This is a genomic window from Streptomyces sp. DvalAA-43 (genome assembly GCF_900091725.1).
GTDB lineage: Bacteria > Actinomycetota > Actinomycetes > Streptomycetales > Streptomycetaceae > Streptomyces > Streptomyces pulveraceus.
Map to the genome: position 1 here is coordinate 1 of NZ_FMBW01000006.1, position 57,671 is coordinate 57,671.

The window sequence follows — 57,671 nt, forward strand, 5'->3', positions numbered from 1 at the left end:
CTAGGGGGCGGTGTCACCGCCACCGTCAGCTGCAACGTTCGGCAGGTGGTCTTGTTCGACTTCGTCGATCGTCAGAAGCCAGCGCGGCTGACAGCGGTCCTTTCCGGCGTGCAGCGGCACAGTGCTGCGGGAGTTGGGGAAATTGGGCGTGGATCGACAGTCGGTCAAGGAAGTCCGACCAGCAGGCGCTGGGAGAACGGGGCGGTAGCACGCGCACACCTCTCTTCCCGTCGGCTTCGAGGTCGGTTGGCCCGGTTCGTGCGGAGTATCGGGCAGGTGAGGCGGGCCATGAAGGTGTGGTAGGTGTTCTGGAGTTCTTCGTCGCAGAGTGGCCGGGTGAACCCCCCTCGGGGGTCGAGGACTTCCTTGTACCGAAGTGGAGCCCGGCAGGCCTCCCGGGGCGCGGGCCCGGGAGGCCTGTAGTTCTTCACCCGCTCAGTTGCGCCGGTCGTCGGTACGTGCCTCGGCGGTGGTCTTCAGTTCGCGCAGCCAGGTTTCTAGGCCCTGGCGGAGGATCTCCGTCGCGGTGGGCACATCCGCGTCGACCTGGGCACCAGTGTGGGTTTCCTCGGTGCTCACGCGGACGCCTCCTTTGATCGCGGTGAAGTTCCATACGTGGACACCGTCGATGCGCAGCCCCTCTCCGATTGCAGGTCCGGTCCAGCGGATGCAGGAGTTGGGCCTGAGCTGCTTCACGCTCGAGGTGATCTCCAGTTCGGTCGCCGGAGTCGCGGGGTTGGGGGGTATCGGGGTCATCCACCGGAACGCCGAGCCCTTTCGGAAGCGGCCGTGGTCGAGACGTTCCGCAGTCTTGACGGAGGCCTGCCAGGACGGCCAGCGCGCCACGTCCGTCTGCAGTTTCCAGACGGTACGCAAGGGTGCGTGGATCACGATCTCGGTCCTGTGACGAACACGCGCGTCGGGGTCGACACCTTCCCCGCGGCAGGTGAGCGACGTGCCGGGGTGGCGGTGGGTGGCTCCGGCGGGTTCGGTAGCGGTACCGAGGACGGCGAGGGCGATCGGGACGGTGAACAGTACGGTGCGGATGCCGGGCATGGTGTTCCCCTTGTCGGTTGCCGGGCGGGAGCTGTCTGTTGAGTGCCCCGGCTGTCGGGCGGAGTTCTGTCGTCGTACGGGGCGGAGAGCGGGACGGCAGTTCGGTGCGCCCCAAGGGTGCTAGAAGGGCGCGTGTTCGTTAGAAGTTATAACTAGAGATGTGATGGAGGGTCAAGAGCTTGCGTGATAGCTTCTAGCGAAACCTTGAGCATGCAGCAAAGGGAACAAGGGAGGCGGCGGGCCATGGGAGAACCGGATCCGAAGAGCCCGCGGGAGCGATACCGTGCCCAGGTCCGCGCGGAGATCAAGGAACACGCCTGGAAACAGATCGCCGCGGCAGGAGTGCCCGCGCTCTCCCTCAACGCGGTTGCCAAACAGATGGGCGTGAGCGGCCCTGCGCTCTACCGTTACTTCGCCAGCCGCGACGAGCTGATCACCGAGCTCATCCGGGATGCTTACCAGAGTCTCGCCGACACCTTCCGCGTGGCCTTCGTGGCCGGCGCCGACGTGACGGGGCTGGCACACGCACTGCGCGACTGGGCCCTGGAGGACCCCCAGCGCTACTTCCTCATCTACGGCACCCCCGCGCCCGGCTACCACGCCCCCGAGGACACCACCAGGATCTCATCCCAGATCATGGCCACCCTGCTCGACGCCTGTGCTGCCCTTGCCTCGGACAGCCCTGCGACACCGTTCCGCGCCCACCTGCAAGAACACCGGGACTGGGCCGACGGCCACCCCGCCACGCCCGCGGCCCTCCGCCGGGCCCTGACCTTCTGGACCCGGCTGCACGGCGTCCTGTCCCTGGAGCTCGCCGGTCACTTCACGGGAATGGGATTCGACCCCGCTCTGCTCTTCGCGGCCGAACTTGATGACCTGCTCACGCAGCGGGCCTGACGTCACCAGCTCGCGCCGCGTGCAGCTGCGGCCCGTGGGCTACGCCACGAGCAGCACAGGCGGACGCTCGACTGGGGATTCCCTCCCAGCGTTGTCCGCTCCCGGCTGCTGGGTTGGGCGGCGGCGGTACCCATGTACTTGCGCCCATGCCAGGGGAAGCCGGCGCCCCGGGGGAGTACTGGTCGGCAGACCGTTGGCGCTGTCGACGACTACAGGTCGGTCCAATAGCCCGTCGTGGTCACCACCGCTGGGCGGCTCGGGCTGTCTGCGCCCCCGGTGACGGACAGGCCGAGGCCGGAGACTGTCGTGGCAGTCGTTGTGGTGCGGTGCGGACGTCGCAGGTGAGGAGATGATGTCTGTGGGCTGGGACGGCTCAGGTGCCGCCGAGGCCTCTGCGTGAGCCTCCTGCCGCTCCTTGCCCTCGCGGATGTGAGTGGCGCGCCGAGCCCGCCACTGCGGACGGGTATCCGGAGACCCTTTCTGATCTCCGCCATCCCGACTTCGGCGGAGCGCGAGACGACGCGGCAGACTTGAGCGTGCGAGGAATGGTGGAGGCCGACATCGGAGAGGTGCATCAGCCGTCATGGAAGGTCGGTGCGGCCCCACCAGGTCGGGCGTACCGGCACTCCGTCCGCATAGCGTTCCACTGGCGGCGTCGAGGGCAGAGGGGGCACTGCATCTGCCGGATCCGGTTCGGCCTCCGGTGGGGCCGCCTCCGCCGACGGCGGGATAGGCGCGGCGCTGTCTTCCATCAGTTCCGCCACTGTGAACCGAGTGCTGAAGGACTGCCAGGCGCCGTCGATCACCAGAAGGAAGCCATCGCTTTCCCGGAAGAGCCGACGGCGCTTCGGGCTTCTAGGGTGCTCCGGCGTATGTTCCCGGGCACGCCGCTCCAGCTCAACCAGAGCCTCTTCGCGAGCGCCCTCCACATGCGCCAATACGTACGCTTCCGCGTGCTTGCGCTCCCCGACACCCACGGTCGTCTCGATGACCAGTCCCCAAATCGCCACGCTCCCGCCCCTTCTCGTTTGAATCAAGGAAGAGCCTAAAGCGTGCTGTGAAGGGCCGCGGGCCAAGTATTTCTCCTGCACTGGGTGGGGTGTTGCAGTTCAAGTGGGCGGTTTGCGAGTCTTTGAGTGATCCTGCTGTCTCCTGATGGTGTGGGTGCGGGCAGAGTGCGCCGGTCCGTCCGCGGTGATCTTTTGATGTGGTCAGGTGAGCGGACGTGAGCCATACCTGAGTGACTTGTGGGACGAGCAGTGGTCGTTGATCGAGTCGGTGATCACGGCCTTGAAGAACAGCATCGTTCGGTCACTGGTCACCAGAGGAAGTATGCGATGCCGGAGGTCGTGAACGCGATCCTCTACCAGGGCGAGATGGGCTGCCAGTGGGACCATCTCCCGCGCGATCTGCCACAGAAGTGCGCGACGCACTAGTATTTCGCGGCGTGGCAGGGCGACGGGACCGACCAGGTCATCCGTGAGCTTCTCTGCTGTGAGGCGAGCATCGTCCTGCTCGACCAGGTCCGCGAGCACGCCGACGGGGCCGTACGCAGGGCGTTGGTCGACCAGGGCTTCAATGACCAAGGCGGTCGTCCGTGGCGCCGACAGGGGCATCGAGGTCGAGGTCGTCGAACGGAGTCCGCAGGACGGAGGGTTCGTGCCGCAGCCGAAGTTGTGGAGAGTCGCACAGACCTTCGGAATCCTGATACTGCACCGGCGTCTGGCCCGCGACTACGAGCAGCGGCGGGCTTCCTCGGTCTCCCGTGTTTACTGAGCGATGGCCTCCGTCACGACTCGGAGGACGTCCGGCGCTGCCCCGCCTGGCGTGAGACGCTACCGGTGAATGCGTGAATATTCAGTCCCTACTCGACGCGCTCAGCATTCAGGCAGACGCGCCGCCCGGGGCCGTCGCCAATGACCTCCGCACCCAGATCGTCGAACTCTAGACATGGCTGCGAGAGGGTGGAACCCCCACCTTGAGCACCTGGCGATCATCTGGAAGACCGTCACCGGCACCGTCTTCGTCGACCGGATCCCCACCCAGTTGGCCACAGCGGACCTGCCCCAGCACCGGGACTACCCCCCCGCATCCTCGCCGTGTGCGACAACGCCACCGGCCCTCTTCGGGCCCGCGACGTCTGCGGATCCCTCGGCTGTGAGCCACTGGCGTAGAACATCGAAGGCACCCGTGCCGAACTGAAATGCCTGGTCAAACTCGGACTCCTCACCGAGGCCGACACCGGCAACCTTCTCCCGGTAGCCATAGCCGGACACCTACGACCAGCAACCCCCGGCCACGATCTGGTGTGCGTACTGGTCATCCGGTCCAGTGTCTTGGACTACTCGCTGGGCCTCTTGCATCCGACTTGTCTCGCACAGCAGTCGCACAAGGATGTACGGGGCACCACGGTCACTGTCTTCGGCGCGGCTACGCAGCGCTCCCTCCATACCCTGCTTGCGAAGCGACCTGTTGAGTCTCCGGCGTGCGTGGATATCTGTGAGAGCGCGTTGCGTGAGTTCCGAAATTCGTTCCGCACGGGCAAGCAGAGCCATGTGCCACAGTTGGTCGTCGTGTATATCGGGATCGTTGGAGTAGCACTCGGCGTGGGCACTCACGAGCGCGATCGCCACATCCCAGTCCCGGAGATGTTCCGCCGTTTGGGCCTGCTCGAACCAGCCCACGGGACGAGTATCGTTCATCGCTGCGCCGGACAGCACTGTAGGAGTGACCGCTGAAGAGCGTCCTGCAGGGCAAGCGGCTATCAATTGCTCTCATAACGCCCTCTAGGCGTTACGGGTATGGAACCGGGACCCAAGTCGCGTCGCGACCAAGGCCGGTCACCGTCCGAGCGCTGGGCGAAGACACCAAGAGCGTGACCGCAGAACGGCCAAAGGTCTACCCACCGCCGTTCGGCTGGTCATGGCCGGATCCGTCAGCGGCCTGTTTCCCTGGCCCGTCCTGTGCGGGAGGCTGTGGCGACCACGGACGGCGGCCTGGCCGGCAGAACGGAGCTTGTGATGGCCGAGGTACGGGAAGACGACGCGGGAGAGCCCGCGCAGCGCACGATGACTCCGTTCGACGACATCTACGACCAGGCCGATCCGCGCGCCTTCTTCCGCGAACTCGGGGCGTTCGGCTACCGGACACCGCATCACGCCCAGCGCGTTTTCCGCCGCCTGGCCGCACTCCGGCTGCGGTCCCCGGGGGAAGTGGTGCTGGACCTGTGCTGTTCGTACGGCATCAACGCAGCCCTGCTCAACCACGAGCTGACTTTGGACGACTTGTACGCCCATTACACGTCGCCGCGGGCGGTGGCCATGACTTCGGAGGAACTGGCCGAGCATGACCGGGGTTTCTTCCGCGCGTGCCGCAGACGGGATGCCGTCCCGGTGGTCGGCCTCGATGCCGCGCCCAACGCCATCGCGTACGCACGAGCGGTCGGTTTGCTCGACGCCGGGTTCGCCGAGAATCTGGAGACCGCCCCGCCGAGCCGAGACCTGCTGGAGGTGGCCCGGGGCATCCGACTCATCACCGTCACGGGTGGTGCCAGCTTCCTGACCCGGGCCACATTCCAGCCACTCCTGGACAGCGCCCGCACACTGCCGTGGGTCGCCGCCTTCGTCCTGCGTACCGGCTCCTACGCGCCCATTGCCGAGTATCTGGCCGGTCATGGCCTGACCACCGAGACGTACACCGGGCGCACCTTCGTCCAACGCCGCTTCACCAGCGCTGCTGAGCAGCAGTACGCCATCGACGCGGTGACCGCCCACGGAGAGGACCCGGACGGCAAGGAGTCGGCGGGCCATTTTCACACCGCACTGCATCTCGCGCGACCTGCGGCCGACGTCAGTAAGCCTTCGCTCGGCGAACTGGTCGCCCGGTAAACGATCACCGCCCGCGTGCCACCCTGCCTCCTACCATCACATGCCGAGCTCGTCGAGTTCGGCCCGGAGATCCGCCCTGAGTCTGTCGGCTGGCTTGCGGGCGTTGTCGAGCCATGTACCTAGATCTACCACCATGGGCCGACAGCACCATCACCGCTCTGACAGCCTCCCGGCCTGTCGGGAGTCACTGCTTGGGCGGGCGGGGGCTGTTCCCGCCTGTGCTGCTGTGCGCGCACCCATAGTCCGAGCCTTCGTCCTGCATGGCCATCTGACCGGTGGACATGGGCAAGGTCCCGCCGCCCTGGAGCGGGCCCGGATGAGTTGGGAGCACCGTTGCCATCCTGCGTCCCAGGCCGGGCACGATCCCGGGTCGGATTCTTTGAGGCGCATTTCTCCGGGCCTCGGTCAAGGCTGCCAGCTGGTCTCGACGTAGCAGGCCGGCTTCGCGCCGCTGAATGATCTGATTCTCGATTCGGACGGTAGATCTCTGATCCTTGGTCCAGGTCCCATCGGCATACCCGTCCCATACCGCGATGGGGGAGAGAGGGCAACAGGTGGCCGTGCCGAGCAGTGGCTTCCTGCCGGTGCGTTCGACGTGGGCTGCGAAGCACTTATGTGGTCCGTGCGGTGTCTCGATACTGGCCACGTTCTTGCGGGCCATCTCCGAATCCGACGAGCGGTGTTTGTTGGCCGGCCTTGTCAGCATCGAGGTCTCCACGACCCCTTGCAGGCGGGCGAGTCGAAAGCCGTCGCCGGTCAGCAGGCAGTAGCAGTACTGGACGATGCCTCGGCACTTCGAAGAAATGCCCGTCCAGCAACCCGTCCAGCAACCTTCTGTAACACGCTTCAGGTCGGGCGTTCGCCATCCTGGTCTGTGCCGCTCGGGGGGCGTGGTCCGGCTCCGGCCCACAAGGATCGGCTACAGGAGCCGCCCACTCGCCATTCCGGTACTCGCACCCGCAGTCGTACCTCTTCGCGCCGTTGTGTGCTTCCAGCAGAGCTCGGGGTCTGGTCCGGGTCCTGGGCTGAATCCGTGCCTGGTGGGCGCGGTTGCAGGGGGGACTGCAGGCCGCCTCTGCGTCTACCGCTAGAGTGCGATGCTTGTTCGATTCGCTGTGAGGCGGAGGGGGAGGGGTCGTGAGCGCACATCTGAGAGACACTGCCCAGGAGTTGGCGGAGATCCTGTGGCGGGAACACACCGTGTACCGGGAGCGGTCCGGCGGTGTGGTCATCCGGGGCGATCACGTACGGCGGTGGATCAGCCTCGCTCCGGCGGGCGGCCGGGACGAGGTCCTCGTACGCGCTGGGCGCATCCTGGACGGTGGCACTACCGCTCCGGCGCGTTCGGAGGCCGTGGTGCCCCTGTCCGCCGGCACAGGCATGCTCGCCGCGGCCTGCCGCCGCCTGCTCGCCGAGGCGGCGGCCGATGCGGCGCTGGTCGCACCGCAGGCAGCGCCCCGGCGGTCCAGACGCTCCAAAATGGCCGCGCGGCCCAAAGGAAGTGGGAAGCACACCAGTTTCGGTTCATGGGTGATCCTTGCCTGTGTCACCGGTGTGATTGCCCTGTACGTCTACAGCGCCTCGACGCACGGCTGAAGGGTGTTGCGAAAGCGCTGGCCGTGTCGCACAACGATGTCTGATTTCTGCCAGCAAGATGCGCTTTTGGTGATCATGCTGGCAGCATGACGCTGTCATCCACTACGGACTCAGTGACAGTCCTCACCGGCATGTATGCGGCTGAGGCGGAGTATCTGGCGGCCGGAGGCCCCGGTGAGGGCTCGTTCAACTTGCTTGCCCCCTTCTTCGCCCCCGATGTCGAGCTGCATCAGGCGAATGCTCTGCCATATGGAGGGACATGCCGTGGGCACGGAGGAATGGTGCAGTTCTTCCTCGCGATGGGGCAGGTCTGGGATACGTTCGACATGATGGAGCAGAAATTCCTTGCCACCGGTGAGACTGCAGTTGTGCTTACGCGAGTCCGTGCCCGCGCTCGTGTGACCGGCCGTGAACTCAGCTTCCCGATCCTGCAAACGATCACGGTCAAGGATGGCCAGATCACCGAGGTGCGTCCGTCCTAATGGGACACTCAGGCTATTGCGGACGCCTGCGTCGCGCCCGTACCAACAGCCTGAAATCGACGTGAATCCGTCAGTCACAACCATTCGTTGAGAACCCTGAGAACCCTGAGAACCCTGAGGAGCCGTAAGCGAGCCGCATCGTTTTCGTTCTCCGCTGTCGGAACGGTGAATCTGGGCCTCTCGATATGGAGTTGATAGAAGAGCACCGATGGTGAGGCCGAGCGGCTGGCATTCTGCAGCGTTCCCGTCGAACACTGGGTCCACCCGCCTGCCACGAACGCGATCGAGTCCACGTTCGCCACGGTCCGGCTTCAGACCAAGATCACCTGCGGCGCCGGCTCGCGCACCACAGCCCCGGCCACCCGTCTCCAAATCCGTGGGGCCCGTCCAGCAGTGGTGGCGGTCCGTGAACGCACCCCACCTCGTAGCCCTCGTCCACGCCGGTGCCCGATTCGAAGGCGGCTGACTCGCAGAACACCCCGAGAAGGTCACAGCATGAGTACTCTCCAGGCCCAGGGCATCAGCACCAGCCGGCTGGACCTGCTGCTGCGTGCCGAGTAAGCCGAGGAGATGGCGGCAGTGCTGTCCGATCCGGCCCTGCACACCTTGATCGGCGGCACTGCGGACACTCCGCAAACCTTGCGTTCGCGCCGCCAGCGCATGACCGCAGGCTCTCCCGTCCCGGCCGTCTCCTGGCTGGACTGGGTGATCCAGCTCCGTGACATGCCCTGCCCGACAGGCACCGTCCAAGCCACGGTAAGCCTCGCCGAGCACAGCTCTACCGTCGAGATCGGCCTGGGTGGTGGAAACCCCCTGGCAGAGTAGAGGCATCGCGACCGAAGCAGCCCGAGGAGTCGTCGACTGGCTCAGCCAGAAGTCGGTGCGCACTGTGATCGCTCACATCCACCCCGAACATCGGGCATCCGCCGTCGTCGCCATGGCCATCGGGCTCACACCCACCCGTGAATGGCACGGCGGTGAGGTTCGATGGCAGCGAACCATCGGAGAATGACTTCAGCGATTCACAGGCCCTGACCATTACTCGCCGCAGACACCCACCTCAGACGGGGACTCGGATCACTCGTCCGCGGCATCCCGCCCATCCGCACCCTGTCGCGGTCCATGTCGATGAAGGCCTGCCAAGTTCCATACTCGGTGCGCATCCCTTGTCCGGGCTCACTCCCGCATGCATCGCTACTGATCCACGTTCGCCGCCGTCTGCATCGTCCCGGTACGCGTGCACGATGACGACGTGGTCAAGAACTGGCGGGCTCTCACCAGGCTTCGTATCAGCCCGCTCGTGCCGCCCACTTTCTGCACACTCTGCTGTTCCTGACGGACCTCGTAAGTCAACCGCCGACCGCCTTCGCTCTCCGATGGGTGGAGAGAGCTCCATGGAGGAAGTGGAGCCAGCTCCCCTGCCAATACGCGACCTGGCTGGATTCCTCGCCGTCGCGCTGATCCGTAGGTTCCACTTCATGACGTTCTCAAGCAGCCACATGCCGCCCGTCAACCGACGACGTGGCCTGTTCATCTTTCTCGTTGTCGCCTACATCGGCATGTGGGCGGCCATGTCACCGCTCCTGGTCAGTGGTTACCGGCGTGGCGACGCACGTGAGGAGACCGGTGTACTGGAGCAGGTATGCATCGCGGCCGCGATGTTGGCACCTGCCCTCGCGGCAATCCTCGTCGTTCGCTGTGTCGAGCGCAGCGGCCGGGTGAGGGACACGCTCGCCCTGCGGTGGACGAAGCCCTGGGGGCGCGCTGCGCGGGCATGCCTGATGGCCTTCGTCGTCCCTGCCGGCCTCACCACGGCTGCTCTGGTCATCAGCACTTTCGCCGGACGCTACCCGTTCGATGGAGTGCACTGGCACGGGCTCGGTACATGGGCAGCCGCAGCGGTGCTGAACATGCTGGTGTCGCTTCCGCTGTTCTTCGGCGAGGAATTGGGCTGGCAGGGCTACCTCTTTCCGCGCCTCGCACGGGACGGTGACCGCCGGAGCCTGATACGGGCGTACGCAGTCACCGGTGCGGCCTTCGCCCTGTGGCACCTGCCCACGCTGCTGATGGGCGGCCAGTACCCAGGTCGGCCCTGGTATGTGTCGGTGCCCGCCATGCTGGTGAGTTGCCTCCTCATCCTGCCAGTCTTCACATGGCTGCGGCTGCGCTCCGGCTCGGTCGTACCAGCCGTCATCGGCCACGCGTTCGTGAGTTCGGTGAGTGTCGAGATGGTCACGGAGTTCGCCGATTCCAAGGCAGCACTGGATCCCCTGCACATGAGCATGGCCGGCTGGCCCGGCTGGATCGTCACGGGCGCGTTCGTCGCCTTCCTGACGCTGACCGGCCGACTTCAGCCATCCTTCTACACGGCCCGAAACGTCCATCAGCCCGCATCGATCCGCCGACCGTAGGTGCCAGTTCGGTAGGTCCGTCCAGGGGGCGGACCACCACCGCCTGGTCCAGGCGGTGCGGGCGTGATGGCTGGGGAGCTCACGGCCGATGCTCAACCACATTGTGAGAACCCCTTGACGTACGTCACACGCACGCACCGCACCCGTCAGGGACGGGGCAGCGGCAGAGACCGTCGGACCGCGGCCGCGGCGCCTGGCGCTGTCGGGAATCTTGGGCGGGCGCCTTCCGGGAGATCAACAAGCGGTGCGGGAGGCCCTTACGGAGGCACCGTGCCGGAGTCGACTCTGCGGTCGGTCTCTCGGGCCGGTCCAGGGCAAGGCGGCGTTCACCTTCTTGAGAGCGATTGCCCTGGTCCGCAGGGTGGGTGGCGATTCGTCAGGCCGGGGCCGGAGGTCCGCAGCTCGGTTCGGGAACTGGACCGGATGTCGTAGAGATTGCAAGGCGGGAAAGGAGACCTTCCGAGCGCCGCGGCAGCTCTGTGTACCCGGCGGCTGTGAGCGTATGCCCCCGGTGGAGGCGTTCCGTCCCGGCCCGGCTCCTGGTGCCGCTCAACACAGTTGGCAAGACGCAGCTGGTTCGGGTGCTGGGTAGAGTGCGCTGCCGCTCAGCGGCCGGATGTGGCCGGAAAGTCCTGGAATCTGTGCCTGCAACTCGCAAGTGTGCAACGGCTTCTCCGGCCAGGAAGCCGAGGATGCACAGTGTCGGCGCAACCGATCTCCATCGTCTCTCGCGGAGATTCGAGTGACGGGCTTTGACGACGGGAAAGGGGCAGATATGGCGTCCTTCGTTCTGGTCCCCGGCGGCTGGCACGGTGGCTGGTACTACTCCGGCTTGGCGGACCGGCTCAGGAGTGCCGGGCACCTGGCCTTGCCTGTTACGCTCTCCGGCATCGGCGAGCACGCGCATCTCAGCGGTTCGGCGGTCAACCTGGATACCCATATTCAGGACGTTCCTGCCGTGCCGGCATCCGGGCGGGTCACCGACGCCGTTCTCGTCGGGCACAGCTACGCCGGCATGGTGATCACCGGCGTCGCCGACCGTGCCGCTCCCGGCGCGGTGCGCCGACTGGTCTACAGCGACGCCTACGTCCCGTAGGACGGCGAGTCCTGCTGGGAGCTCACCACGGAGGCGTTCCGGCGACTGTTCGTCTACGGCGCCGCGGCGGACGGCTTCTCGGTCCAGCCGCCGCCCGGCCTCGACCCGCGCGCGACGGCGCACCCCCTCGCGGCCTTCCTCCAGCGCCTCACCCTCAGTGGGGAAGGCCTGGACCGGATCGGGGCACGGGACTACGTGTTCCTGTCCGGATGGGCTGGCACTCCGTTTGCCGAGCTGCATCAGAGCCTTTCCAAAGACCCTGAATGGCGCACCCATGTATTGGACGGCAGCCATGACGTTCTCGGCGACGCACCGGGCGAGATCGAGCGGATCCTCCTACTCGGGGAGTGAAAGCAGCTCGTGCTGCAAGCGGACCGGTTTCTTATGACGGTGGCCTGGAGGCCGCGCCCTCCGACGAGTGGCGTGCGGTTCCGTGGACTGGGCGCTATTTCTCGTGAATATTCACGGTCCGCAGGATTGCCCTTTACTGCCCAGACCGGTGGGCAAACCGCTGTCATCGTCGAGGCTCTGTGCTTCCGGATCTCGTGGTTTTCACGCGGAGCCGGGCGACGGCGCTTTCCAACTGCCCGAGATGCCGGGCGGACCGCCGACTGCGAGCCCCGGAAGGCATGCTGCAGTGAGCACGCTCGCTTGCATCCGGGTCCGTGACTTCTTGCTCGCCGCCGCTGTCACGCCTGGTACGAACATCACGCACCGAGTCATCGCGGGGAGCACTGGCCGTCGTGGCACCCGCTCACGCACTCGCTTCGGCAATGGGCCGAGCGTGGCGGCAGGCGCAAGGACCCCGACCGTGAGCCCAGGCGTCGGCGCCGGGCGACCTGCAACCGCTACGGGGGCATCCGCCACCTGTTCGCGGCCCTGGACCTCAAGCACCACAGGCTCTACGGCCACATCAAAGCCACCGGGAAGCGGGTCCAGTTCCTGAAGTTCTGCCGCTACCTGTGCACTCTCTACCCGCCCGGAACCCGTATCGCGATCGTGTACGACAACTTTTTTTCGTATTTGACCACGAAACGGTTTCAGCGGGTCGGCACCTGGACGGCGGCCCGCAACGTAGGGACCACCTACACCCTGACCAATTCCTCCTGGCTCAACCGCATCGAGGCCCAGTTCACTGCCTTGCGCTACTCCGCCCTGGACGGCACCGAACACGCCAGTCATCAAGAGCGGGGCCGCATGATCCGCCGCCGCTACCTGATCCGGGGAACCGCCATACCGACGACCGTCGTCCCCGAGCCGTCGTCGCCCAGGTCAATGTGGCCTGATACGTCATCAGTCAGCCTGCACGACGAAGAACAGGAAGCACACGAAGGCCCCCCGACGGCTTGTCCACGAAGATATCGGGGAAAGTTCGCGGGCGCCCGGTGCGGGGAAGGGTTCGCTGATGACGTTGATCCGGAAGTCCGCCGCGGTGAAGGCGTCGGTCATGGCATGCAGCGGCCGGCGCCAGAAGGTCATGAGGGCAGTGCGCCCGTCGGGGGCCCACTCCTCGGAGTGCTTGTGGGTCGCGAAGTAGTCGACACCGGGGATCACAAGGCCGATGGAGTTTCCCTGACGCGGCACTAGCGACCATGAGCTTTGCCGACTTCGTTTCAATGAGATCTTCGACGAAGCGGGTGACGTCGTGTTGGGCGGTGGCAATCCCGGGACACACGACCTGGTTCTGGTTCTGAGCGGGCAGAGACAGGACGGCCGGTTCAACCCTGTCGAATACAAGCAGGCGAACTGAACCAATCAATGCGTACCAGCAGCCGGGCCTCGGTGGAGTCGATCGCTCGCTCTGACCATTACCTCCGGGGTAGTCGACGCGGTGATCTCTGTTGGGCGAGAGTCGTCGAACAGGCAGTGACAACGTCCAGGAAGGACCTGCCATGCCGTACTTCGAAGGCGCCGATGGAACAAGCCTGTTCTACACCGACTGGGGTCAGGGAAAGCCGGTGGTGTTCGTGACCGGAGCCTGGCTCAGCAGCAGCTCATGGGAGTTCCAGATGCTCCCGCTGTCCGAGAAGGGCCTGCGTTGTGTCGCCTATGACAAGCGGGGGCACGGCCGCTCGGACTGGGTCGGTCGTGGGTACGACTACGAGACCCTCGCCGACGACCTCGCGGCTCTGCTCGACCACCTCGATCTCCGCGACGTGACCCTGGTGACGCACTCGATGGGCGGTGGAGAGGCGATTCGTTACCTGTCCCGCCACGGCTACGACCGGGTGAGCCGGATCGTGCTGATCGCGGTCACCGCGCCATTGGCCATCAGAACGCCGGACAACCCGGAGGGGATCGAACAGAGCGCTCTCGAAGCCGGGTTGGCGAACCGGACAAGCGACCGTCCGAGGTGGATGGCCCAGAACACGCAGGCGTTCTTTGCGACACATCTCGGGAACAAGGTCTCCTCCGAGCTGATGGAGTGGATGGTGCAGAGGTGCCTGGACTGCTCGGCCAAGGCCGCTGTCGAGGTGGTCAAGATAGGCGCCTGTACCGATCTGCGCGAGGAGTCCGCTGCGCTCCGGGTGCCGACTCTGATCATCCACGGCGACGCCGATGCCTCTGCTCCCGTCCACCTCTGCGGGCGACGGATGGCGGAGTTGGTGCCGGGCAACGTGTACAAGGAATACCCCCGGGCGGGACACGGCATCTTTATCACCCACGCCGAGCAACTCAACCAGGACCTGATCGACTTCATCGGGGACACCTCATCCTGAAGCCGCAGGACACGATAGCGGCGTGAGGGGCCAGCGCCTCGTGGGCGCCGACGCCGCCAGCCCAGCCGGGCCTTCACCTGCGACCGACACCCGCTTGCCGACGCAGTGGCAGGACGACCACGCTGCCCTCGCGGATCGCGAGCTCGCGGAGGTCGACCACGTATACGTGTACGTGCGGGCAGACGGCATGCACCTCAAAGCCTGGCGTGCGCGTGGACGGTCCCAAGGAACTGGTCGCACTGAAGGACGGCTACCGCGAGTCCGCTGAGTTCAGGGCGGACCTGATGCGGGAGTGCGCCCGCCGGGCCATGCGCGCCCCGGGGCTCGCGGTCGGGGACGGCGCCCTGGCCTGCTATGGCTTTCCCGCCGAGCACCGACTCCACCTGCGCACCACGAATCCGATCGAGTCCACATTCGCCACCGTCCTCTTGCGGACCAAGGCCACCTGTGGAGGTCAGCGCCGCCCGGCACCCTTCGTGCCGACAGAGCAGGCGCCGTCTTGAACGCGCTGGACGAGTACGGCCGTACATGCGACCGCCACTATGCACCCGAGAATCGCATCCTCGAGACGTTCGGATACTTCTGTGAACAACTTGAGCTCCGCGACTACTTCTTCGTCCCGCAGCAATTTTCCATCCATTTGGACGACCTCGGGACACCCGTCGGCCACCACACTGGATTGCCTCGCCCGTTGCCGGGCTAAGGGCTGTCCCGTAATCCCTGGTGGGCGTGCGACGACGGCCACGGCACCTCGCCGCGTTGTCGGAACGCCCGAATACATCCAGTATTCGGGCGTCCCTCCGCCTTGCGATGCACCGCGTCCGACGCCACACGCTGATCCACCAGGGATTACGGGACAGCCCTTAGCTGAGGACCAGGGTGAAGAACTTGACGGTGAGTGCGTCCGCGCCTGGGGCGTTGGAGTATGCGATGCGTTCTACGAATGCGCCTCTGAGTTGGTACTGTTTGACGGCATTGTCCTGGTAGTCGAAGACCTCGATGGTGACGTCCTTGAAACGTCCTTCGCGTCCCGCAGTCGCGTCGTCGACCCAGCGGTCGACCGCGGAACTGTGGGTCGCGCCCCGTACCAGGGTCACCTCGTGATCCCCGAGGCCGGAGACTTCCTGAAGGTACTCGACGGGCGTCCATCTGCAGGCGGAAATTGTGGGCGGTGAGGGCGCCGCCGGGTTCGAGTCTGTCCATCGACCTGGTGGACGCGGCCCGTCCGCCGGAACTCCTTGCGGCAGAGTCCTTCGCGCCGCCCTGCTTTGAACCGTCCGAGCCCGAACCTTCGCCCGACGCAGATGCACGGGACACTGCCGACGGGCGGCCCTGTCCCGTGTCATCACTGTTGTTGCAGGCTGTGAGCGAGAGAGTCACGGCGACGGCCAGGGCGGTGAAGGTGAGCCGCTTGTGAACGCGCATCGCTTCTTCCTCACAGAGGCCCTGACACGCCGGGCCGCACGGCGCCGGTGCGCGCCACCGGTCAGCCGGGACGGCGCTTCCCGCAATCGCTGCACACCTGCTCGTGGCCGCCGACGGCTGCGACAGAGCCGTGACCCGGCGGACCTTGACCCCAATTGGTGGCGTGGTCTCGTTGACCCGCGCCGCCCGAGCCCGGGAGACAGCAGCCCGGCCGCACTACTGTCTTTGAAGGGTCGGATGCGGGCCATGGGGAGCAACGGGATTCTAGCGTGAGGACTGCCTCGCAGTTCATCCCGGTCCGGCCGTACTCGTCCGTGGTAGTTGGAGATGGGCACCAGATCCTGGACGCGGACCCACGACACGGTTCGGCCCGGGTACGGCCGACGCTGCCACTGCTGTCACCGCCGCCCAACTCGGTGGCGTCGTCAAACGGTTCATCGCAGCGGGTCAGTGGCAGACCATGGATCAGGACATCGGCATCGTGACCGGCGTCGGCTACGACGTCACCCGCCTGGCCTGGGGCTTGCGGGGCCTGCCCGTCGAGATGATCGGACGGATCCGAGGTGGCCGTGTGAGAGGCGGTTCCCGAGGCCGCCGCGGGTCTATGTGACTGACCAACCGAGCTGCTACGAAGACCAGCCGCGCGCGCCAGTAACCACTGGATCAGCACCGCGATGCGCGGGCAGGACGCAACGCTGGAACGGCTCCGCGCCGACCGGCAACGCCGTTGGGCCTGGCGCTGCTGCGTGAAGGGCCCCGTCCCGGCCGCAAGGCGGTACTGCGCTGGGTGCCCTTGACCCTGGCGACGCTCGGGCTGATGGTGTTGCTCGGACAGGCAGGCTGAGTGCACCCGTACAGGCACGGTCGGACCATGAAGCTCAAGGGGCAGCGTCATCTCTACGCCCTCGACCTCGGCGTAGCCCTGGCTCTGACCGCCGTCTACGTTGGCTTCGCCAGGTTGCCCGCCGACGACGGCCAGCCCGCCTACACAGGTCCGCCCTGGATCGGGTTTCTGATCGCTGCCGCGGTCGGCCTGCCCATCACCGTACGCCGCCGTTGGCCTCTCCCGATCCTGGGGATCGTGCTTGCCGCTTTGATCGCGACGTGGTTCCTCGACATCCCTCGCGAACCGTACATCCCCGCCGGCCTGGCGGCATACGTCGTCGGGCCGGCCGAGCCCGCCCGACGGTCCGTGCTCGCGTTCATGGTGACGCTGCCGGTGGTGTGCGGCGCTGTCTACCTCTGCCAGGTGGTGGTCACTCCCGCCGAGAACAGCGAGGGTGCCGCAGGAGTGGCCGCGCTGGTGCTGGTGGTGACCGGAGGGGCTTGGGGCGCGGGGTTCGTCGTGCGCAGTCGGCGGGTCGAGGCAGGGCGGGAAGAACGGCGCCGAGCTGAGCGCGCGCTGGACGAGGAGCGCCTACGGATCGCCCGCGAGCTGCACGACATCGTCTCGCACAACCTCAGCCTGATCGCCGTCAAGGCAGGTGTCGCCGGGCATATGGCGGAGGCCGACCCACAGGAGGCGCGGGACGCGCTCAAGGTCATCGAGGAGACAAGCCGTTCCGCACTGGCCGAGATGCGGTACACGCTCGGCGTGCTGCGCACCGAAGGCACACCTCTCGGCTCCGTACCGGGCCTCGACCGCCTCGGTTCGCTCGCCGCCGAGGCGAACCATGCAGGGGTGGACGTCGATGTGACGACGAGCGGCACGCAGGGCCTGCCCGAGGGGACGCAAGTGACCATCTACCGAATCGTTCAGGAGGCCCTCACCAACGCTGTCCGGCACGCCGCCCCGACCCGCTGCCGGGTCACGGTCAAAGCGGACACGCACGAGATCCGCATCGACGTCGAGGATGAGGGACCACCGCCCGGACGCCCATCGGCCAACCATCAACTGCCGGGCGGACACGGCCTCCTGGGGATAAGAGAGCGGGCGATGATGTACGAAGGCAGCTTTGAGGCGGGGCCCCGGCAGGAGGGCGGCTTCGCCGTGTCGGTACGGCTGCCCGCCGAGCCGGCGCCGCGGGCTTCCTGCTGAAGGACACCTCACCGGCCGAGGTCCTCACCGCCATCGGCGTCGTCGCTGCGGGCGACGCACTGCTCGCTCCCTCGGTGACCCGACGCCTGATCGCGGAGTTCGCCCGCCGCCCGGAGCCGACGCGACCGCCGAGCCGGTCGCTGGATGCCATCACCAACCGCGAACTGGAGGTGCTCGGCCTGATAGCCCGTGGCCTGTCCAATACAGAGATCACAGAACACCTCCACCTGAGCCTGGCCACGGTCAAGACCCACATCGGCCGCCTCCACGCCAAACTGCAGGCACCCGACCACGCCCAGCTCGTGATCGTCGCCTACGAGACCGGGCTCGTGGGCGACCGTCGGCGCGGGGCGTGACCCTGACTCTGACAGCTTGATCATTCGGCGGCACTTGGCATCTTCGGTAGTACGGAGGCGGTGAGGGAGGGGGAGAAAGAGATTGGACGTCGACGCCGGGTGACTCCGCGCCCGTCGTCATGCGATCGAATACATCGAATACGGAACGCCGCGGTCCCGTCTGTCGCTTCCCGTACGCGCTCCAGCCGTGCCGCGCCGCGTACGGACAACGAAACCCGGCGTCTTCAGGAACAGTGAATGGTGCAGTGGCCCAGGTGGTGCAGCACGACGATTTCGTGCGCGTATCCGGTGCCCTCGAAGGGCGTGCCTCGTAGGCGGGGAACTCCACCGGGTGTATCACCAACGCATGACGACGCTGCTATCACATAGGCCTCATGGGCCCGCCAGGCGTGTGGCACTGGTCCTGCTATCCGTTGTGGCGATCATGGTGGTCGGCATCGTGACACCTGGATATGTGCGCGTTGCCAGTCCCCTCCTGGCCCTGCCACCGGCCTTGGCGGCCGCCATGCTGAGGCCCCGCCCCACCGCCCTCATCGGCGCGGCATCCCTCCTGGGGGAAGCAGTCATCGGCCTGTTCCACTACGACGTTGCTGCGGTGAACTGGTCCATCCAGGCCGTAACGGTTCTGCTCGTCAGCATCATCGCCGTGTATCTCTCCCACGTACGCGAAGCACAACTTCAGACACTGACCCAAGTTCGGAAGATCGCCGAGATCGCCCAGCGGCTGGTACTGCAACCGATTCCGCCGGAACTGGGCCCCTTGCACATTGCCACGCTGTACATGGCAGCCGAGCAGGAAATGGAGATCGGCGGTGACCTCTACGCCGCCACACGCACCACAAGCGGCACCCGACTGATCGTCGGGGACGTCCGCGGCAAGGGCCTCCCCGCCGTCGGCGACGCTGCCCAACTGCTCGGGGCCTTCCGCGGCATCGCCTACCAGGAGGCCGACCTGGTGCACCTCGCCAACAGCCTGGACACCAGCGTGACCTGGCACTTGTCCGGCACCTCCGACGACCCCCACGCCCAGGAGAGCTTCATCACCGCCGTCCTCGTCGACATCCCGGATGACATGCGCACCATCCGTCTGGTGCAGTGCGGCCATCCACCGCCACTCCTCTTGCGGGGCGGTCATGTCGATGTCCTCACCGCCGAGCAGCCCGCACCACCGCTCGGCCTGGGCCTCGGAGCGTACGAACACCACGTAGACGCCTTCACCCTTCTCCCGGGTGACCTCCTCCTTATGCACACTGACGGCGTGACCGAGGCGCGTGACTCCCGGGGCACGTTCTACCCGCTGGCTGAACGCCTTCCCCGATGGGCCGGCCAGGCACCCGAGACGCTCCTCGCGCATCTGCGATCCGATCTCCTGGCCCACACAGGAGGACGACTCGGCGACGACGCCGCGATGGTCGCGGTCGGAATTCCCTGACTCCGCTCCGGTGTTTCAGAGCCAGCGGTGACCGATTACCAGTACATCGGCTAATGGCCTGGTCCAGTACCGGACGAACCTGTCCGTGCCTCGATCTGCCGCAGGGAGCAGCAGGTACCCGGCCCGGCCTCTTCCCCCGCGGAGTTCCCACCCGCCCCGACCCGCGCCCCATGACAGCAGGACGGGGGCGAACCAGGAGGGCCCCGCCCCGTGCGTCCGCCCTATGCTGTCCCGCTGCGTTCCGGAACCGCTGTGGGCCCAGCCGTGCTGCGCATGCACTGTCGGGGGTGGCGGTCGCGGGGCAGGAAGACTGGCCTTCCGCGCTTCGGCGCGGGTGCAGGCGCTCTTCATTGGACGACGAACAGCTGAGACATCGCCGCTCAACTGTTTGTGCGCGGATACGGCGAGCTTTGTGGCCCGGCCTGCGAGTGCCTCGGGCTCCTCGATGATCCATTCCAAGGGGTCGCCGGATGCTCGTAAGCGGATTCCCTCCGGCAGATCGGCCTGCGAGAGTGTACCCATGAGTGACGTTGTTATCCGTCGGGCCGAGTGCGATGACGCTCCTGTGCTGGCAGCCATGCGCTGGCGGTTCAAGATGGAGGAGGGCGGCGACGAAGTCTCGCAGGACGAGGAGCAGTTCATCGCTGAGTGCGAGGGGTGGCTGCGTACCCGGATGGCCGGGCCGTGGCGTGTCTGGCTCGCGGAAGTGGGCGGCAGGCCGTGTGGCCACGTGTTCGTATATCTCGTGGAGAAGGTCCCGAGCCCGTCCCCGGGCTCCGATGAGCTCGGTTACGTGACGAACTTCTACGTCACCCCGGAACAGCGCAACCGCGGCCTGGGCCAGGCCCTCCTTGACGAGGCGACCAGCTATGCGCGAGCTCATCGCCTGGACACGCTGATCGTGTGGCCGTCCGAGCGGAGTGCCCCGCTGTACCGGCGCTGCGGCTTCGGCAGACCGGACGAACTCCTCGAGCAGCCCGTGGCGCCCAGCTGAGTGAAACCCCGTAGCGTCCTTTGGGCCGTGGCTCGGACGTTCTTCGCTCACACCCCAACGGGATGCCCCTCCCACGCAGCGGTCCTCAGGGCAGGAAACGGCCGTGCACTGTGGCGTACTCCTTGACGACGGCCACTCCGTTCCCCCGGGTCGCCTCCTACTGACCACACCATCGAGCTCCGGCCACCAGCCCTGTGGCGCACTCGCCAGTTGAATCATGCTCAGCTCGCCGACCATCTGGCCGAGGCCGACGTTGTGAGCAGTCACTATGGTGGATACGGACTGGGGACTGCGACGCCCCGCCGCACCTGTGTTTCCCGATGCCGGACTTGGTTGTGGCGGGCTGAAGTGGGCGGGGCAGGGCATTCGGCAGCCGGCTGCGGCGAAGTCTGCGGCGCGGTCCTGGCGGACGTCGGCGAAGCTGTACGCGAACGGCGAGTCTGCGGGGGCCGGGGACGACGACGGTGCCTTGCGCGACGAGCAGGAAGTGTGCGAGACCGGGAGATCCGGAGCCGTCTGAACTGGTGGAGTCATGCGAAGGTCTGTTCGGCGGCCCTGCGGGCGTAGGGGCGGCGGCGCGGGCACCCTCGCATAGGCTCGCCGTCTCATCCGACGCATTGTGACGAGGATCAGCCCATGCGCAGCAGCACCAGGATCCGTCTGATCGAGCCCGCAGACGCCGCCCCGATCGCCGCGCATCGGCTGCGGGACTTCGAGGCTTTCCGGCCGTGGGAACCGTCCCAGCCGGCGGAGTTCTTCACTCCGGAGGGGCAGGCGGAGCGGATCGACAGCCTGTTGGCCGGATTCCGGGGCGGCACGGTCTGGCCGGGCGTGGTGCTCGCCGACGACCAGGTGATCGGGCAGGTCACCGTCGGAGGCATCCTGCCGCAGCCGCATCTGCGTCGCGGTTCCGTCGGATACTGGATCGCCAGCGTCGCCCAGAACCAGGGGCACGCCGGGCACGCCGTCGGGCTTGCACTCCAGGTGATGAGGGACGAACTCGGGCTGCACCGCGCCGAGGCGTCCACCAATCTGGAGAATCTGCCGTCGCAGCGGGTGCTGCGCCGCAACGGGTTCAGCCCGTACGGCGTTGCGCACTCCTCGATCTTTCTCGACGGGAGCTGGCGGGACGGGCTGCTGTGGGAGCGGATCCTCGGCGACCAGCTGATCGTCTCGGATTGAGTTCGCTTGTAGGTCGTGACAGTTGGGGTTGTCGGCTGCGGAGTTGTGCAGATGGTGGATGGGAACGGGTAGCCCCAGTGCTGCCTTCGTGCCCGTCGAAGCGCCGGAAGTCGACCACGATCCCGTCAGCGCTGTTCTGACGGCCCGGCAGGGCATCGCCCGACTTCCAGGCGTTCCAGGCATTCGATGTGTTTCCGGGCTACTCCCTGGTGTCCTTCCCGGGCACGGAAGTGTTGGCCCGCGTGAGGTTGAGGGCACAGTTGATGTGTGGTTCAGAGCAATGCGGTGGCGAGGTCGCGCCACGTGTGTACCTCATCCACCAGATAAGGGTGCACACCCACAGACCGGTCGGCTCCCAGGCGGCTCATCCGAGGTCCGTGCGCACCGATGATTCGTGCGGACGGCGGAAGCGGAGGGCTGGCGGTATCCAGCGCGTCCAGGTACCGGCCAAGCGCAGTTCGAGGGCGGTGGTACCGGTCGACGAAGTCGGCGTGGCTGACGCCCAGTCCCACGAGGAGCCGGGCACGCTGTTGCTCGGGCAGCGCGTGGTAGGCAGCGGCAAGCCGGTCCGCAGGCTGTTCCCAGATGGACACGCAGCCGGTCGCGACGACAACTCGGCTTGTAGCGCTCAGGAGTTCAGCGGCAAGGACCAGGTCCCCGCTGGGATTACCGCCCGGACTCCCGCCGAGCCAGAGCGTCCCGTACCCCAGCTCCTCAAGTTCTCCCGCGGCTTCCTGGGCTTCGCGCCGATCCCCGTGCGTGAAGGCCAGGCTCCATATGCCGAATGCCCCGAGTTCCATGAACAGTCCCCATCCTCAGACACGGTCCCACCCTTTCTATCGCCATGGCCGCGAGCCTCCCCGCAAGATTCCCCTTGCTGTCCAGAACTCGTGCCGGCAGCCTCGGCGCCCCGATCGTCCTCACGGTAGGTGCGCCAGAAACGGGCTGATGACCAGCACAGTCCCCAGGTAGCCGACGTCACCGGTCACCACACCGTCGCCGATCGCCGGATCCTGGCCGGCAGTCGCCCGAGGAGGTCGACTCGGTCGCTGTCAACAGGTAGACCCGCGAGGCAGGCATTCAATCCCTCGACGTGCTCCGATCTCATTCGGCCCGCGCCTACCTTGTCGACAACGGACCCGATCGAGTGGAAGCCCCCGTACTGGCTGGACGTGAGCCGTTCGTCGCCCAGGACTGCCTGAGTCAAGTCGTCAGATATTCAACGGTCCCGGCAGATCCCTCGGACCTTTCCGTAGAAGTGTCCGATGCCTCTGCGCCCTCGCCGCCCCTCGTCACGAGAGCGATCCGCGCGGTGTGTACACGGGTCGTCCGCTGCGCGCCAGGTCTGTACCGAGCGTTCCTCGGCCGCCTTCATTCGGTCGGCGAGTTGCCGGTACTGGAACCTCGTTCCGCCGGGCAGCTCGATGCTCTCGAAGAGATTGTCCCGCCACGGCACGATGGTCATTGCGAGGTGCACCGCAGGGACTCCATCGATCTTGAGGGCTGATCTCACCATGTGCACGGTCGCGGCCGCGATCGCCGCACAGGTGATGACTGCCGCGATCACATCTCGTCTTGAGGAGTACCCGGGTTCCCGGCCTGCCTGGTCGCCGTCCTTGACGAGGATCGAAGACGCCACGGCTTGGTTTCTCGTACGACCAACGGGCTAGCCGCAGGTGCCGGAACCTGCTGAGGCAGGAACAGTGGAGAGAGTAGGACTCAGGAAGCCGCGCATCATGGTTCACCCGCCTGTCGGGCGTGCGCTGCCCCGGCCAGCCGAAAGGTGCATCCCCATGTCCGCGGATCGCGCAACCCTCGACCCACCCCCTCTCACTGCCCTGGTCACCGGGGCCACGTCCGGCATCGGTCGGGCGGTGGCCAAGCGGCTGGCCGCCGATGGAATGTCCGTCGTCGTGTCCGGCCGCAACGCTCAGCGTGGGGCCGAGACCGTCGACGAGATCACCACAGCCGGCGGCCACGCCCGATTCGTTGCGGCAGACCTGGAGGACCAGGCCGGCATCGACCGGCTCGTCGCGGAGGCCGGCGAGATCGACGTCCTGGTCAACAACGCCGGCCATGCCGTCTGGTCGCCGACCGAGGAGATGACGGTCTCCGACTACGACGCGATGTTCGCCGGCAATGTCCGCGCGGCGTTCTTTCTCGTCGCCGCGTTCGTCCCGGAGATGGTGGCGAAGGGGGCGGGGAGCGTGATCAACATCGGCAGTGTGGCAGGCAGTCTCGGCTTGGCCAACGCTGCCGCGTACGGCGCGACCAAGGCCGCGCTGGCATCACTGACGCAGAGCTGGACGGCTGAGTACAGCGGCCGTGGCGTCCGCTTCAACACCGTTGCCCCCGGGCCCGTCTACACCCGGGGCGCGGCCCGCGAGCTGTTCGACGCAATCGCCGAAACCACAGCGATGAAGCGCGCGGCCGAGCCTGCCGAGGTAGCGGAGGTCGTTGCTTTCCTCGCCTCGCCGAAGGCCGGCTATGTCACCGGCGCGACCGTCGCGGTCGATGGCGGCCGCACCGCCATCTGAACCCCAGACCAAGCGGGTCTCCAACGGACACACCACCTGCTGCGGTTCCTCACCAGCAGGCCGCGTGGCGAATCGTTGACCAGGTGCGTGTAGTCCGCGTTTCCGGGAGCTGGACGACGCTGAGTCGAGTGCTGTCCGCTCCTCTGCCGACGGCCTATGGCCGATGGCCGGGCAGGTCTCGGCGGCGCCGCAGGCCGGCGGGGATGTACTTGTCACAGTCCTGGCGAGCATGGCGGCCCCCTTTGTCGGTCGCTGTGGTGTGGGAGGGGACGTCGACTACCTCAGTCCGGCTTGTCAGACGATGACGGGGACCGCCTTGGCGCGATTGGTGGCCCAGTTGGTGACGACGGGCTTGTCGACGTTGGCGGTGTGGGGGAGCTTGAGCTCGCCGCGGGGTTGGGGTCGTCTTCGTCGCACTGTCCGACGGGGGAGACGACGCCTCCGGAACCGGAGCCGAAGGACACGCTGGGGGTGTTGATCTCCATGGCGCTGGTGATGTCGGGCTTGGCCTGGGCGGTGAGGAGGTTCGCGGCTGCGGCGGCCCGAACGAGACGGGCGGAACGGGAGGCGGGACGCGAGCGCAGTGTGATCTTCAGCGGCTGGCGGTTTCGGTGCTTCTGCTGACATCCCGGCATGCGTACGGTGTGCGTCCTGGACTGCGGTCGTCGGCCTCTGCTCGTGCTCGGCCCGCACGGCACAACCGAGGTGGAGACCGATCCCGGCCTGCCGTGCGGTAGGGGAGACCTGCTGTCCCGGGCCCCAGCCGTCACCCCTCGGACGCTTGGTCCCGGGCACTTGCTGGTGGCCCGTTCCGGAGGTGTCACCGAAGCACGGAACCGGGATTGCACCCTCTACCCCCGCCCGAACGGTTGAATAGTGGCTTCAGAAGCTGCCCACCATCCTCCGCCCAACCCGTCGCCTTTGCTCGAACACGACCCCGGCTCGCTGGGTACCCGACCTGGACGACGACGTAGCCCTTGTCACCCTGCAGACCGAGAACGAGCTGCTGAGAGATCTCCTGCCGAATCCAGGCCACCTCCGTTCGGTATGGGTGAATTCCCGCGATCAACGCAGCACCTGATCATTGGTGTGTCGTGGCGTAAATGTCACCGGCGACCGGCGTCATTGTCGGATGTGACCCGGGGTGGGGACGCTCACACCCCTCCCACACTGAACAGGGCATCGCGTGCGGCGGAAATGTCGGGGTCGGTCCAGCCTCGGATGCTGATCCGTGTCTCCTCGCCGGGGAGCAGTGTGACCAGGCCGCGGTCCGCTATGGCGTCGGGCCCCAGCCGGTCTGCCTGGAGCAGGAGGTCGCGTACCAGAGTGCGGGCCGTGATGACGATGTCAACGATGTCGGTTCCGGCGACGGCGTCGAGACGTACGTCGTACTCCGGCACCGGGTAGTCGAACTCTTTGTCGGCCACGGGGAAGTGCACCGCCCGGAGCCCATCGGCGTCGGCCACGAGGAATTCGCTGGAGGAACCTTCCTCGGGCAGCAGCGGGCCGGGCACCGCGCGCCTCGTGACTGTCCGCGGGCCCGCAGCCAGTTCCAAGGACGCCTCGTGCAGCACGGTTCCCTCCGCGTTCAGTCGACGCAGGACGATCGTGGTGCGCCAGTCGGAGCCGGACTGGTTGTCGAGGGCGAGCACGGGACCGTTGCCGGTGGGGACGAGGGTGAGCAGTCGGTCCGCGTAGACCCGCCGCAGCTCGTGGTGGAGCGGCTTGAGCCGGCCGTCGCCGTCGACGGCCGCCCACGAACTGACCGGCCAGCAGTCGTTGAGCTGCCAGACCACGGTGCCGGCACAGACCGGCCAACTCGCCCGCCAATGCTCGACGCCCGCGGCGACGGCGCGCGCCTGGACGACCTGGGCCAGGTAGTGCCACCGGTCGAAGTCGCCCTCGGGCAGACCGAAATGACGCTCGATGCCCCGATTGAGTTTGACGTTGCCGTCCGCGGCCTTCTGGTGATGCAGCATACCGGGGGAGTCCGGGGCGAGCAGCTCGCCGGGCAGGGCGCGGCGGAGCGTCGCGAGGGCGGGGGGAGCCTGCCAGCCGAACTCCGCGCAGAAGCGAGGTACGTCCGCCCGGTACTCGGCGTAGTCCTGACGGTTCCACACCTCCCAGGAGTGGTGGGTACCATGCCGGGGATCGTTGGGATGGTGGTCCCACGACCCGGACCAGGGGCTGCCCGCCGTGTACGGGCGGGTCGGGTCCAGCTCGGCGACGATCCTGGGCAGCAGCCCGAGGTAGTAGCCCTCGCCCCAGGAATTGCCGGCCAGCGGCTGCTCCCAGTCCCAGTCCCGGAACCCCCAGAGGTTCTCGTTGTTGCCGTTCCACAGCACCAGACTGGCGTGCGGCATCAGGCGGACAACGTTGTCCCGCGCCTCTGCCTCGACCTCTCCGCGCAGCGGCTGTTCCTCCGGATAGGCGGCGCAGGCGAAGAGGAAGTCCTGCCAGACCATGAGACCCAGTTCGTCGCACACGTCGTAGAACGCGTCGTCCTCGTAGAGGCCACCGCCCCATACGCGGATCAGGTCGATGTTGGCCTCGACGGCCTGGGCCAGCCGCGTCCGGTAGCGCTCTGGCGTGACCCGGGACGGCAGGACGTCGTCGGGGATCCAGTTGGCCCCCCGCACGAAGATCCGTACGCCGTTGACGACGAAGGTGAAGCCGGTGCCGTGGGCATCCGCGGAGCGGTCGATCTCGACCGTGCGGAAGCCGATGCGGTGCGTCCGGGCGTCGAGCCGGTCGCCTCGCTCGTCGAGCAGCGTCATGTCGAGTTCGTACAGCTGCTGTTGGCCGTATCCCCGGGGCCACCACAGGGCGGGTTCCGCCACATCCAGGCGCAGCACCGCGTCGTCGCCCTCGAAGGTGATCTCCGACTCCGCACCGGCGACGGCGGCGCGGAGGGTCAGTCGACGGCCGGCGCCGTTCGCGGTGCGCTCGGTGCGCACCCGCAGTTCGACGCGGCCGGTGGAGCCGTCGACCGAGACGAGGGGACGGACCTCTGCGAGACGGGCGGTGGACCAGTGTTCGAGGCGTACCGGTCGCCACATGCCGGCGGTCACGACGGTCGGGCCCCAGTCCCAACCGAAGCTGCAGGCCATCTTGCGGATGTACTGGAAGGGCTCCGGGTAGGCGTTCGGGCGTTCCGCGGTCAGGGCGCGGACGCGGTCCGCCTCGTCGTAGGCCGACGCGAACCGCACTTCGAGCGGTCCGGTGCGACCCGTGACGTCGAAGCGGTGGACGCGGTGCATATTGCGCGTGGTGCCGAGGCTCCGGTCGGCGAGGAAGACCTCGGCGGCGGTGTCGAGTCCCTCGAAGACCAGATCGGTGTGTTCGTGCTCGCTGTCGTGGTGCAACTCGGTCACGTATGACCAGGTCTGTTGTCCCACCCAGGCGATCTCGGTCTCGTTGTGACCGATGAAGGGATCGGGGATGGCCTGTGCGGCGAGCAGATCGCTGTGGACGCAGCCGGGGACGCGGGCGGGCAACAGCGCGTCCTCGTGGCGCAGACTCCAGCCCTCGTGCAGCTGGGTGACGTCCTTCATGGTGTGCGGCTCCAATCGACTGGCGGCTGAGGGGTGCGTGTAACGGGGTGGCACATCGACGCTGCGATCACCGTACTGTCCGTGAACCGGTGAAGGGGCGAATGGTTCACGGACAGGGGGCAACACAAAACTCCGGTCCCTGACGTGTGCATTTTTTTGCGGCTTCTACGGCTCGTGGTGGGCGGCCTATCGGTGGTCCTCGAGCCAGGCCGCCCGCCGGGCGGCCTGAGCCATGAGCCGGACGAACGGTCCTAGAGAATGCCGGGGCCCTGGTCGGCACCCATGTTCGGCGGGTTGCCGACCAGGTTTCCGTACAAGTCCCGGCCGGGGGAGCCCGGGACGGGGATGCCCGTGCGCAGGGCGGGGGAGCCGGAGCGCAGCCGCAGGCCCCGGGGCAGGGCGCCGGTGGGGTCGGAGAGCAGTGGGTCGGCGGTGGTGCCGCCGGGGTTCCCGGGCGCGCCGGCCGTGTTCACGAGGCCGTTGTGGGAAAGGGTGACGCCACCGCTCTGCAGGTGGAAGGAGGCGGTGCCGGAGCCCTCCTTGACCACGATGTTGTTCTCGAACGCGATCCTGTGCCGCTCGGTCGTGTTCTCGTTGACGACGGTCTGGCTGACGCCCGCGCCGACATAGATCGTGTTGTTGTGGAAACGGACGCCTCCGAAGGAGCCGCGGCAGGTCTCGATACCGCGGAAGTGGTCGTTGCGGCTGACGTTGTAGCGGATCACGGCGTCACCGAGGGTGCCGGTGGCGGTGCAGACGAGGAAGAAGCCGCCCGCGTTGTCGTGGCTGACGTTGTACTGGAAGACGGTGCCGAAGGTGCCCTCGTCGACGTCGTACGCCATGCCGTCGCGGGTGGTCTCGCCGCCGGACACCTCGTTGTACTGGAAGACCGTGCGGTCGGCGTTCCAGGGCCACATGCCGGCGTTGTAGCCGGCGGAGCGCCGCTGGAAGCCGTCGAGACGGTTGTGCTCGACCAGCGTTCCGTCGGTGGCGGTGATGACGATGCCGTCACCGCCGAGGTCCTTCAGTGTGTTGCCGCGCACCACGACGCGGGTGGAGGGCAGGAAGGCGGGGCCGTTCGGGTCGTAGTCGCCGTGCACCGGGCGGTTGTTCCAGGTGGACGCGAAGTAGATGCCCTCCCGGTCGACGGTGCGGACGGTATTGCCGGAGACGACCACGTCGTCGAACCTGGTCGGTACGGCGGAGCCGGTCACCGAGAACAGGATGCCGGCGGAGCCCTCCGTGCCCTTGGTGTCGTCGCCGAGGATGTCGTGGATGTCCAGCCCGGTGAGCCGGTAGTGGGTGCCGGTGCCGTAGTCCTGGAGCTGGACGCGGACCCCCCGCTTGTTGCGGCCTGGGTTCCCGGAGTTGGTGATCTCCAGGTTGCTCGCCTCGACCCACCGGGTGTTGCGCAGTAGTAGGGTCTCGGGGTTGCCGCCGCCGTCGACGACGGGTTTCGCGCCCTGTCCGTACGCGCCGATCACCATGGGCCTGCCCGGCCGCCCCGTGCCCTGAGGGGCGAGGGTCCCCGTGCAGCGGCTGCCGCGTCGGAGCAGGACCGAGCTGCCGGTCCTCAGGCTGAGGCGGTTGATCTGGTCCAGGGTCTTCCAGGGGCGTTTGCGGGAGCCGTTCTCCGTTCCGGTCGAGGGCCCGCAGTCGACGTACTGCACCTGCCGGGAGCTGTCCCTGGATGCGTTCGCCGCGGAGGCGGCCGGTGCTGTGAACGCCGCCAGGGCGACGGCGACGAGTGCCGCGCCCGCTGTGCGTACGGCCTGGGAACGCCATGGCATGGGTAGGGTCATCGGTCTCCGCTTTCGGTGGGTTGCTTCCCGACGTGCTCGGAAGGGGCCGGTCAGGCGTGGGCTTCGGCGCGTGTGGTCGGGGCGCCGCCGCAGGGCGGCGAGCAGCCGCAGGGGGTACGGCGGCCGCGGGTCGTCGGCCGGGAGGCAGGGACGGAACCGCAATCGGCGCCGGAGCCGGACTTCGGTGTCAGCCCTCGAACGCCGACACCGGCGCCGCCTCCCGGCGGCCTCGGACATGCTGCGGTGACAGGTCGGCCCGTGTCACCGGATGCTGAGCTCGACCCGCAGCGGCCGGTGGTCGGAGACCGTCACGTCCAGGACCTTGGCCCGCCGGGCCTGGACGCCCTGCGAGGCGAACACGTAGTCGATCCGCTCATGCGGATTCACCGAGTCGTACGTGAACCCGTTTCCCTTCCCGGCCACCGGCCAGGTGTCGGTCAGCCGCTTGGTCATCGCGGCGATCTCCTCGCTGTCCGGCGCCGTGTTGAGATCGCCCACCAGCACCGTGGGAAGACGGGAGCCATTCACGATCGCATTGACCGCCGCCACCTGCGTCAGCCGATCGGCCTGCGAGGTGTCCTCCAGGTGGGTGTTCAGGAAGCGCAACTTCTCTCCCCGCACCAGGAGGTCGGCTTCCAGCAGGCCCCTCTGCTCGCCCGTCCCCGAACGGGGCAGGAGTGTGTTGCGGGAGTTCACGATCGGGAAGCGTGACAGGATCGCCGTCCCGTACCGGCGTCGGGGATCGCCCGGCCTCTCCGGGTCCAGGTCGAGATTCGCGCCGTACGCCAGGTGCAGGCCCAGTCGCTTCGCGAGCCAACTCGCCTGATCGACGAAGTCGCTGCGCGAGGCGAAGTGCCGGTCCACCTCCTGCAGGCCGACCACATCGGCCCCCGACTGCCGCACCGTTTCCGCGACCCGCTCCAGATGCAGAACGTCGTCCGGATCCGCGCCGTGGTGAATGTTGAACGTCATCACCGTCACATTGCGTCCGGGCGACGACACCCGGGATGCCGACGCCGACGCTGTACCGGTAGCGGCCGAAGCCGTCACCGCGGTCAGCGCCGCCACCATGATCAGCGCGCATCTGTCCCATGCACGAGACACACCACACCTCCGAATCGCACAGAAAGTGAACGCCAACCCGCAGCGCTCCGAAGGTGGTTGAACATAACCGCACTCAGTCAAACACTCAACTGGTGAATCCTGTAGAGATGTTCCGTTCCGGATTCGATGTCGCGATGGTCGGATATGGGGATCGTGGATCTTGGTCGTGCGGATCTCTTGACGTCGCGGCGTCGCGCCCCGAACATATCCAACGTCCTTTAACTAAAAGGTCTTTACTTATCCGGAGGCGAACTCTGTGGCCGATCCGTTCCTGCCGCCGACCGACCCCCGCCGCCGCGCCGAGCGCGGCCTGGCGCGGGTCTCCGCACGTCGGCAGCCGCCCGAGCGGACCAAGGCGAGCACGCTGGACAGCAGGATCCACAACCGCGCACTGGTCCTGGCGACGCTGTACCACCGGGGCGCGATGAGCAGGTCGGAGATCGCGCGGACCCTGGGTCTCACCGCACCCACGGTGTCGGCGCTCGTCGCTGACCTCGAGAGCGACGGACTCGTCGTCGACACCGGTCCCCGCAAGGGCAACCGGCTGGGCAAGCCGGCGAATGTGATGCGGATCGACGACGACGCCGCCCACATCCTCGCCCTGGACCTGTCCGGCAGCGAACATTTCAGCGGCGCGGTCCTCAACCTCCGCGGCGATGTGGTCCGGCGCGCCCGCGTGCGGTACGGGAACGCCGCCGGTGAACGTGCCGCCGAACTGGTGTTCCAGCTCGTCGGTGAGCTGATGGACCTGGCGCCCCGGCGCGTCCTCGGCATCGGAGTCGGTTCGCCCGGCATCGTCGGTGACGCCGGAGTCATCCATCACGCCGCCCACCTGGGCTGGAGCGAACTGCCCCTCGCCACACAGCTCTCCGAACGTTTCGGTGTGCCGGCCCATGTCGGCAACGACGTGAACATCGCCGCGCTCGCCGTGCTGCGCTTCCGGAACGCCAGGACGCAGAACCTCATGGTCATCACGATCGAGCACGGCGTGGGCGCGGGCCTGATCGTGGGTGGCGAACTCGTCGAGGGCGAACAGTTCGCCGCGGGCGAGATCGGACACGTGACCGTCGACGAGGACGGCGATCCATGCGTCTGCGGGCACCGAGGATGCCTGGAACCACTGATCGACGCGACAGAACTTCGCAGGCGTATGGCTGGCCGCGACCCGTCCGGGCGCGACGGCGTACTCGCCGACGCGGGCCGGGCCCTGGGCACCGTCCTCGCACCGATCAGCAGTGTCCTCAACCTCAACGAGATCGCCCTGCTGGGCCCGCCGGACCTCGTCGAGGGCCCCTTCCTCGACTCCGCGGCCGCGGTGATACGGGCCCGTACCTACGCACCCATCAGCGCCTCACTGACCATGCGGTCGCTCGCCGGCGACCCGGACCTCATCCTGCTCGGCGGAGCCGGCATCGTCCTCTCCGGCGAACTGGGCGTGTGGTGAGGACACGAGCCGCCGGCTCCGGACACGAGCGCTCCGCCTCAGGCATGAGTCCCCGCCCGGTGCATGAGCCCACCGCCCGGGACATGAGCCCCTCGCCCACCGGCTCTTCCCCACTCCCTTCCCAGCCCCTTTTCACCCCAGGAGCTCCCATGACACATAAAGGCCTGCGGCACAGCGCATTCGTGGCCGTCGCCCTGACCGCCGCCCTCGGCGCGAGCGCCTGCTCGGGGTCGGCGGGCAGAGGCGCGGGCAGCGACACGAAGCCCCGGGCGGTCCCTGCCGTCAAGGGCGAGGGCAAGACCCTGACCGTGTGGGTGATGGACGGCGACTACTCCGATGCCACGCTCAAGGCGATGAAGGACCAACTTACCCGGCAGACCGGCGCAGAGGCGAAGGTGGAGGTCCAGAACTGGGACGGCATCACCACCAAGATCACCACGGCGCTCGCGACCTCGACCCCGCCCGACGTCATCGACATAGGCAACACGCAGGTGGCGAGCTTCGCCGCCAGCGGAGGACTGATGGACCTCACCCCGTACACCAAGGATTTCAGACAGGGGCAGTCCTGGCTGGCCGGTCTCGAAGAGCCCGCGACGGTGGACGGGCGACTGTACGCCGTGCCCTCGTTCGCGGGCGCCCGCGCGGTGATCTACAACAAGAAGATCTGGGCCGCGGCGGGCGTGAAACACGCCCCCGCCACCCTCGACGAACTGACCAGCGCCCTGCGCAGGATCCGTGCCGCCAACCCCGCCCCCGACTTCTCGCCCTTCTACCTGCCGGGCCGCTACTGGCACACCGGTGTCCAATTCGTGTGGGACGCGGGCGGCGACATCGCGGCGAAGCAGGGCTCCACCTGGAAGGGCGCGCTCGGAACCGAAGCGGCACAGCGCGGCCTGAACGCGTACCGGCAGTTCCAGAACGAGTTCTCCGCACCGTCCACCCGCACCATCGACACCCTCAACCCCGACCAGACCCGGGTCTTCGCGGACGGCAAGGCGGCCGCGATCAGTGCGACCAACGCCACGATCGCCCTCATCAAGAAGGCAAACCCCTCCTTCAAGGACTCCGACATGGGGACCTTCCCATTCCCGGGCAGGTCCGGCACGTCCCAGCCCGTGATGCTCGGCGGCTCCGACTGGGCCGTCGCCGCCAAGAGCGCCCACGCGGACCTCGCCCTGCAGTGGGTGAAGATCGCGACCGCGCCGACCGTGCAGAAGCAGTGGGTGGCGGGCCACGACGGCTGGATCCCGAACAGCACGGGCGCGGTCGAGGCCGCCCGCGACGAGGCCGATCCCCTCTTCCGGGGATTCTTCGACGCGGCCCTGCGGTCCAAGGCCACGCCGGCCGCCGCCGACTGGGCGGAACTGGAAGGCAACAAGGACATCGACAAGGTGTTCTCCTCCATCGCCTCCGGGACCAGAAACGCGAAGCAGGCGGCCGACACCTTCGACGAGACGGTGGGCAAGGTACTCAATGCCCGGCACTGACCAGACCGTCCGCGGCAACCCCAGGGCGGCGATCCCACCCCCCGTACCCGGGCACACGGCGGACGCCCTGCCGCCGCGCCCCGGCGCCGCCGCGACCCGCTCCGTGTCCGCACACCACCGGGGACCGTGGGTGGCCTGGGGGTTGCTGACCCCCGCCGGGCTGGTGATGCTGGCCGTCACCGTCGCACCGATCGCCTTCCTCGTCTACGCGTCGTTCACCGACTACGACCAGCGCTCCCTGTTCACCGGTGCGTTCGACGTCGTCGGCACCCGCCAGTACACCGACCTTCTGTCGCAGGCGGAGTTCTGGGATGCCCTGACCAGGACCGTCGTGTTCACCGCCGCGATGGTGGCGGGCAGCATCGCCGTGGGCATGGGTGTCGCCCAACTCCTCACCCGGCTCGGGTCGGCGATGCGCATGACTGTCACCGTCGTCCTCATCCTCGCCTGGGCCATGCCGACGGTCGCCTCCTCCCTCGTATGGAAGTGGCTCTTCCAGCCCGGATACGGCGTCGTCAACTGGATGCTCACCCAGACCGGCCTGTTCGGCGACATGACCAACACCGACTGGTCCAACAGCGCACCCCTGGCCTACCTGTCCATCTGGCTGCTCATCGTCTGGCAGGCCGTACCGTTCATCGCACTCACCCTCTACGCGGCACTGAGCCAGATGCCGGCCGAAGTGCAGGAGGCAGCCCGGCTCGACGGAGCCGGCGAGTGGCGCGTGTGGTGGTCGATCACGCTCCCCTTCCTCCGGCCGACGCTCACACTCGTCACCCTGATGTCGGTGATCTGGGACTTCAACGTCTTCAACCAGATCTGGCTCGTCTCGGCCGGAGGACCCGACTCCGCGACGACCACACTGGGAGTCTTCGCCTACCGGACCGCCTTCGTGGCATTCCGGGTCGGCCAGGGCGCGGCCCTCTCCGTCATCACGACCGTGATGCTGCTCGCCGTCACCGCCCTGTACATCCGACGCCTGCTGCGCTCCGGGGAGGACCTGTGACCATGCTCCGCACACGCGGCGCCCGCTCCACCGCGACCCGGGGCCGGCTGCTCAGCAACAGCCTGGCGGTCGTGTTCTGCCTCGTCTGGCTCTTCCCGGTCTACTGGATGGTCAACACCGCGCTCAAGCCCCGCTCCGAGGCGATGACGGCGACACCGCACTTCTGGCCCGCCTCGCCCACCCTGCACAACTTCGACGTCGCGCTCAACCACACGGGGTTCTGGACGAACCTGGGCAACAGCCTGCTCGTGGTCGGCGCCACCGTGATCGTCGCCGTCGTGCTCGGCATGTTCGCAGCGGCCGCGGTCTCACGGTTCCGGTTCCGCGGCCGGCGCACCGTCATGGTCGCGATCCTCGTCGCACAGATGCTGCCCGGCACAGCCCTGCTCATCCCCACCTTCCTGGTCTTCAACGAGGCCGGGCTGCTGGGCACGTACACGGGCCTGGTACTCGCCTACCTCGCGTTGGCACTGCCGTTCTCGATCTGGGTGATGCGCGGGTTCTTCGCCGCCATTCCCGTCGAGATCGAGGAAGCCGCCCGCATCGACGGCGCCTCGACCTGGCAGATGCTCTGGAAGATCCTCTTCCCGCTGGTGCTGCCCGGCGTGGTCGCGTCGAGCATCTTCGCCTTCATCGCCGCCTGGAACGACTACCTGATCGCCTACACCTTCATGAAGGACCGCGGCCAGTACACCCTGCCGGTATGGCTGGCCTCCTTCACCAACCCCGCCAGTGGAACCGACTACAGCGCGCAGATGGCCGGTTCGGTCATCTTCTCCCTCCCGGTGGTCGTGTTCTTCCTCCTCATCCAGCGCAAGTTGGTCTCCGGCATGTCGGCCGGAGCAGTGAAAGGATGACCCTTCCGATGCTCCTTCCCCGCCCCACATCGGTGCGCACCGACGACGGCGTGTTCCTGCTCGACGCGTCGACCGCGATCACCGCCGCCCCCGAGCTGCGCCCCACGGCCCGCTGGCTGCAGTCGGTCCTGCGGCCCTCCACCGGCCTGGACCTGCCGCTCCTTCCCGAGGCACGACACACGATCGACCTGAGGCCGGGGAGCGACCTCGGCCCGGAGGCGTACCGGCTCCGGACCACCGCCGACGGCGTCGTCATCGAGGCCGGCGGCCCCGCCGGCGCCTTCTACGGATGCCAGAGCCTGCTGCAACTTCTGCCCACCGAGGTCTACCGCCGCTCCGAGGCGGGCGGGGTGCGGTGGTCGGCGCCCGCCGTGTGCGTCGAGGACGCGCCGCGGTTCGCCTGGCGCGGCACGATGCTGGACGTGGCACGGCACTTCATGCCCAAGCACGACGTGCTGCGCTTCCTCGACCTGATGGCCATGCACCGTCTCAACACACTGCATCTGCACCTCACCGACGACCAGGGCTGGCGGGTGGAGATCCTGCGCCGCCCGAGGCTCACCGAGGTCGGCGCGTGGCGACGCGAATCCCCGCTCGGCGCGTTCCCCGACGCACCGGGGGACGGGCGGCCGCACGGCGGCTTCTACACCCAGGACGACATCCGCGAGATCGTCGCCTACGCGGCACAGCGGCACATCACCGTCGTCCCCGAGATCGACGTACCCGGGCACTCCCAGGCCGCGATCGCCGCCTATCCCGAACTGGGCGTCGGCGGCGGGCAGCCGGAGGTGTGGACGCGGTGGGGGGTCAACTCCCGCGTTCTCAACATGGAGGAGTCGACCGTCGACTTCTACCGCGACGTCCTCGACGAGATCATGGACCTCTTCCCCGGCCCGGTCGTCGCGGTGGGCGGCGACGAGTGCCCCACGACCGAGTGGAGCCAGGACGCGCGCACCCAGGAGCTGATGCGCGAACGCGGGCTGCGCCACGAGAACGAGCTGCGCTCCTGGTTCGTGCGGCAGCTCGGCTCGCACGTCACCTCGCGCGGACGGCGGCTGCTGGGCTGGGACGACCTGCTGGAGGACGAGGTGCCGGAGGGGACCGTCGTCGCCTCGTGGCGCGGCATGACCGGCGCCGTCACCGCGGCGCGCAGGGGTCTTCAGGTGATCGCGTGCCCGGACGACCAGGTGTACCTCGACTACCGGCAGTCCGACCGGTCCGACGAGCCGATCCCCGTGGCCGTGCCCATCACGGTGGAGACGGCGTACGGATTCGAGCCGGTGCCGCCCGACCTGACGGACGAGCAGCGCGCACACGTCCTGGGAGGTCAGGCCAACATCTGGACCGAGCACATGGACTCACCGCGGACCGTCGACTACTTCGCATTCCCCCGCCTGTGCGCCGTCGCCGAGGCGCTGTGGAGCACCGGCGAGCGCCGGTACGAGGAGTTCCGCGTCCGGCTGGACCACCATCTGGCCCGTCTGGACGCCGTCGGTGTCGAGTACCGGCGCGAGTCCGGCCCCCTGCCGTGGCAGACCCGACCGGGCATCGAGGGCCGGCCGACGACCCCCGCCGAGCGGGAGTCCTTCATCGATGTGCTCGTGGCCGGCATCACGTCGTAGGAGGCACGCTCGCGTCGTCGCCGAATCGCGGCGGTGAGGGAACGAGTCCGGGAGGCGGCCGTGTGGGGCCGGGGCCGGTCACGCGGACTCGTTCCCGAACCCGGGGAACGGGACGGCGAACGAGGTCGCGCCCTCGGCAGGACGAGGGCGGCCGGTTCGGGCCATTGCCGGTCAGGCACGCGGTGACAGGCCGTCGTCCACGGGGACATCCTGGGCCTCCAGCGTGACGCCGGAGTTCCTGGCCTGCTCAAGGATCAGCGCGGCGAAATCCTCCTCGACGTGCCCTGCGCCGATGGCACTCGCGACGAGCTGAGCGGTGGTGGCGGCGAGCGGCATCGGGACCTCCAGTTCGCGGGCCGCGGACAGCCCCAGGTCGAAGTCCTTGCGCAGCAGCGGCATGGTGAACGTAGGCTGGAAGTCGAGGTTCACCAGCGCGGGCGACTTGTAGCGGGTGTAGACCGAACCCATCACGGAGTCGTTGAGGAATTCCAGGAAGGCGGCACGGCTGACACCGCCCTTCTCCGCGAGAACGGTGATCTCGGCGAGCGACTGGGTGACGACACCGAGGAAGACATTGTGCGCGATCTTGACGAGACGGGCGACTTCGTCCTCGCCGACATAGGTCACCCCGCGCCCCAGCAGCGCCAGCAACGGCTCGACCCGGTCGAACACCTCGCGCGAGCCGGAGGCCGCGACGGTCAACTTGCCTGCGGCGACCACTTTCGGGTTTCCGCTCACCGGGGCCGCCAGGAAGCCGGTCCCACGCTTCGCCGCGGCCTTCCGGACCAGCGCGGACGTCTGCGTGGACACCGTGGAACTGTCGACCAGTACACCCGGCGCAGCGTTCGGCGAGGTCAGTACGCCGCCAGGGCCCGTGGTGACCGTTTCCAGGTCGGACGAGGCGGAGACCATGGTGAAGACGACATCCCGGTCGGCCAGATCGGCCGGCCGGTCGACGATCGCGGCTCCCCGCTCAGCCAGCGGTTCGGCCTTGGCACGGGTCCTGTTGAAGACAGCTACGTCGTGCCCCGCGTCCAGCAGCCGAGCGGCGAGCCGGAAACCCATGCGGCCGGTCCCGATCCAGCCGACGCGCGGGCGTTCCTGGGCTGTATGCATCACTTGTGTACCTCGATCCTGGAAGACGGCTCGACCTGTGCGGCCCTGCAGCTCACCGACTGGACCGCGGCATACGACCTACAAGGGGCCGACACGCGACGGCCCCTGCACCAGCTTGCACGACCATCCCACTCCGCCTGGGGCGGTGTGGCCGCAAACCTGCTGGACCACACCCGTATGCGAGCACTTCGGAAGGCTGTCCCACACGTTTGCGATCTTGTTGTGCACCCAGCACCTCTGATGGCGAGTTGCGGGGGAACACCTCGTTGATCGCGTTCCCCGGGTAGCCGGGTGCTCACCGAGTACAGGCTCTCGGACCCGCGGCTCCGACCAGCCTGCCAACGTCCGCCGCTGAATGGCACACGCGGCAGACGAAGTCAGCCTGTGCCACCGGCATCGCGCAAGGGCGCCTGGTCCGGGCGGGCGCGAAGCCCGTCGAGAATGATCGCCAGATATCGGCGCCACATCTCACCGGGGCGTTCGGTGGACAGATCCATGACGGCGTCGATCATCGCGGCGATGGGAACGACGTCGGCCCCCGTGACGCCGTCGCGCAACACTCCCTGGGCGTGTGCCCGAGCCACCAACCGCTCGCAACGCGAGGCGATCTCCCCCCGAGCGCGGGCCAGTCCAGTGCCCTCAAGGGTCCCGTGGCGCATCAACTCGCGCAGCCCGCGGTTGTACGTGGCCCGCTCCAGCGACTTCTCCAGGAAGCCGGCCAGAGCGGCGAACGCGTCGCCCTCGGCCAGTGCCTCCTGTGCCATCGCCGCGATCTCGTCGAGTTCTTCGGCGAAGACGGCCTCTGCGAGCGCCTGTTTGTCGGGGTACCTGCGGTAGACGGTGCCGACCCCGAGCCCGGCGTGGTGCGCGACATCATTGAGCGTGGCCTGGAGCCCCCGTGCGGCGAAGACTTCGCGCCCGGCCCGGAGGATGCGCCGTCTGTTGAGTTCGGCATCCCGCCTGAGCGGACGTGGCTTCGCGGCATCGGGCCCCTCGTCCACCCTCCGCGTGTCCATGGACGACTCCTTCCACTGATCTACCGAATCACAACCGGATACACCATATCCGGTTCGTGGTACGGTCCGACCTAAGCGGATAACTGCTATCCGGATAGTTCGCAGGGGGAGGAACGTCAAGGATGCAGACCGTGGTCATCACCGGAGGAACCGACGGGCTCGGCAGAGGACTCGCCGTGCATTATCTGCGCCAAGGAGCCCGCGTGGTCGCCGTGGGCAGTACGCCTGCGAAGGGGAAGGCTCTGCTGGCGGAGGCGGCAGCCGTCTCGGCAGCGGACCGCGCTGTCTTCCTGCGGGCCGACCTGACCTCGGTGGCCGCGGCCAAGGAACTCGTCACGGCCATCGAGAGCACCTGCCCCTCGGTGGACAAACTCGTCCTGTGCGCCCAGCGGTACCGGCTCTTCGGCCCGCGCACCGTCACCTCCGAAGGGTTCGAGCACAGCTTCGCCCTCGCGTACCTGAGCCGGTACGTCCTCAGCCACGGCCTGCGAAAGGTGCTGGAGTCCGCGCCGCGGCCGGTCATCATGAACGTCGGCACCCCAGGCACCCCCCTGGGCCGGATCCACTGGAACGACCCGCAATTGGCACACGGCTACAGCGGTACCAAGGCCACGCTGCAGTCCTTCCGCGCCAACGATCTGCTCGGCGTGGCCTTCGCTGCGCTGTACGCCGACTCCCCGGTGAGCCACGTCGGCTACAACCCCGGCGTGGTGTCGACCGACATGCCCAACCACCTCCCGGCTCCGCTGCGCGTTCTCACCAAGGCCGCGTTCGCCCTGTTCGCCACCTCCGTGACGAAGGCCGTCGCCCCGATGGTCCGGCTCCTGGACGAGCCGCCGGGCGAACGCTGCACCGCCTACCGCGCATCGCGCCGGCTTCCCCTCAAGGGACCGGCATTCGACCTGGATGCCGCGCTGCGCCTGCACCACCTCACACAAGAGCTGGTGATAGGTGTGAAGCCATAGCCATGACGGAATCGACGGGTTTCTCATTTCTCCGCTGCAATGCGAGTTCTCCGAGGGCCGCCCTCATGCTGGGCAGGCTGGCGCTGCCCTCCGCGTCGAACGGTATGCCGCGCGCTCACGGGCCATTCAGGGATGACGAAGGCCGATCCTGTCGACGCGGGTGGGTGTCAGAGGCCACTCATAGAATCCGGCCATGAGTGATCCCGTGAACCGATCCCTTGCTGCCGCTGCCGCTGTGAGCGCCGCCCAGGCCGCTGATGCTTCGCGACTGGCCCCCAAGGTAAGCGCCTCGATCGAGAGCGGCGCGGACAAGTCAGCCCGCGATGAGGGCGGTTGTACCCCACTCCACGATGCGGTCCGGACCCAGCGAGGCAGCGAGGATGTGCCACCGGCCGCGGTCGTGCCGGCCCGCTTCGGGCATCCGCCGATGAAGGCAGGGCCGTTGCCCATCGACATGGTGGCCGCGCGTCGGGTCGTCGCGGCAAGACAGGTCAGAATGTCCGAAGCCCGCGCAGCCGCCGGAGTCCCCGACGAGAGTGAATGGTTGACGGAACTCGTACGGCCGGAATTCAAGAGCTTCGAGGATTTCGTCTCCGGACCGCGCTGCCATGACGATCCCGATCGACTCCCTTTGATCCCGGGACTGTGCGCGGAGATACTCGGCGATGACGTCGGCACGGAACGTGCTCTGACCGGTGATCAGGATTTGGATGTCCCGTTCTTCCATCACGGGGACCTCGTGGTGGATGGAAATCTGGATGTGGCGGCCGAATTCGTGGTCACCGGATCATTAAGAGTCAGCGGCATTCTGGCCGACAGTGGTCCTGACTCCGTTGTCGCGATCGGCGGTGATGTGCGGGCCCGCGCGGTGCACACCGACGGAGCGATGTCCGTCGGTGGTGATATCGAGGCCGAAGTCGTTTACGGCTACTATCACTATCGGATGCTCCGCGCGGGCACCATCCGTGCCCGACTGGTCATCGACGACGAGCACCACACGGACGCGGTAGTACAAGCGAATACGTACTTCGACGCCGATCACTATCAGCAGGGATATGGAAAAGGTGTGCAGGAGGTACTGAGGGAACTACTCGTCGACGAGGTATTCGCCAACGACGAGGACGAGGAGGAGGAACACCTTTACCGGGAACTCCTCTTCGAACGCCTGCGCAAGGGAGAACCGGTCTTCCGCACGATCCCTGCCGCAGCCAACTGAAAGTCCTGCCTACACCATGCCCCGAGCGCACGGATCCGCCGCGTCCGAGAAGAACACGGCATACTGCCGAAGCATTCGACAGAACCGGAGTCGTGCCCGATTGGCTCTCCCGGTTCGTCAGCGCGGTGGCGGAAGCAACGTCGTCATCCGATTGCCAACGGCCGGTGCGGAGCTGCTGCTGAGTCAAGTCTTCGCGGTACGCGTCAGGACCCGGCACAGTGTGGCGCCCAGTAAATTCGACAGAGTCTCTTGTCTCTGGCTCCGGACAGTTGGACAGGCAAAATCCATGTAGGTGTGCTGGATCGGGCAGATGAGCACAGGCGGCAGCTCCGGGTCGGCCAGGGCCACGGGTGTTCGCCAGCAGAATCACGAAGGCACCAAATGCAGGCCGCGCCCGCCCAGATACAGATCCCGGTCAACCGGGTAGGGCGCGTGTAGGACGGGAGACCGCCACTGCGCAACCGACCGTAACGAGCGCAGCAGGCCGTGCACACCGCCTTCGAGTAGCGCCTGCATACACCTACATCGCGAAGTTCTTGCGCGACGTGAGTGGGTTTCCCCCGACCACGGTCACCGCCTTGCTCGTGGGGTTCGGTGTTGCGTGCCTGGCCGGGGTGAGTATCACCGGGACGTTGCTGGACCGCTTTCCGTATGCCGCGCTGACCACTGCCGTGGCCACGCAAGCAGTGGGCATGCTGGGCCTGTACGCGGCCGGGACCGACACGGTGGCGGCGGTGGTGTTCCTGGTGCTGATGGGCGGGGCACTCGGGCCGGTGTTCATGACCACCCAGAACGCCATGCTGCTCTGCGCGCCGGGCCGCACCGATATCGCACTCGCGGCCAGCTCCGGTTTCTACAATGCCGGTATCGCGGCGGGCGCCGCGCTCGGGGGACTGATCCTGCCACTCGCCGACGTACGCGGCACCTTCCTCACGGGTGGGCTGCTGACCCTCGGGGCATGCGCGGTGCTGCTCGGTGGGTGGCTGCTGTCCAGGCGGGCCCAAGAGTAGGAGAAGGAAGGGGAGTGGCGCCGACGTCGATCGGGCTGCTCCCCGGGCCGCCGTCGCCGTCGAAGCCGGCCGCCCGCGCAGCCACGACCCGGGCCACCGGAAATCAGCGGCCCGCACGCGTAGCCCCATCAGCACGGCGCGACGCGAGTGAGCGCGTGACCCCCCGTATCACCGGCAAGAGCGCTCAGCTCAGGACAGTTCGGGCGGTCATGGCTGTGTCCTGTGGATCTTGACCGCCTGGTGGTCGCACTCCGAGGAAGCGCACCGTTTCCTCCTCACTCCACCGCGAGGCCACCCCGGCCCCCTGATGCGGCGGGCGACGGCGGGTAGTCATCGACGGTCACGGAGTTGTAGAGGCGCGCGCTCCTGGTGGTGAGGCGAACGAGGGCACGGCTGGGGCCCGCAGGCAGGGAGGAGATCAGGCGTGCGCCCTGCGCCAGTCCCCACACACCGAGGCGGGATGTGGGGATCAGAGTCTTCGCCGCGCTCAGCGCGACCGCGCGGCTGCCGTGCACATGCTCCGCCATCACGCGCTAGTAGGCGGGGAAGGCGCGCTCGTGGTCGCCGCCCGCTCGTGCCAGCTCTCCGGCGAGGACGTACGCGCCGACGACGGCCAGGCTGGTGCTGCCGCCTACGGCCGGACCGGGGCAGTAGCCCGCGTCGCCGACGAGCGTCACCCTGCCCTGCGACCAGGTGTCCATGTGGAGCTGGGTGATCGAATCGAAGTAGAACGCCGGGGTGCGGTCGAGCTCGTCCAGCCAGCGGTCCACCTGGGTGTGCATACCGGCGAACGCACCGCGCAGCAGCTCCTTCTGCCGGGGCACGTCGCGGTGGTGGTAGTCGAGCTCGCGCTCGCTCCGGAACAGGAACAGCGCCCGCGCGTCGCCGAGGTGCCGCGCGCCGTACATGCCGGCGGTGCGACCGACGCCGACGTGGATGACGAGCTCGCCGTCGAGGCCGGAGAAGTTCGGCAGGGTCAGCACCCCGAGGTAGGCCCCGATGAAGGAGTTGAGGCGGGACTCCTCGTCGAAGACGAGGCGGCGCACGTTGGAGTGCAGCCCGTCCGCGCCGACGACGAGATCGAAGCGGCGCGGCGCGGCGTTCTCGAACCGCACCTCTCCGTCGGGCGAGATCGCGGTGATCGAGTCGCCGAAGACGTACTCGACGTCGTCGCGTGCGGCGTCGCAGTAGATCTCGCTCAGGTCGTCGCGCATGATCTCCACGTGCCGGTCGGAGGCGGCGCCGAAGACCTTGGCGAGGTCCGCCCGAACGGGACGCCGTGAGCCCTCCCGGTAGACGGTCATTCGGTTCGTGCCCGTGGCCCGCTCCTCGATACGCGGGAGCACACCCATTTTCTCCGAGATGTTCATCGCGGGCCGGAACAGGTCGACCGCGTGGCCGCCGGTCCTGCGCAGAGCCGGCGCGCGTTCGACAACGGTGAAGGAAAAGCCGTGCCTGGTGAGCCAGTGGGCCAGAACCGGACCGGCGATGCTTGCGCCGGAGACGAGAACTCGCCGGGCACCCTTCGTTCTCATTCAGACCTCCCGAACGGCGTGGATCGCGGTGAAGGCCAGCAGGGGAGTGGCGGTCCTCGGCGGATCCTCAAGCAGGGGCGAGTGCCCGAGACCGGGCAGGTACTCGATCTCCGCGCCCGGAACGGCGCGGTAATCGGAGGCGGACGAGGATCGCCATCTGCGGTCTTCCTCGCCGAAGATCACCAGCAGCGGCTTGCCCAGGACCGTCAGCCGATCCGGCAGCGACCGCTGTTCCAGGTAGGAGCGGGTGGCCCCCATCGTGGTGATGAACGTGTGCCGGGTCATTCCGCGTACGTCGTCCAGGAGCTCTTCCGGGATCCGGTAGCCCGCGCGGCTGAACCCCGTGCTCGCGATCCGCCGGAGCTGTTCGTCGGTCGGCGGCCACTGCGAGGGGCCGGCCGCGGCGGACTCGGGAACGATGGAGGCGTCCAGGCTGGGGCCGGTGTTCACGAGCGCCAGTGCGGTCACCAGGTCGGGCCGCTGCTCGGCCAGGGCGGTGGCCCGACCACGCCGCCGCTGGAATGGCCGACGACCACGGCGTGCTCGACGCCGAGCCGGTCCAGTGCCACGCCGGCCCGACGTGCCTGGTCCGGGATCGCATAGCTGCCGTCGGCCGGTTTGGCCGACCGGCCGTGTCCGAGCAGGTCGATCCGGATGACGCGATGAGCCCCGGTCAGCAACGGAACCATCGGGTTCCACGAGCGGGTCGAGGACGCGGACCCGTGAATGAGCAGGAGTGCAGGGGAGTCGTGGGGGCCGTCCCGGCACACGTGGATGTCGCCGTCGTCCAGTGACAGGGTGGAACTCTCAGCGGCCTCGGCGCCGCCGTTCACGTACGAACCGCCGTCAGAAACAGTCATGAGCCCACTGTCTCCGCCAGTCCGCGTCGGGGGATTGGACGAATGTTCCCCATGACCGGCTCGCTTCAGCATGGGGACATGCGGGCTTTCGAGCACGGCATGGTCGCCGGACCCGGGCTGGGGTCCGCAGGCGCGGTCCGGGCGTGGGGAGTGAACGTCGAGTGCGTGCAGGTACGCCTGTCCCCGGTGATCGCACGCGCGATCCTGGGCGCTTCCCCCGCCGACCTCGACGGCGCCGTCGTGTCGCTGGGTGACTTGTGGGGCCGGGAGGCATCACGGATGTGCGAGCAAATCGGCGAGGTCGCGTCGTGGCAGGATCGCTTCTTGTTGACGGACGCCCTGCTCGCCCGGCGGCCGAGGTCGGGTGGAGCCGTAAACGGCTGTGGTCCCGTTTCCGGTCGCAGCTCGGCCTGCCGCCCAAGCGCGCCGTGAAGCTGGTCCGCTTCGACCATGCCGCCCACCGCGTGGTCGCGGGTGAACGTGCGGCCCGATTCGCGGCCGACACCGGCTACGCCGACCAGTCGCACCTGCATCGGGACGTCATGGCGTTCACCGGGGCAACGCCCGCGACCTTGGCCGGCCAGCCGTTCCTCGCCGTTGACGACATCGCATGGCCCAGCCGCCCGGCCTGGTCCGACGCACCCCTACGTGTCCGTACCGTACGAGCTGATCCCGGCCGCGTCAGCCGCCCGCCGGCTGCGCGGTCGAGCCGCGCACGACGAGTTCCGGCTCGAAGAGGAGCTCGCCCGGGTGGTTGTGGACGCCGCCCTGGATCTGGGCGCACAGCAGGTCGACTGCCGCGCGCCCCATCGCTTCGATGGGCTGCCGCACCGTCGACAGGGGCGGGTCCGTGCAGTTCATGAACAAGGAGTCGTCGAAGCCGACGACCGACACGTCGCGTGGGACATTGAGCCCGCGCCGGCGCGCCGCCCGGATCACCCCCAGGGCGAGCGGGTCGCTGCCGCACACGATGCCGGTGACCCCGCGTTCCAGCAGACGCGTGCCGGCCGCCTGGCCGCCCTCCAGCGAGAAGATCGATCGCTCGACGAACTCGTCGGTCAGCTCCGTGCCCGCAGCTCGCGCCATCGCCTGGGCGGAGTCCAGCTTGCGGCGGGACGGAGCGTGGTCGCGCGGCCCGAGCACGAGACCGATGCGCCGGTGCCCGAGCGAGGCGAGATGGCGCCACGCCTGCTCGACGGCGACGATGTCGTCGCACGCGACGCACGGGAAGTCGAGCCCTTCAGCCATCGCATTGATGAGGACGACCGGGATCTTCCGCTCGGCCAGCAGCTGGTAGTGGCCGTGGGGTGCGTCGCCCTGCGCGAAGAACCCGCCGGCGAAGACCACCCCGGAGACCTGCTGCTGGAGCAGGAGGTCCACGTAGTCCGCCTCGGCGGCGCCGCCCTTGGTCTGCGTGCACAGCACGGGTGTGAGTCCGCGTTGTGCCAGCGCACCCCCGATGACCTCCGCGAGCGCGGGGAAGATCGGATTCTGCAGCTCGGGTATGACGAGGCCGACGAGCCGGGCGCGCTCGCCGCGCAGCTGCGTCGGCCGCTCGTACCCGAGGACGTCCAGCGCGGTGAGGACGGACTGCCGTGTTGCCTCGGAGACACCGGGCCTCCCGTTGAGGACACGGCTGACCGTCGCCTCGCTGACCCCCACCTTCTTGGCAACCTGAGCAAGTCGTCGTGTCATGAACGCAAGAATAGCGCAAATATTGTACGCAATTTGCGTCCGGCCATGCTCATATCTGCAACCACGCCGCAGTATCGCCCGGCAGCCGCCCCTGTCCGTCGAGCGGTCCGCTGGCCAGTATCAGCCGTTCGTGGGACGGGAGATCCGTGGGCCGGTCGGCCAGGTTCACCACGCAGACCAGGCCGTTCGTGCGCGCGAAGGCCAGCACCCCGTCCGGCGACGGCAGCCAGGTCATCGGGCCGTCGCCGAAGCCCGCAAGGGTCCGGCGCAGCAGCAGCGCCGTGCGGTAGAGGGTGAGCATCGACTCCGGGTCGTTCTCCTGGCGGTCGACGGCGTACCGTCCCCAGTCGGCGGGCTGCGGTAGCCAGGGCTCACCGCGCGAGCCGAAACCGTAGGCGGGGGCGTCTGCGGCCCACGGCAGTGGCACCCGGCACCCGTCGCGACCCGGGTCGGTGCCGCCGGAGCGGAAGTGCATCGGGTCATGGACCCGGTCGAGCGGTATCTCCGCCTCGGGCAGACCGAGTTCCTCGCCCTGGTAGAGGTAGACCGAGCCGGGCAGGGCGAGGGCGAGCAGGGCGGCGGCACGGGCCCGCCGGGTGCCGAGGGCGAGGTCGGTGGTGGTGCCGTAGGTCTTGGCCGCGAAGTCGAAGCCGGTGTCGGCGCGGCCGTAGCGGGTGACCGTGCGGGTCACGTCGTGGTTGCACAGTACCCAGGTGGCCGGGGCGCCTACCGGGGCGTGCTCGGCAAGGGTGTCGTCGATGGTGCGGCGCAGCCGCGCGGCGTCCCAGGGGCAGGCCAGGAAGTTGAAGTTGAAAGCGGTATGCAGCTCGTCGGGGCGCAGATAGCGGGCGAAGCGCTCGGCGTCGGGCAGCCACACCTCACCGACGAACACACCGCCGTACTCGTCGGCGATCGCCCGCCAGGAGCGGTAGATGTCGTGGAGCTCGTCCTGGTCGATGTACGGGTGCGGGTCTACGCCCTCGACGAAGTCGGGCAGGTCCGGGTGCTTGGCGAGCAGCGCTGCGGAGTCGATGCGCACCCCGGCCACACCGCGCTCGAACCAGAACCGCAGGACCTCCTCGTGCTCACGGTGGACGGCGGGGTGGGCCCAGTTGAGGTCGGGCTGCTCCGGGGCGAACAGGTGGAGGTACCACTCGCCGTCCGGGACCCGGGTCCAGGTGGTCCCGGCGAACTGTGACGGCCAGGCGTTCGGCGGGACTTCACCGTGCTCGCCGCCGCCGGGCCGGAAGTGGAAGAGCTCCCTCTCGGGGCTGCCGGGTCCGGCCGCCAGAGCGGCCCGGAACCAGGCGTGCTGGTCGGAGACATGGTTCGGGACGATGTCGACGATGGTCCGGATACCGAGGTCGGCGGCCTCCGAGATCAGCTTCTCGGCTTCCTCGATGGCACCGAAGGCCGGATCGATGGTGCGGTAGTCGGCCACGTCGTAGCCGCCGTCCACCAGCGGGGAGAGGTACCAGGGGGTGAACCACACGGCGTCGACGCCGAGTTCGGCGAGATAGGGCAGACGGGCGCGGACCCCCGCCAGGTCCCCGGCACCGTCTCCGTCCCCGTCCGCGAAGCTCCGGGGGTACACCTGGTAGATGACGGCGTCGCGCCACCAGTCGTCGGCACGAGTTGAAGGAGACGAGGGAACAGCTGCCACGGGACGGTCCTTTCGGGCAGGTGGGACTCCGTCGCCGGACGGTGCGGGGCATGGAAAGGCGGACCGGTGGCGGAGTGCTTCGTGGTGATGGCGGGTGCGGGCTCGGTCAGCCCTTGAGACTTCCGGCGGTCAGGCCGGCCATGATGCTGCGCTGGAAGAGGAAGAACACGATGATCATCGGGACGCTCGCGATCACGAGCCCGGCCATGATCTGGTTCTGCGTCACCGCTCCCGCGGTCTGGGACAGGCCCACGCTGATGGTCATCTTCTCGCTGTCGGGAAGGACGAGCAGCGGCCAGACGAAGTCCTTGAAGACCGCGACGACGGTGAAGATGGAAACCACCCCGAGGATGGGCCGGGAGATCGGCAGGATGATCGAGACGAGGACGCGCCACGGCGGCACGCCGTCGATCTCCGCTGCTTCCAGGAGTTCGTTCGGGATCGAGTCGAAGAAGCGCTTCAGCAGGAAGACGTTGAAGCCGTTGGCGGCCACCGGGAACCAGATCGCCCAGGGCGAGTTGAGCAGATGCCAGCCGAAGACCGGCACATCGGTGACGGTGATGTACGCCGGGATCATCACGACGATCGGCGGGATCATCAGCGTGGCCAGCATGCCAGCCAGGATCACATTGCCGAACATCGGCCGCAGCTTGGACAGTGCGTAGGCGGCGGAGACGTCCACCGCGAGCGCGAACAGCCAGGCGCCGCCGGCGTAGAACAGCGTGTTCTTCAGCAGCGTCCCGATGTCGAAGAGCTCCCAGGCGTCCGCGAAGACGGAGAGGTCGGGTGATTCGGGGAAGAGACTGGGCGGCATCCGGGCGATCTCCTCGCCCGTCTTCATTGCCCCGGTGACCATCCAGTACAGAGGGAAGACGAACACCAGGGTGAACACGACCACGACGGCCGTGAGCAGCACCCAGTAGATTCTCCGGCCCCAGCGGGACTTCAGCTCCAGCGGCGAGACGATGGTCCGGGCATGACCGTCGGCCCAGGCGCCCCGGCGTTTCCCCGGCTTCTTGTGCCGCAGGTCCGGTACCGGCGTGGGGGACTTCGTCGCCTTCTCGGGGCGGGCGGTGGCGTTCAGCATGGGCCTACTTCTCCTCTCGGGTCAGACGGAGCTGAACCGCGGCGACCGCCAGCAGGACGATCATGAGCATCAGGCCGAGCGCGCTGCCGGCCCCGTAGTTGCCGCCGTAGACGAAGGCGTACTGGTACATGAGGTAGACGACGGTGACCGTCGCGTTCTCCGGGCCGCCTCCGGTGAGCATGTACGGTTCGATGAACACCTGCATGGTGGCGACGAGTTGGAGCATCAGCATCAGCATCAGGATCAGTCGCGTCTGCGGGATCGTGACATGCCGGATCCGCTTGAGGATGCCCGCGCCGTCGAGCTCCGCGGCCTCGTACAGGTCACCAGGGATGTTCTGCAGTGCCGCCAGGTAGATCAGCACGCCGGAACCGAGGTTCATCCAGGTGGAGACGATCACCAGGGAGATCAGCGCGGTACTGGTGGAGTCCAGCCACGACAGGCCCGGCAGCCCCACGGAGTCCAGGGCCTGGTTGAACAGGCCCGGCCCCGGATCGTAGAACCAGCGGAACAGCAGCACCGAAACGATCGGCGGCAGCATCACGGGCAGATAGACCACGAACCGCAGGTACGCGCGCGCGTGCCGTAGCTCGTTCAGGACGATCGCGACGGCGAACGGCACCACGTAGCCGCACACCAGGGCCAGCAGCGTGAACACGAGGGTGTTGCGCCAGGCCTGGCCGAACGCCGGATCGTCCATGACCGTACGGAAGTTCTCCAGGCCCACCCACGACGGTTTGTCGACGAGGTTGGTCTGCTGGAAGCTCAGCAGGACTTCCTTGATGATCGGCCACCACGCGAACATCGCGAAGCAGAACAGCGCGGCGCACAGGAATCCGTACGACGTCAGGTTCCGCCGCGTCGCCCGGCGCCGCTTCGACGGTGGTCTGCCGCGCCGCGGCGCGAGCCGCTGCTCTAGCGGCTCCAGGGTGAGTGTTTCCATCGTGATCTCCCGTTCCCGGCCCAGGGCGTCGACGCGGGGCCGACGCGGGGTGCCGCGATGTCGCGGCACCCCGGGTCCTCTACCGTCAGCTCCTGGCCAGAATCGAGTTCGCCTTGGACTCGGCATCCGCGAGCAGCTGGTCGACGTCGGCGCTCTCCCGGGTCAGCACCGCGGACATGGCCACGTCCAGCACCGCGTAGAGTTCCTGGGCCTTCGCCGGCTCCAGCCTGGGCGCGATGCCGGCCGCCCCGGTGACGTACGGTTCGTAGTTCGCGACCGGGAGGGCGGCGTTCGCCTTGCGCTGCTCGGCGAGGGCCTTGCCGGTCGCGGAATCGCCCATGTAGTCGTTGTTGGGCACACCGACGGCCTCGCCATTGGCCTTACCGCGGGCGAAATCGAAGCGGCCCTTGCCCGGGGTGTTGAACTCGAAGTCGATCCACTGCAGCGCCGCCTTGGTCTGCGCCGCGCTCGCCTTCGGGTTGATCATGTAGGCCTCGCCGCCGGTCAGTGACGCCTTGCCGTCGGGTATGCCGGTGATGCCGTAGTCCTCGGGCTTGCCCTGGAACTTCTGGATCACGTCGGAGACGACGTCCGGCGCGCCGAGCATCATGCCTGTCTTTCCGGCCGCCATCTGCTGCATCAGCGACTCCCAGCCGATCAGCACCTTGCTGCCCGTGCTGTGGTCCTCCCAGCGCATGTCATGCAGGGTCTGCAGCACGGCCTTGCCCTCGGGGCTGTTGAACGCGGGCTTGCCGCCCTGGACCATCTCTCCGCCGCGGCTGAACAGAGCCTGTGCGAAGTGCCAGCCGCCGGTGTTGCCACCGCCGTACTCGCCGTACCCGACGTATCCGTCGCCCAGATCAGCGATCTTCTTCGCAGCGGCGCGGACCTCGTCCCACGTTCTGGGCGGGGAGTCGGGGTCGAGACCGGCCTTGGTGAACAGGGCGCGGTTGTAGACGAGGCCCACGGTGTAGCTGACGTTGGGGATGCCGTAGACCTTGCCGTTCTCGGCGACCATGTCCCGGACGTCCTGCTTGATGTCCTTGTAGTTCTTCACCAGGCCGACCGAGCTCGTGATGTCCTTCGCCTGCTTCTTGGCGATCACGTCGGCGTAGTTGGTCACCGGCACCACGAAGACCGTCTCCATCTGCCCACCGGCCAGCTTCGCGGCGAAGGTCTTCGGGTCGAAGCAGGGCTGCTGGTCGGTGCTCTTGACCTTCACACCCGGGTGCGCCTTCTCGAACGTGGCGACATCGTCGGTCCAGGCCTTGCGCAGCTTCGGCGCGGTCTTCGCCGGCTGGCATGCCACGGTGATCGTGGTGTCGCCTCCGGCGTCGGAGCCCGTGCCACTGCCGCAGGCCGTGGCGGTGAATGCGAGACCTGTCGTCAGAAGGATCGCGAGGTTACGGGGCTTCATTACGGCTCCTCTGGGGTGACGCCCGAGCGCAGCTCTGATGGGTGCCGTCACGATAGGGCGACGGACAGATGCCCGCAAGATTCCGATGCAGATTTGCAAAATTTCAACTGGTGTGCGACAGCTCGGATGCGTCGAAATGTCGTGTTCCATCCGATTGTGCAGTGACATCACGTGGTGGGGCATGGGCCGGTCGGTTACTTCGTAAGGCTGTCAATTATTTTCAATGCATGACCGACATCTTGTGATCATATGGCGGCAATGCTTGAGTGGGCGCCGCTCCTGCCACCCCCGACCCCCCTCAGGAAGGTGCACCGGAGATGAATATGCATGTCATGTACGCGCCAGGTGGAACACCGGGCCGCGGAGCACTGCGCCGCTCGTCCGTCCTCGCGGTAGCGGTCGCGCTCGTGGGGAGCGTCCTGGGCGCCACCGGCCCGGCCTTCGCCCAGCGCGACCCCGCACCCAGGTCGGCCGCAGTCGGTGCCACGCTCCCCTTCACCTCGGCCGAGGCGGAATCCGCTCCCACCACGGGCCAGAAGATCGGCCCCGATTACGCCCAGGGCACCCTCGCCTCCGAGGCTTCGGGCCGGCGGGCCGTGCGTCTGAACGCGGGCCAGAGCGTCGAGTTCACCCTGACGTCGGCGGCCAATGCCGTGAATGTCGCCTACAACGTGCCCGACGGGCAGACCGGTTCACTTGCCGTTTACGTCAACGGCACCAAGCTCGCCGCGTCCCTGGCGCTCACCTCCAAGTACAGCTACGTCGACACCCCCTGGATCGCCGGTGCGAAGACGCACCACTTCTTCGACAACGCCCGTCTGCTGCTCGGCCGTGACTTGCAGGTCGGCGACACGGTGAAACTGGAGGCCGCCTCGCCCCAGGTGACCGTCGATGTCGCCGACTTCGAGCAGGTCGAGGCCGCCGCCACCGCCCCGTTCGGCGCCATCTCCGTCGTCGACAAGGGCGCCGACCCCACCGGTGCACAGGACTCCACGCAGGGCTTCCGCGACGCCATCGCCGCCGCGAAATCGAGCGGCGGCACGGTGTGGATCCCGCCGGGCGAATTCAGGCTGGGCTCAGAGCTGAGCGGCGTGGAGAACGTGACGATCCAGGGCGCGGGCAGCTGGCACTCGGTGGTGCACTCCTCGCGGTTCATCAACCAGACGAACTCGGCGGGCAAGGTGCACCTCAAGGACTTCGCGGTCATCGGCGAGGTCACCGAACGCGTCGACAGCAACCCGGACAACTTCGTCAACGGCTCGCTGGGGCCCGGCTCCAGCGTCTCAGGGATGTGGATCCAGCACCTCAAGGTCGGCCTGTGGCTGACCGGCAACAACGACAACCTCGTCGTCGAGGACAACCGCATCCTCGACACCACCGCCGACGGCCTCAACCTCAACGGCACGGCCAAGGGCGTCACCGTACGCAACAACTTCCTGCGTAACCAGGGCGATGACTCGCTCGCCATGTGGTCGCTCAACACCACCAACAGCGACGACACCTTCGAGCACAACACGATCTCGCAGCCCAACCTGGCCAACGGCATCGCGATCTACGGCGGCCGCGACATCACCGTCAAGGACAACCTGGTCCAGGACACCAACGCGCTGGGCAGCGGCATCGCCATCTCCAACCAGAAGTTCCTCGACCCCTTCCTCCCCCTCGCCGGCACCATCACGGTCTCCGGGAACACGCTGGTGCGCACCGGCGCCATGAACCCCAACTGGGGCCACCCGATGGGCGCGCTGCGTGTGGACGCGTACGACAGCGCCATCGAGGCCAATGTCCGGATCACCAATACCACCATCAGGGACAGCCCCTACAGCGCCTACGAGTTCGTTTCCGGCGGCGGCACCGGCAAGGCCGTCAAGAACCTCACGGTCGACGGCTCCACCGTCGACAGGACCGGCACGGTCGTTGTCCAGGCCGAGACACCCGGCGCCGTCACGATGGCGAATGTCACGGCCACCGGCGTCGGCGCGGCCGGCATCTACAACTGCCCCTATCCGGCGGGTTCCGGCACCTTCGCACTCACCGACGGCGGCGGCAACTCCGGCTGGGACAGCACCTGGGGCGACTGCTCCACCTGGCCCCAGCCGGGCGGTGGCAACCCCGATCCCGACCCGGACCGCAACCTCGCCAAGGGCCGGACCACCACCGCGACCGGCTCCACCGACGTGTACACCCCCGGCAAGGCGGTCGACGGCGACGGGAGCACGTACTGGGAATCCGCCAACAACGCCTTCCCCCAGGCGATCACCGTGGACCTGGGCTCGGCGCAGGCCGTCCGGCGCGTCGTCCTGAAGCTGCCGCCTGCCGCCGCATGGGAGGCCAGGACCCAGACCCTGTCGCTTCAGGGCAGCACCGACGGTTCCACCTTCGGCACAGTCGCCGCTTCCAAGGACTACCGATTCGATCCGGCGACCGGCAACTCGGTGACCGTCGACCTGCCCGCGTCGACCGCCGCCACGCGCTATCTGCGGGTCCACGTGACCGCGAACACGGGCTGGCCCGCAGCCCAGCTCAGCGAGCTGGAGGCGTACCTGAACTGAGCCGACCGCCCCACCCCTACACCGAGAGGACCACAGTGAGACTCAGACAACGGAGCCTGCGGCACCTCGCCGTCTGGCTGGGCGCCGCACTGATCGCCTTCGGACTGGTGCCCGTCGCTGCCCACGGGGCAACGGCAGCGGCCGCGGCGGCCGCGAACCTGGCACTGAACAAACCGGTCGAGGCGTCCTCGACCACGCAGAACTACGTGGCGACGAACGCCAACGACGGCAGCACGAGCACCTATTGGGAGTCGAGCGCCACCCCGGCGACGCTCACCGTCAAACTCGGCGCCGACGCCGACCTCGACTCCGTCGTACTCAAGCTCAACCCCGACCCGGCCTGGGCGCAACGCACACAGAGCATCGAAGTACTCGGGCGCGCCCAGGCGGCCGACGGCTTCAGCACGGTGAAGGTACGCACGGACTACACCTTCGCTCCGGGCGCCAACCAGAACACCGTGACGATTCCGGTGTCAGGTCGCTACGCCGACCTCCAGCTGAGGATCCACTCCAACACCTCCGGGTACGGCGCCCAGATCGCCGAGTTCCAGGTCAACGGCACCGCCGCCCCCAACCCCGACCTGACCGTATCCGCCCTGGCATGGGAGCCCGCGCAGCCCAGTGAGCGCGATGTCGTCACTGTCCACGCCAGGGTGCGCAACATCGGGTCGGCGGCCTCGGCCGCCACCACCGTCGATGTCGGCGTGGGCGGATCGGTCGCGGGGAGCGCCGAAGTGGGTGCGCTGGACGCCGGAGCGTCGGTCACGGTCCCGGTCTCCATCGGCAAACGGGCGCAGGGCAGTTACACCGTGTCCGCGGTGGTGGACCCGCGCGACACCGTCGTCGAGCAGGACAACGACAACAACAGCCTTACAGCCGCCGATAAATTGACGATCAGTCAGAGTCCGGGACCCGACCTGGAGGTCACCGGCATCACCTCGAACCCGGCGAGCCCCGCGGTCGGCTCGGTCGTCACGTTCACGGTGAAGGTCCACAACCGCGGCACCAGCGCGGTCGCCGCCGGCTCGGTGACCCGGCTGACCGTGGGCGGCGCGACGCTGAACGGCACCACGCCCGCCCTCGACGCGGGGGAGAGCGCTACCGTCGCCATCGGCGGCAGCTGGTCCGCCACCAGTGGCGGCGCCACGCTCACCGCTGCCGCCGACGCCACCGGCCTCGTCGACGAGACGAACGAGGACAACAACGTCTTCGCGCGGTCCATCGTGGTCGGCCGGGGCGCGGCGTTGCCGTATGTCGAGTACGAGGCGGAGGACGGGAAGTACGACGGCACACTCCTGGAGACCGATGCCGAGCGCACCTTCGGACACACCAGCTTCGCCACCGAGTCCTCGGGCCGCAAGTCGGTGCGTCTCGACTCGACCGGCCAGTACGTGGAGTTCACCTCGACGAGTGCGGCCAACTCGATCGTCGTGCGCAACTCCATCCCCGACGCGCCGGGCGGCGGCGGACAGGAGAAGACGCTGAGCCTGTACGTCGACGGGAAGTTCGTGCAGAAGCTGACGCTTTCCTCCAAGCACAGCTGGCTGTACGGGAACACCGACCAGCCCGAGGGCCTGACCAACACCCCCGGCGGGGACGCGCGGCGGCTGTTCGACGAGTCGCACGCGCTGCTTGCGCAGACCTATCCGCAGGGCACCACGTTCCGGTTGCAGCGCGACGCCGGTGACGACGCCGCGTACTACATGGTCGACCTGATAGATCTGGAGCAGGTGGCCCCGGCGGCGAGCAAGCCCGCGGAGTGCACCTCGATCACCGAGTACGGCGCGGTCCCCGGTGACGGGATCGACGACGCGGACGCGATTCAGAGGGCCGTGACCGCCGACCAGAACGGTGACATCGACTGCGTGTGGATCCCGGCCGGGCAGTGGCGCCAGGAGAAGAAGATCCTCACCGACGACCCGCAGGACCGGGGCGAGTACAACCAGGTCGGCATCCGGAACGTGACTGTCCGTGGCGCCGGCATGTGGCACTCCCAGCTGTACTCCCTCATCCCGCCGCAGAACGCGGGCGGCATCAACCACCCGCACGAGGGGAACTTCGGCTTCGACATCGACGACAACACCAAGATCTCCGACATCGCCATCTTCGGCTCGGGCACCATCCGTGGCGGCGACGGCAACGCGGAGGGCGGCGTCGGTCTCAACGGCCGCTTCGGCAAGAACACCAAGATCATCAACGTGTGGATCGAGCACGCCAACGTCGCCGCCTGGGTCGGCCGCGACTACAGCAACATCCCCGAGCTGTGGGGACCGGGCGACGGCCTGGAGTTCAGCGGCGTGCGCATCCGCAACACCTACGCCGACGGCGTCAATTTCACCAACGGCACCCGCAACTCCACCGTCTTCAACTCCTCGTTCCGCAACACCGGCGACGACGCGATGGCGGTGTGGGCCAACAAGTACGTCAAGGACCAGTCCGCCGACATCGGTCACGACAACGTGTTCCGCAACAACACGGTGCAGCTGCCCTGGCGCGCCAACGGCATAGCCGTGTACGGGGGGTACGGAAACAAGATCGAGAACAACCTGGTCTACGACACCATGAACTACCCGGGCATCATGCTCGCGACCGACCACGACCCGCTGCCCTTCTCCGGGCAGACCCTGATCGCGAACAACGGGCTCTACCGCACCGGCGGGGCGTTCTGGAACGAGGACCAGGAGTTCGGTGCGATCACCCTGTTCGCACAGGGCCCGGACATCCCCGGCGTAGTGATCCGCGACACCGACATCCAGGACTCGACGTACGACGGCATCCAGTTCAAGACGGGCGGCGGCGCCGTCCCGGACGTGAAGATCAGCAACGTGACGATCTCCAAGTCCAACAACGGCTCCGGCATCCTCGCTATGGGCGGCGCGCGCGGCAGCGCGACGCTCAGCAACATGAAGATCACCGACTCGCGCGATGGGGACGTCCTGGTCGAACCCGGCTCGCAGTTCGTGATCAACAGCGCGGCCACGCAGGCGGATCCAGCCACACCGGGCACCCGGCAAGGGCTGTGACCGACCGGCGCCCGGCGCCGACGGCGGCCTGTCCGCTGTCGGCGCCGGGCGCCACGACGCGCGGCACGGGGATCTCCGAGCAGAAGCGCTTCTGAACACGTGCCGCAACGTCTCCATCGACCCCGTCCAGACGTTCGAGAAGGGCATGATCGCCGAGGTCGAGCGGATCGCCGACACGCTCTGCGCGATCACATCGCTCGAAGCCGACCAGGCACGAGCAGTCGTGACGACCGCCTCCTCGATGGCGGGCGCCCTGTGGCCGATGGCTGCCCCCGGCACAAGCTGCGCGCCTTCCACGAGAGCGACCCCGGGCTGTCCCACTCTGTTGCCGATGCCGAACTCCACCTGACCGGCATCCTGACCACCCTGCTCACCGGCTGTGCCGCCTGGTTCGGCCAGGACGGCCGAACCAGGCGGGGACGACCATCGCACCCACCGGCTCGGACACCTTGCCCCGGCGGACGAGTACCGCAGTGGCGGCCTGAACGTCGGCCAGAGCCTTCTCATCCAGCGGAGGCATCGGCTCCGGAGCGGGCGCTCGCCGAAGCCGAGCAGGCCGCCGCAGACGACAACCTGCCCCACCGGCCC

Annotated in this window: 48 protein-coding genes and 6 pseudogenes; 34 read left to right on the top strand and 20 right to left on the bottom strand. The window is 67.8% G+C overall.

Annotated elements, in window-relative coordinates; all coding sequences use genetic code 11:
• Positions 1-435: 435 nt before the first annotated feature.
• Positions 436-1,056: an SRPBCC family protein gene (locus tag GA0115234_RS01295; RefSeq protein ID WP_093538963.1), complete on the bottom strand. Its 621-nt coding sequence runs from the start codon at positions 1,054-1,056 to the stop codon at positions 436-438.
• 243 nt (positions 1,057-1,299) lie between these two features.
• Here GA0115234_RS01295 and GA0115234_RS01300 point away from each other — a divergent pair, with 243 nt between their 5' ends.
• Positions 1,300-1,953, top strand: a complete 654-nt coding sequence (locus GA0115234_RS01300; protein ID WP_093538964.1) for a TetR/AcrR family transcriptional regulator — start codon at positions 1,300-1,302, stop codon at positions 1,951-1,953.
• Positions 1,954-2,534: 581 nt separating this feature from the next.
• Here GA0115234_RS01300 and GA0115234_RS01305 read toward each other — a convergent pair.
• Positions 2,535-2,963, bottom strand: a complete 429-nt coding sequence (locus GA0115234_RS01305; protein ID WP_161275532.1) for a hypothetical protein — start codon at positions 2,961-2,963, stop codon at positions 2,535-2,537.
• Between the two features lie 327 nt (positions 2,964-3,290).
• On the opposite strand from GA0115234_RS01305, the gene GA0115234_RS43015 reads away from it, so the two are divergent.
• From GA0115234_RS43015 to GA0115234_RS44200, 10 genes and pseudogenes are all read left to right on the top strand, one after another.
• Positions 3,291-3,389, top strand: a complete 99-nt coding sequence (locus GA0115234_RS43015; protein WP_237540994.1) for a hypothetical protein — start codon at positions 3,291-3,293, stop codon at positions 3,387-3,389.
• A gap of 142 nt (positions 3,390-3,531) precedes the next feature.
• Entirely contained in the window at positions 3,532-3,729 is a 198-nt protein-coding gene (locus tag GA0115234_RS43020; RefSeq protein WP_237540995.1) for a hypothetical protein, read from the top strand.
• A gap of 1,244 nt (positions 3,730-4,973) precedes the next feature.
• Positions 4,974-5,840, top strand: a complete 867-nt coding sequence (locus GA0115234_RS01325; protein ID WP_093539035.1) for a hypothetical protein — start codon at positions 4,974-4,976, stop codon at positions 5,838-5,840.
• A 1,137-nt stretch (positions 5,841-6,977) separates the two neighbouring features.
• Positions 6,978-7,436, top strand: a complete 459-nt coding sequence (locus GA0115234_RS01335; protein ID WP_256088529.1) for a hypothetical protein — start codon at positions 6,978-6,980, stop codon at positions 7,434-7,436.
• A gap of 86 nt (positions 7,437-7,522) precedes the next feature.
• Positions 7,523-7,918: a nuclear transport factor 2 family protein gene (locus GA0115234_RS01340; protein WP_161275533.1), complete on the top strand. Its 396-nt coding sequence runs from the start codon at positions 7,523-7,525 to the stop codon at positions 7,916-7,918.
• A gap of 570 nt (positions 7,919-8,488) precedes the next feature.
• Entirely contained in the window at positions 8,489-8,743 is a 255-nt protein-coding gene (locus GA0115234_RS44190) for a hypothetical protein (RefSeq protein WP_343335919.1), read from the top strand.
• Positions 8,721-8,930, top strand: a complete 210-nt coding sequence (locus tag GA0115234_RS44195; protein ID WP_343335923.1) for a GNAT family N-acetyltransferase — start codon at positions 8,721-8,723, stop codon at positions 8,928-8,930. Before GA0115234_RS44190 ends, GA0115234_RS44195 begins: the two co-directional genes overlap by 23 nt.
• Positions 8,931-9,312: 382 nt before the next feature.
• Positions 9,313-10,329, top strand: coding sequence for a CPBP family intramembrane glutamic endopeptidase (locus tag GA0115234_RS01350; protein ID WP_237540996.1), 1,017 nt, complete (start codon positions 9,313-9,315; stop codon positions 10,327-10,329).
• A gap of 742 nt (positions 10,330-11,071) precedes the next feature.
• Positions 11,072-11,425, top strand: coding sequence for an alpha/beta fold hydrolase (locus GA0115234_RS43030; protein WP_256088530.1), 354 nt, complete (start codon positions 11,072-11,074; stop codon positions 11,423-11,425).
• 753 nt (positions 11,426-12,178) lie between these two features.
• Positions 12,179-12,711, top strand: a pseudogene (locus GA0115234_RS44200) (IS630 family transposase); the annotation flags it as partial.
• A 7-nt stretch (positions 12,712-12,718) separates the two neighbouring features.
• On the opposite strand, the gene GA0115234_RS01365 reads toward GA0115234_RS44200, so the two are convergent.
• Positions 12,719-12,979, bottom strand: coding sequence for a hypothetical protein (locus tag GA0115234_RS01365; protein WP_176729038.1), 261 nt, complete (start codon positions 12,977-12,979; stop codon positions 12,719-12,721).
• A 338-nt stretch (positions 12,980-13,317) separates the two neighbouring features.
• On the opposite strand from GA0115234_RS01365, the gene GA0115234_RS01370 reads away from it, so the two are divergent.
• Together GA0115234_RS01370 and GA0115234_RS41745 are read left to right on the top strand one after the other, a co-directional pair.
• Positions 13,318-14,145 carry an alpha/beta fold hydrolase gene (locus GA0115234_RS01370; protein ID WP_093538965.1) on the top strand — a complete coding sequence of 276 codons (828 nt, stop codon included), beginning with the start codon at positions 13,318-13,320 and terminating at the stop codon, positions 14,143-14,145.
• Positions 14,146-14,203: 58 nt separating this feature from the next.
• Positions 14,204-14,615 (top strand): annotated as a pseudogene (locus GA0115234_RS41745) (IS256 family transposase); the annotation flags it as partial.
• 393 nt (positions 14,616-15,008) lie between these two features.
• On the opposite strand, the gene GA0115234_RS42120 reads toward GA0115234_RS41745, so the two are convergent.
• Entirely contained in the window at positions 15,009-15,242 is a 234-nt protein-coding gene (locus tag GA0115234_RS42120; RefSeq protein ID WP_161275534.1) for a hypothetical protein, read from the bottom strand.
• A 764-nt stretch (positions 15,243-16,006) separates the two neighbouring features.
• Here GA0115234_RS42120 and GA0115234_RS44205 point away from each other — a divergent pair.
• The 6 genes and pseudogenes from GA0115234_RS44205 to GA0115234_RS01405 all read left to right on the top strand — a co-directional run bounded on the left by GA0115234_RS44205 (position 16,007) and on the right by GA0115234_RS01405 (position 21,572).
• Entirely contained in the window at positions 16,007-16,180 is a 174-nt protein-coding gene (locus GA0115234_RS44205) for a hypothetical protein (RefSeq protein WP_370803751.1), read from the top strand.
• Positions 16,181-16,441: 261 nt separating this feature from the next.
• A complete protein-coding gene (locus tag GA0115234_RS01385) occupies positions 16,442-17,608 on the top strand; it encodes a sensor histidine kinase (protein WP_093539039.1) in 1,167 nt (388 codons plus the stop codon).
• Positions 17,572-17,964: pseudogene (locus GA0115234_RS01390) on the top strand (response regulator transcription factor); the annotation flags it as partial. The gene GA0115234_RS01385 and the pseudogene GA0115234_RS01390, both read left to right, overlap by 37 nt.
• Positions 17,965-18,355: 391 nt before the next feature.
• A complete protein-coding gene (locus tag GA0115234_RS01395; RefSeq protein ID WP_161275535.1) occupies positions 18,356-19,396 on the top strand; it encodes a PP2C family protein-serine/threonine phosphatase in 1,041 nt (346 codons plus the stop codon).
• A 520-nt stretch (positions 19,397-19,916) separates the two neighbouring features.
• Positions 19,917-20,390 carry a GNAT family N-acetyltransferase gene (locus tag GA0115234_RS01400; RefSeq protein WP_237540998.1) on the top strand — a complete coding sequence of 158 codons (474 nt, stop codon included), beginning with the start codon at positions 19,917-19,919 and terminating at the stop codon, positions 20,388-20,390.
• 636 nt (positions 20,391-21,026) lie between these two features.
• The gene (locus GA0115234_RS01405; RefSeq protein ID WP_093538969.1) at positions 21,027-21,572 is read left to right on the top strand and encodes a GNAT family N-acetyltransferase; all 546 of its coding nucleotides are present in this window, start codon (positions 21,027-21,029) and stop codon (positions 21,570-21,572) included.
• 272 nt (positions 21,573-21,844) lie between these two features.
• Here the strand turns inward: GA0115234_RS01405 and GA0115234_RS01410 are convergent, their stop codons facing one another.
• Entirely contained in the window at positions 21,845-22,372 is a 528-nt protein-coding gene (locus tag GA0115234_RS01410) for an LLM class flavin-dependent oxidoreductase (protein ID WP_093538970.1), read from the bottom strand.
• Between the two features lie 419 nt (positions 22,373-22,791).
• Positions 22,792-23,139, bottom strand: a complete 348-nt coding sequence (locus GA0115234_RS01415) for a hypothetical protein (RefSeq protein WP_093538971.1) — start codon at positions 23,137-23,139, stop codon at positions 22,792-22,794.
• Positions 23,140-23,365: 226 nt separating this feature from the next.
• Between GA0115234_RS01415 and GA0115234_RS01420 the strand changes: the two genes are divergently transcribed.
• Entirely contained in the window at positions 23,366-24,109 is a 744-nt protein-coding gene (locus GA0115234_RS01420) for an SDR family NAD(P)-dependent oxidoreductase (protein ID WP_093538972.1), read from the top strand.
• 294 nt (positions 24,110-24,403) lie between these two features.
• Here GA0115234_RS01420 and GA0115234_RS43035 read toward each other — a convergent pair.
• A pseudogene (locus GA0115234_RS43035) lies at positions 24,404-24,630 on the bottom strand (hypothetical protein); the annotation flags it as partial.
• Positions 24,631-24,742: 112 nt separating this feature from the next.
• On the opposite strand from GA0115234_RS43035, the gene GA0115234_RS44210 reads away from it, so the two are divergent.
• Positions 24,743-24,982 (top strand): SpoIIE family protein phosphatase, encoded by a 240-nt coding sequence (locus tag GA0115234_RS44210; protein WP_093538974.1) that lies wholly within the window; start codon positions 24,743-24,745, stop codon positions 24,980-24,982.
• Between the two features lie 281 nt (positions 24,983-25,263).
• Here GA0115234_RS44210 and GA0115234_RS01435 read toward each other — a convergent pair whose 3' ends face one another.
• From GA0115234_RS01435 to GA0115234_RS01445, 3 genes are all read right to left on the bottom strand, one after another.
• Complete coding sequence (locus tag GA0115234_RS01435) at positions 25,264-27,663, bottom strand: glycoside hydrolase family 2 protein (RefSeq protein WP_093538975.1); 2,400 nt, start codon at positions 27,661-27,663, stop codon at positions 25,264-25,266.
• 251 nt (positions 27,664-27,914) lie between these two features.
• Complete coding sequence (locus GA0115234_RS01440; RefSeq protein WP_161275536.1) at positions 27,915-29,453, bottom strand: right-handed parallel beta-helix repeat-containing protein; 1,539 nt, start codon at positions 29,451-29,453, stop codon at positions 27,915-27,917.
• A gap of 273 nt (positions 29,454-29,726) precedes the next feature.
• A complete protein-coding gene (locus tag GA0115234_RS01445) occupies positions 29,727-30,437 on the bottom strand; it encodes an endonuclease/exonuclease/phosphatase family protein (RefSeq protein ID WP_237540999.1) in 711 nt (236 codons plus the stop codon).
• Between GA0115234_RS01445 and GA0115234_RS43040 the strand changes: the two genes are divergently transcribed.
• The 6 genes from GA0115234_RS43040 to GA0115234_RS01470 all read left to right on the top strand — a co-directional run bounded on the left by GA0115234_RS43040 (position 30,424) and on the right by GA0115234_RS01470 (position 36,985).
• Complete coding sequence (locus GA0115234_RS43040; protein ID WP_237541000.1) at positions 30,424-30,630, top strand: hypothetical protein; 207 nt, start codon at positions 30,424-30,426, stop codon at positions 30,628-30,630. The two genes, GA0115234_RS01445 and GA0115234_RS43040, sit on opposite strands and share 14 nt — an antisense overlap.
• A 195-nt stretch (positions 30,631-30,825) precedes the next feature.
• On the top strand, positions 30,826-32,013 hold the full coding sequence (locus GA0115234_RS01450) for an ROK family transcriptional regulator (protein WP_093538978.1): 1,188 nt from the start codon (positions 30,826-30,828) through the stop codon (positions 32,011-32,013).
• Positions 32,014-32,162: 149 nt separating this feature from the next.
• Positions 32,163-33,500: an extracellular solute-binding protein gene (locus GA0115234_RS01455; protein WP_093538979.1), complete on the top strand. Its 1,338-nt coding sequence runs from the start codon at positions 32,163-32,165 to the stop codon at positions 33,498-33,500.
• Complete coding sequence (locus tag GA0115234_RS01460) at positions 33,487-34,506, top strand: carbohydrate ABC transporter permease (RefSeq protein WP_093538980.1); 1,020 nt, start codon at positions 33,487-33,489, stop codon at positions 34,504-34,506. The genes GA0115234_RS01455 and GA0115234_RS01460 overlap by 14 nt, the downstream gene beginning before the upstream one ends.
• 2 nt (positions 34,507-34,508) lie before the next feature.
• Complete coding sequence (locus tag GA0115234_RS01465; protein WP_093538981.1) at positions 34,509-35,363, top strand: carbohydrate ABC transporter permease; 855 nt, start codon at positions 34,509-34,511, stop codon at positions 35,361-35,363.
• Positions 35,364-35,371: 8 nt separating this feature from the next.
• On the top strand, positions 35,372-36,985 hold the full coding sequence (locus tag GA0115234_RS01470; protein WP_237541001.1) for a beta-N-acetylhexosaminidase: 1,614 nt from the start codon (positions 35,372-35,374) through the stop codon (positions 36,983-36,985).
• Positions 36,986-37,156: 171 nt separating this feature from the next.
• On the opposite strand, the gene GA0115234_RS01475 is transcribed toward GA0115234_RS01470, so the two are convergent.
• The gene (locus GA0115234_RS01475) at positions 37,157-38,101 is read right to left on the bottom strand and encodes an NAD(P)-dependent oxidoreductase (RefSeq protein ID WP_093538983.1); all 945 of its coding nucleotides are present in this window, start codon (positions 38,099-38,101) and stop codon (positions 37,157-37,159) included.
• A gap of 377 nt (positions 38,102-38,478) precedes the next feature.
• Positions 38,479-39,117: a TetR/AcrR family transcriptional regulator gene (locus tag GA0115234_RS01480; protein ID WP_093538984.1), complete on the bottom strand. Its 639-nt coding sequence runs from the start codon at positions 39,115-39,117 to the stop codon at positions 38,479-38,481.
• Between the two features lie 122 nt (positions 39,118-39,239).
• Between GA0115234_RS01480 and GA0115234_RS01485 the strand changes: the two genes are divergently transcribed.
• The 3 genes from GA0115234_RS01485 to GA0115234_RS01500 all read left to right on the top strand — a co-directional run bounded on the left by GA0115234_RS01485 (position 39,240) and on the right by GA0115234_RS01500 (position 42,308).
• Positions 39,240-40,082: an SDR family NAD(P)-dependent oxidoreductase gene (locus tag GA0115234_RS01485; RefSeq protein WP_093538985.1), complete on the top strand. Its 843-nt coding sequence runs from the start codon at positions 39,240-39,242 to the stop codon at positions 40,080-40,082.
• A gap of 193 nt (positions 40,083-40,275) precedes the next feature.
• A complete protein-coding gene (locus tag GA0115234_RS41750) occupies positions 40,276-41,298 on the top strand; it encodes a hypothetical protein (RefSeq protein WP_141718361.1) in 1,023 nt (340 codons plus the stop codon).
• A 584-nt stretch (positions 41,299-41,882) separates the two neighbouring features.
• Positions 41,883-42,308 carry an MFS transporter gene (locus GA0115234_RS01500; RefSeq protein ID WP_370803753.1) on the top strand — a complete coding sequence of 142 codons (426 nt, stop codon included), beginning with the start codon at positions 41,883-41,885 and terminating at the stop codon, positions 42,306-42,308.
• Positions 42,309-42,583: 275 nt separating this feature from the next.
• Here the strand turns inward: GA0115234_RS01500 and GA0115234_RS43050 are convergent, their stop codons facing one another.
• From GA0115234_RS43050 to GA0115234_RS01510, 3 genes and pseudogenes are all read right to left on the bottom strand, one after another.
• Positions 42,584-42,835: a hypothetical protein gene (locus tag GA0115234_RS43050; protein WP_237541002.1), complete on the bottom strand. Its 252-nt coding sequence runs from the start codon at positions 42,833-42,835 to the stop codon at positions 42,584-42,586.
• 6 nt (positions 42,836-42,841) lie between these two features.
• Entirely contained in the window at positions 42,842-43,843 is a 1,002-nt protein-coding gene (locus tag GA0115234_RS01505) for an FAD-dependent monooxygenase (protein ID WP_237541003.1), read from the bottom strand.
• Positions 43,844-44,703, bottom strand: a pseudogene (locus GA0115234_RS01510) (alpha/beta fold hydrolase). It abuts the gene before it with no gap.
• A 99-nt stretch (positions 44,704-44,802) separates the two neighbouring features.
• Here GA0115234_RS01510 and GA0115234_RS01515 point away from each other — a divergent pair.
• Positions 44,803-45,326 (top strand): annotated as a pseudogene (locus tag GA0115234_RS01515) (helix-turn-helix domain-containing protein); the annotation flags it as partial.
• Positions 45,327-45,384: 58 nt separating this feature from the next.
• Here the strand turns inward: GA0115234_RS01515 and GA0115234_RS01520 are convergent.
• The 5 genes from GA0115234_RS01520 to GA0115234_RS01540 form a co-directional block, all read right to left on the bottom strand.
• Entirely contained in the window at positions 45,385-46,398 is a 1,014-nt protein-coding gene (locus GA0115234_RS01520) for a LacI family DNA-binding transcriptional regulator (protein ID WP_093538988.1), read from the bottom strand.
• Positions 46,399-46,447: 49 nt separating this feature from the next.
• Positions 46,448-48,061, bottom strand: coding sequence for a glycoside hydrolase family 13 protein (locus GA0115234_RS01525; RefSeq protein ID WP_093538989.1), 1,614 nt, complete (start codon positions 48,059-48,061; stop codon positions 46,448-46,450).
• Between the two features lie 106 nt (positions 48,062-48,167).
• Positions 48,168-49,148 (bottom strand): carbohydrate ABC transporter permease, encoded by a 981-nt coding sequence (locus tag GA0115234_RS01530; RefSeq protein ID WP_093538990.1) that lies wholly within the window; start codon positions 49,146-49,148, stop codon positions 48,168-48,170.
• A 4-nt stretch (positions 49,149-49,152) separates the two neighbouring features.
• Positions 49,153-50,091 carry a carbohydrate ABC transporter permease gene (locus GA0115234_RS01535; RefSeq protein ID WP_237541009.1) on the bottom strand — a complete coding sequence of 313 codons (939 nt, stop codon included), beginning with the start codon at positions 50,089-50,091 and terminating at the stop codon, positions 49,153-49,155.
• Positions 50,092-50,176: 85 nt separating this feature from the next.
• Complete coding sequence (locus GA0115234_RS01540) at positions 50,177-51,508, bottom strand: ABC transporter substrate-binding protein (protein WP_093538991.1); 1,332 nt, start codon at positions 51,506-51,508, stop codon at positions 50,177-50,179.
• Between the two features lie 332 nt (positions 51,509-51,840).
• Between GA0115234_RS01540 and GA0115234_RS01545 the strand changes: the two genes are divergently transcribed.
• The 3 genes from GA0115234_RS01545 (at position 51,841) to GA0115234_RS44215 (ending at position 57,432) form a co-directional block, all read left to right on the top strand.
• Complete coding sequence (locus GA0115234_RS01545) at positions 51,841-54,060, top strand: discoidin domain-containing protein (protein ID WP_093538992.1); 2,220 nt, start codon at positions 51,841-51,843, stop codon at positions 54,058-54,060.
• 35 nt (positions 54,061-54,095) lie between these two features.
• Positions 54,096-57,083: a CARDB domain-containing protein gene (locus tag GA0115234_RS01550; protein ID WP_093538993.1), complete on the top strand. Its 2,988-nt coding sequence runs from the start codon at positions 54,096-54,098 to the stop codon at positions 57,081-57,083.
• Positions 57,084-57,198: 115 nt separating this feature from the next.
• Positions 57,199-57,432: a hypothetical protein gene (locus tag GA0115234_RS44215; RefSeq protein WP_343335924.1), complete on the top strand. Its 234-nt coding sequence runs from the start codon at positions 57,199-57,201 to the stop codon at positions 57,430-57,432.
• Positions 57,433-57,671: the final 239 nt, after the last annotated feature.

Coding starts and splice junctions, on each gene's coding strand:
- GA0115234_RS01455 (WP_093538979.1), top strand. CDS start 32,163: ATGACACATAAAGGCCTGCGGCACAGCGCATTCGTGGCCGTCGCCCTG.
- GA0115234_RS01465 (WP_093538981.1), top strand. CDS start 34,509: ATGCTCCGCACACGCGGCGCCCGCTCCACCGCGACCCGGGGCCGGCTG.
- GA0115234_RS43040 (WP_237541000.1), top strand. CDS start 30,424: ATGTTGAACGTCATCACCGTCACATTGCGTCCGGGCGACGACACCCGG.
- GA0115234_RS01400 (WP_237540998.1), top strand. CDS start 19,917: ATGAGTGACGTTGTTATCCGTCGGGCCGAGTGCGATGACGCTCCTGTG.
- GA0115234_RS41750 (WP_141718361.1), top strand. CDS start 40,276: ATGAGTGATCCCGTGAACCGATCCCTTGCTGCCGCTGCCGCTGTGAGC.
- GA0115234_RS01410 (WP_093538970.1), bottom strand. CDS start 22,372: ATGGAACTCGGGGCATTCGGCATATGGAGCCTGGCCTTCACGCACGGG.
- GA0115234_RS01470 (WP_237541001.1), top strand. CDS start 35,372: ATGCTCCTTCCCCGCCCCACATCGGTGCGCACCGACGACGGCGTGTTC.
- GA0115234_RS01385 (WP_093539039.1), top strand. CDS start 16,442: ATGAAGCTCAAGGGGCAGCGTCATCTCTACGCCCTCGACCTCGGCGTA.
- GA0115234_RS01325 (WP_093539035.1), top strand. CDS start 4,974: ATGGCCGAGGTACGGGAAGACGACGCGGGAGAGCCCGCGCAGCGCACG.
- GA0115234_RS44210 (WP_093538974.1), top strand. CDS start 24,743: ATGCGTACGGTGTGCGTCCTGGACTGCGGTCGTCGGCCTCTGCTCGTG.
- GA0115234_RS01405 (WP_093538969.1), top strand. CDS start 21,027: ATGCGCAGCAGCACCAGGATCCGTCTGATCGAGCCCGCAGACGCCGCC.
- GA0115234_RS01295 (WP_093538963.1), bottom strand. CDS start 1,056: ATGCCCGGCATCCGCACCGTACTGTTCACCGTCCCGATCGCCCTCGCC.
- GA0115234_RS01545 (WP_093538992.1), top strand. CDS start 51,841: ATGTACGCGCCAGGTGGAACACCGGGCCGCGGAGCACTGCGCCGCTCG.
- GA0115234_RS01530 (WP_093538990.1), bottom strand. CDS start 49,148: ATGCTGAACGCCACCGCCCGCCCCGAGAAGGCGACGAAGTCCCCCACG.
- GA0115234_RS01540 (WP_093538991.1), bottom strand. CDS start 51,508: ATGAAGCCCCGTAACCTCGCGATCCTTCTGACGACAGGTCTCGCATTC.
- GA0115234_RS01420 (WP_093538972.1), top strand. CDS start 23,366: ATGTCCGCGGATCGCGCAACCCTCGACCCACCCCCTCTCACTGCCCTG.
- GA0115234_RS01485 (WP_093538985.1), top strand. CDS start 39,240: ATGCAGACCGTGGTCATCACCGGAGGAACCGACGGGCTCGGCAGAGGA.
- GA0115234_RS01460 (WP_093538980.1), top strand. CDS start 33,487: ATGCCCGGCACTGACCAGACCGTCCGCGGCAACCCCAGGGCGGCGATC.
- GA0115234_RS01480 (WP_093538984.1), bottom strand. CDS start 39,117: ATGGACACGCGGAGGGTGGACGAGGGGCCCGATGCCGCGAAGCCACGT.
- GA0115234_RS43020 (WP_237540995.1), top strand. CDS start 3,532: ATGACCAAGGCGGTCGTCCGTGGCGCCGACAGGGGCATCGAGGTCGAG.
- GA0115234_RS01435 (WP_093538975.1), bottom strand. CDS start 27,663: ATGAAGGACGTCACCCAGCTGCACGAGGGCTGGAGTCTGCGCCACGAG.
- GA0115234_RS01535 (WP_237541009.1), bottom strand. CDS start 50,091: ATGGAAACACTCACCCTGGAGCCGCTAGAGCAGCGGCTCGCGCCGCGG.
- GA0115234_RS44190 (WP_343335919.1), top strand. CDS start 8,489: ATGGCGGCAGTGCTGTCCGATCCGGCCCTGCACACCTTGATCGGCGGC.
- GA0115234_RS01445 (WP_237540999.1), bottom strand. CDS start 30,437: ATGACGTTCAACATTCACCACGGCGCGGATCCGGACGACGTTCTGCAT.
- GA0115234_RS43015 (WP_237540994.1), top strand. CDS start 3,291: ATGCCGGAGGTCGTGAACGCGATCCTCTACCAGGGCGAGATGGGCTGC.
- GA0115234_RS01300 (WP_093538964.1), top strand. CDS start 1,300: ATGGGAGAACCGGATCCGAAGAGCCCGCGGGAGCGATACCGTGCCCAG.
- GA0115234_RS43050 (WP_237541002.1), bottom strand. CDS start 42,835: ATGGCGGAGCATGTGCACGGCAGCCGCGCGGTCGCGCTGAGCGCGGCG.
- GA0115234_RS01340 (WP_161275533.1), top strand. CDS start 7,523: ATGACGCTGTCATCCACTACGGACTCAGTGACAGTCCTCACCGGCATG.
- GA0115234_RS01440 (WP_161275536.1), bottom strand. CDS start 29,453: ATGCCATGGCGTTCCCAGGCCGTACGCACAGCGGGCGCGGCACTCGTC.
- GA0115234_RS01370 (WP_093538965.1), top strand. CDS start 13,318: ATGCCGTACTTCGAAGGCGCCGATGGAACAAGCCTGTTCTACACCGAC.
- GA0115234_RS01505 (WP_237541003.1), bottom strand. CDS start 43,843: ATGAGAACGAAGGGTGCCCGGCGAGTTCTCGTCTCCGGCGCAAGCATC.
- GA0115234_RS01520 (WP_093538988.1), bottom strand. CDS start 46,398: ATGACACGACGACTTGCTCAGGTTGCCAAGAAGGTGGGGGTCAGCGAG.
- GA0115234_RS01475 (WP_093538983.1), bottom strand. CDS start 38,101: ATGCATACAGCCCAGGAACGCCCGCGCGTCGGCTGGATCGGGACCGGC.
- GA0115234_RS01350 (WP_237540996.1), top strand. CDS start 9,313: ATGGAGGAAGTGGAGCCAGCTCCCCTGCCAATACGCGACCTGGCTGGA.